Annotated in this window: 34 protein-coding genes and 3 pseudogenes; 26 read left to right on the forward strand and 11 right to left on the reverse strand. The window is 71.2% G+C overall.

What is annotated here, in order from left to right; genetic code table 11:
• Positions 1 to 33 precede the first annotated feature (33 nt).
• The 15 genes and pseudogenes from ACO1BR_RS37510 to ACO1BR_RS37580 all read left to right on the forward strand — a co-directional run bounded on the left by ACO1BR_RS37510 (position 34) and on the right by ACO1BR_RS37580 (position 17,952).
• Positions 34 to 501 carry an S-adenosylmethionine synthetase N-terminal domain-containing protein gene (locus tag ACO1BR_RS37510; protein ID WP_426799622.1) on the forward strand — a complete coding sequence of 156 codons (468 nt, stop codon included), beginning with the start codon at positions 34 to 36 and terminating at the stop codon, positions 499 to 501.
• Positions 425 to 583: pseudogene (locus ACO1BR_RS37515) on the forward strand (methionine adenosyltransferase); the annotation flags it as partial. The gene ACO1BR_RS37510 and the pseudogene ACO1BR_RS37515, both read left to right, overlap by 77 nt.
• A gap of 9 nt (positions 584 to 592) precedes the next feature.
• Positions 593 to 1,639: pseudogene (gene metK / locus ACO1BR_RS37520) on the forward strand (methionine adenosyltransferase); the annotation flags it as partial.
• 34 nt (positions 1,640 to 1,673) lie between these two features.
• A complete protein-coding gene (locus tag ACO1BR_RS37525) occupies positions 1,674 to 2,657 on the forward strand; it encodes a carbohydrate kinase family protein (RefSeq protein ID WP_426799591.1) in 984 nt (327 codons plus the stop codon).
• Positions 2,654 to 3,541 carry a methylenetetrahydrofolate reductase [NAD(P)H] gene (gene metF / locus ACO1BR_RS37530; protein WP_426799592.1) on the forward strand — a complete coding sequence of 296 codons (888 nt, stop codon included), beginning with the start codon at positions 2,654 to 2,656 and terminating at the stop codon, positions 3,539 to 3,541. The genes ACO1BR_RS37525 and metF overlap by 4 nt, the downstream gene beginning before the upstream one ends.
• Positions 3,542 to 3,753: 212 nt before the next feature.
• Complete coding sequence (locus ACO1BR_RS37535) at positions 3,754 to 4,173, forward strand: phosphopantetheine-binding protein (protein ID WP_426799593.1); 420 nt, start codon at positions 3,754 to 3,756, stop codon at positions 4,171 to 4,173.
• Positions 4,166 to 6,991, forward strand: a complete 2,826-nt coding sequence (locus ACO1BR_RS37540) for a type I polyketide synthase (RefSeq protein ID WP_426799594.1) — start codon at positions 4,166 to 4,168, stop codon at positions 6,989 to 6,991. Before ACO1BR_RS37535 ends, ACO1BR_RS37540 begins: the two co-directional genes overlap by 8 nt.
• Positions 6,988 to 7,761 (forward strand): thioesterase II family protein, encoded by a 774-nt coding sequence (locus ACO1BR_RS37545; protein ID WP_426799595.1) that lies wholly within the window; start codon positions 6,988 to 6,990, stop codon positions 7,759 to 7,761. The genes ACO1BR_RS37540 and ACO1BR_RS37545 overlap by 4 nt, the downstream gene beginning before the upstream one ends.
• 10 nt (positions 7,762 to 7,771) lie before the next feature.
• Positions 7,772 to 8,827 (forward strand): aldo/keto reductase, encoded by a 1,056-nt coding sequence (locus tag ACO1BR_RS37550; RefSeq protein WP_426799596.1) that lies wholly within the window; start codon positions 7,772 to 7,774, stop codon positions 8,825 to 8,827.
• 50 nt (positions 8,828 to 8,877) lie between these two features.
• Positions 8,878 to 11,214 (forward strand): acyltransferase domain-containing protein, encoded by a 2,337-nt coding sequence (locus ACO1BR_RS37555; RefSeq protein ID WP_426799597.1) that lies wholly within the window; start codon positions 8,878 to 8,880, stop codon positions 11,212 to 11,214.
• A gap of 71 nt (positions 11,215 to 11,285) precedes the next feature.
• On the forward strand, positions 11,286 to 12,530 hold the full coding sequence (ccrA, locus tag ACO1BR_RS37560) for a crotonyl-CoA carboxylase/reductase (RefSeq protein WP_426799598.1): 1,245 nt from the start codon (positions 11,286 to 11,288) through the stop codon (positions 12,528 to 12,530).
• 94 nt (positions 12,531 to 12,624) lie between these two features.
• Positions 12,625 to 14,382 (forward strand): fatty acyl-AMP ligase, encoded by a 1,758-nt coding sequence (locus ACO1BR_RS37565; RefSeq protein WP_426799599.1) that lies wholly within the window; start codon positions 12,625 to 12,627, stop codon positions 14,380 to 14,382.
• Between the two features lie 183 nt (positions 14,383 to 14,565).
• The gene (locus tag ACO1BR_RS37570; RefSeq protein ID WP_426799600.1) at positions 14,566 to 15,447 is read left to right on the forward strand and encodes a LysR family transcriptional regulator; all 882 of its coding nucleotides are present in this window, start codon (positions 14,566 to 14,568) and stop codon (positions 15,445 to 15,447) included.
• Between the two features lie 168 nt (positions 15,448 to 15,615).
• Positions 15,616 to 16,938 carry a cytochrome ubiquinol oxidase subunit I gene (locus ACO1BR_RS37575; protein ID WP_426799601.1) on the forward strand — a complete coding sequence of 441 codons (1,323 nt, stop codon included), beginning with the start codon at positions 15,616 to 15,618 and terminating at the stop codon, positions 16,936 to 16,938.
• Between the two features lie 30 nt (positions 16,939 to 16,968).
• Complete coding sequence (locus ACO1BR_RS37580) at positions 16,969 to 17,952, forward strand: cytochrome d ubiquinol oxidase subunit II (RefSeq protein ID WP_426799602.1); 984 nt, start codon at positions 16,969 to 16,971, stop codon at positions 17,950 to 17,952.
• Between the two features lie 69 nt (positions 17,953 to 18,021).
• Here ACO1BR_RS37580 and ACO1BR_RS37585 read toward each other — a convergent pair whose 3' ends face one another.
• The gene (locus tag ACO1BR_RS37585) at positions 18,022 to 18,546 is read right to left on the reverse strand and encodes a hypothetical protein (RefSeq protein WP_426799603.1); all 525 of its coding nucleotides are present in this window, start codon (positions 18,544 to 18,546) and stop codon (positions 18,022 to 18,024) included.
• Positions 18,547 to 18,950: 404 nt separating this feature from the next.
• Positions 18,951 to 19,856, reverse strand: a complete 906-nt coding sequence (locus ACO1BR_RS37590; RefSeq protein WP_426799604.1) for a LysR family transcriptional regulator — start codon at positions 19,854 to 19,856, stop codon at positions 18,951 to 18,953.
• Positions 19,857 to 19,927: 71 nt separating this feature from the next.
• On the opposite strand from ACO1BR_RS37590, the gene ACO1BR_RS37595 reads away from it, so the two are divergent.
• The 3 genes from ACO1BR_RS37595 to ACO1BR_RS37605 all read left to right on the forward strand — a co-directional run bounded on the left by ACO1BR_RS37595 (position 19,928) and on the right by ACO1BR_RS37605 (position 22,484).
• On the forward strand, positions 19,928 to 20,563 hold the full coding sequence (locus ACO1BR_RS37595) for a maleylpyruvate isomerase family mycothiol-dependent enzyme (protein ID WP_426799605.1): 636 nt from the start codon (positions 19,928 to 19,930) through the stop codon (positions 20,561 to 20,563).
• 369 nt (positions 20,564 to 20,932) lie between these two features.
• Entirely contained in the window at positions 20,933 to 21,421 is a 489-nt protein-coding gene (locus tag ACO1BR_RS37600; protein ID WP_426799606.1) for a PhzA/PhzB family protein, read from the forward strand.
• 46 nt (positions 21,422 to 21,467) lie between these two features.
• A complete protein-coding gene (locus ACO1BR_RS37605; protein WP_426799607.1) occupies positions 21,468 to 22,484 on the forward strand; it encodes a methyltransferase in 1,017 nt (338 codons plus the stop codon).
• 115 nt (positions 22,485 to 22,599) lie between these two features.
• Here the strand turns inward: ACO1BR_RS37605 and ACO1BR_RS37610 are convergent, their stop codons facing one another.
• Both ACO1BR_RS37610 and ACO1BR_RS37615 read right to left on the reverse strand, forming a co-directional pair.
• Complete coding sequence (locus ACO1BR_RS37610) at positions 22,600 to 23,898, reverse strand: glycosyltransferase (protein ID WP_426799608.1); 1,299 nt, start codon at positions 23,896 to 23,898, stop codon at positions 22,600 to 22,602.
• A gap of 152 nt (positions 23,899 to 24,050) precedes the next feature.
• Positions 24,051 to 24,854, reverse strand: a complete 804-nt coding sequence (locus ACO1BR_RS37615; RefSeq protein ID WP_426799609.1) for a MerR family transcriptional regulator — start codon at positions 24,852 to 24,854, stop codon at positions 24,051 to 24,053.
• A gap of 336 nt (positions 24,855 to 25,190) precedes the next feature.
• On the opposite strand from ACO1BR_RS37615, the gene ACO1BR_RS37620 reads away from it, so the two are divergent.
• Both ACO1BR_RS37620 and ACO1BR_RS37625 read left to right on the forward strand, forming a co-directional pair.
• The gene (locus tag ACO1BR_RS37620) at positions 25,191 to 25,658 is read left to right on the forward strand and encodes a hypothetical protein (protein WP_426799610.1); all 468 of its coding nucleotides are present in this window, start codon (positions 25,191 to 25,193) and stop codon (positions 25,656 to 25,658) included.
• Between the two features lie 80 nt (positions 25,659 to 25,738).
• Positions 25,739 to 27,013 (forward strand): ATP-binding protein, encoded by a 1,275-nt coding sequence (locus ACO1BR_RS37625; RefSeq protein ID WP_426799611.1) that lies wholly within the window; start codon positions 25,739 to 25,741, stop codon positions 27,011 to 27,013.
• A gap of 200 nt (positions 27,014 to 27,213) precedes the next feature.
• On the opposite strand, the pseudogene ACO1BR_RS37630 reads toward ACO1BR_RS37625, so the two are convergent.
• From ACO1BR_RS37630 to ACO1BR_RS37645, 4 genes and pseudogenes are all read right to left on the reverse strand, one after another.
• Positions 27,214 to 27,585, reverse strand: a pseudogene (locus ACO1BR_RS37630) (GntR family transcriptional regulator); the annotation flags it as partial.
• Positions 27,586 to 27,685: 100 nt separating this feature from the next.
• Complete coding sequence (locus tag ACO1BR_RS37635) at positions 27,686 to 28,702, reverse strand: ABC transporter permease subunit (protein WP_426799612.1); 1,017 nt, start codon at positions 28,700 to 28,702, stop codon at positions 27,686 to 27,688.
• Positions 28,699 to 29,649, reverse strand: coding sequence for an ABC transporter ATP-binding protein (locus tag ACO1BR_RS37640; protein ID WP_426799613.1), 951 nt, complete (start codon positions 29,647 to 29,649; stop codon positions 28,699 to 28,701). The genes ACO1BR_RS37635 and ACO1BR_RS37640 overlap by 4 nt, the downstream gene beginning before the upstream one ends.
• A 169-nt stretch (positions 29,650 to 29,818) precedes the next feature.
• Complete coding sequence (locus ACO1BR_RS37645) at positions 29,819 to 30,289, reverse strand: GNAT family N-acetyltransferase (RefSeq protein ID WP_426799614.1); 471 nt, start codon at positions 30,287 to 30,289, stop codon at positions 29,819 to 29,821.
• 142 nt (positions 30,290 to 30,431) lie between these two features.
• On the opposite strand from ACO1BR_RS37645, the gene ACO1BR_RS37650 reads away from it, so the two are divergent.
• Complete coding sequence (locus ACO1BR_RS37650; protein ID WP_426799615.1) at positions 30,432 to 31,460, forward strand: hypothetical protein; 1,029 nt, start codon at positions 30,432 to 30,434, stop codon at positions 31,458 to 31,460.
• An 87-nt stretch (positions 31,461 to 31,547) separates the two neighbouring features.
• On the forward strand, positions 31,548 to 32,345 hold the full coding sequence (locus tag ACO1BR_RS37655; protein WP_426799616.1) for an exodeoxyribonuclease III: 798 nt from the start codon (positions 31,548 to 31,550) through the stop codon (positions 32,343 to 32,345).
• Between the two features lie 912 nt (positions 32,346 to 33,257).
• On the opposite strand, the gene ACO1BR_RS37660 is transcribed toward ACO1BR_RS37655, so the two are convergent.
• Complete coding sequence (locus tag ACO1BR_RS37660) at positions 33,258 to 33,974, reverse strand: MerR family transcriptional regulator (RefSeq protein ID WP_426799623.1); 717 nt, start codon at positions 33,972 to 33,974, stop codon at positions 33,258 to 33,260.
• A gap of 278 nt (positions 33,975 to 34,252) precedes the next feature.
• On the opposite strand from ACO1BR_RS37660, the gene ACO1BR_RS37665 reads away from it, so the two are divergent.
• From ACO1BR_RS37665 to ACO1BR_RS37680, 4 genes are all read left to right on the forward strand, one after another.
• Positions 34,253 to 35,779, forward strand: coding sequence for a flavin-containing monooxygenase (locus ACO1BR_RS37665; RefSeq protein WP_426799617.1), 1,527 nt, complete (start codon positions 34,253 to 34,255; stop codon positions 35,777 to 35,779).
• Positions 35,776 to 36,807, forward strand: coding sequence for an alpha/beta fold hydrolase (locus tag ACO1BR_RS37670; RefSeq protein ID WP_426799618.1), 1,032 nt, complete (start codon positions 35,776 to 35,778; stop codon positions 36,805 to 36,807). The genes ACO1BR_RS37665 and ACO1BR_RS37670 overlap by 4 nt, the downstream gene beginning before the upstream one ends.
• Positions 36,804 to 37,685 (forward strand): SDR family oxidoreductase, encoded by an 882-nt coding sequence (locus tag ACO1BR_RS37675; protein WP_426799619.1) that lies wholly within the window; start codon positions 36,804 to 36,806, stop codon positions 37,683 to 37,685. The genes ACO1BR_RS37670 and ACO1BR_RS37675 overlap by 4 nt, the downstream gene beginning before the upstream one ends.
• 137 nt (positions 37,686 to 37,822) lie before the next feature.
• Positions 37,823 to 38,062, forward strand: coding sequence for a hypothetical protein (locus tag ACO1BR_RS37680; protein ID WP_426799620.1), 240 nt, complete (start codon positions 37,823 to 37,825; stop codon positions 38,060 to 38,062).
• A 169-nt stretch (positions 38,063 to 38,231) separates the two neighbouring features.
• On the opposite strand, the gene ACO1BR_RS37685 is transcribed toward ACO1BR_RS37680, so the two are convergent.
• Together ACO1BR_RS37685 and ACO1BR_RS37690 are read right to left on the reverse strand one after the other, a co-directional pair.
• Complete coding sequence (locus ACO1BR_RS37685) at positions 38,232 to 41,669, reverse strand: S41 family peptidase (RefSeq protein WP_426799624.1); 3,438 nt, start codon at positions 41,667 to 41,669, stop codon at positions 38,232 to 38,234.
• 165 nt (positions 41,670 to 41,834) lie between these two features.
• Positions 41,835 to 42,299 (reverse strand): cytochrome P450 (locus tag ACO1BR_RS37690; protein WP_426799621.1); only part of this gene is annotated, 465 nt, incomplete at its 5' end.

The following is a 42,299-nucleotide window of genomic DNA, read 5'->3' on the forward strand; positions in this document are numbered from 1 at the left end:
CAGCCAGCAGCCGCTGCAACCCCAGGGAGCGATGTGTCCCGCCGCCTGTTCACCTCGGAGTCCGTCACCGAGGGCCACCCCGACAAGATCGCTGACCAGATCAGCGACACCATCCTCGACGCACTCCTCAAGGAAGACCCGACGTCCCGGGTCGCCGTGGAGACGTTGATCACCACCGGCCTGGTGCACGTGGCCGGCGAGGTGACCACCAAGGCGTACGCCGACATCCCCAACCTCGTCCGCAACAAGATCCTGGACATCGGCTACGACTCGTCCAAGAAGGGCTTCGACGGCGCCTCCTGCGGTGTCTCGGTGTCCATCGGCGCGCAGTCCCCCGACATCGCCCAGGGTGTCGACACCGCCTACGAGAACCGNCTACGACTCGTCCAAGAAGGGCTTCGACGGCGCCTCCTGCGGTGTCTCGGTGTCCATCGGCGCGCAGTCCCCCGACATCGCCCAGGGTGTCGACACCGCCTACGAGAACCGCGTCGAGGGCGATGACGACGAGCTGGACCGGCAGGGCGCGGGTGACCAGGGCCTGATGTTCGGTTTCGCCTGCGACGAGACCCCGGAGCTGATGCCGCTCCCGATNAAGGCGTACGCCGACATCCCCAACCTCGTCCGCAACAAGATCCTGGACATCGGCTACGACTCGTCCAAGAAGGGCTTCGACGGCGCCTCCTGCGGTGTCTCGGTGTCCATCGGCGCGCAGTCCCCCGACATCGCCCAGGGTGTCGACACCGCCTACGAGAACCGGGTCGAGGGTGCCGCCGCAGGTGACGACGCGGACGAGCTGGACCGGCAGGGCGCGGGTGACCAGGGCCTGATGTTCGGTTTCGCCTGCGACGAGACCCCGGAGCTGATGCCGCTCCCGATCTACCTGGCGCACCGGCTCTCCCGCCGTCTGTCGGAGGTCCGCAAGAACGGGACCATCCCCTACCTGCGTCCCGACGGCAAGACGCAGGTCACCATCGAGTACGACGGCAACAAGGCCGTCCGCCTCGACACCGTGGTCGTCTCCTCGCAGCACGCCTCGGACATCGACCTGGACTCGCTCCTGGCGCCCGACATCCGCGAGTTCGTCGTCGAGCATGTTCTGAACCAGTTGGTCGAGGACGGCATCAAGCTGGACACCGACGGCTATCGCCTGTTGGTCAATCCGACCGGTCGCTTCGAGATCGGCGGCCCGATGGGTGACGCCGGCCTGACCGGTCGCAAGATCATCATCGACACCTACGGTGGCATGGCCCGCCACGGTGGCGGCGCTTTCTCGGGCAAGGACCCGTCCAAGGTCGACCGCTCCGCCGCGTACGCCATGCGCTATGTCGCCAAGAACGTCGTCGCCGCGGGCCTCGCCTCGCGCTGCGAGGTCCAGGTCGCCTACGCGATCGGCAAGGCCGAGCCGGTCGGTCTCTTCGTCGAGACCTTCGGCACCGCCAGCGTCGACACCGACAGGATCGAGCAGGCCATCGCGGAGGTCTTCGACCTCCGTCCCGCCGCGATCATCCGCGACCTCGACCTGCTCCGCCCGATCTACGCCCAGACCGCCGCCTACGGCCACTTCGGCCGTGAGCTGGAGGACTTCACCTGGGAGCGCACCGACCGCACGCAGCTCCTTCGCGCCGCCGCCGGAATCTGACCGGGCACCGAACCTTGGACGGGAGCGTGCCGCAATGCGTATAGCGGTGACAGGATCCATCGCCACCGACCACCTCATGACCTTCCCCGGACGGTTCGCCGATCAACTGATCCCCGGCCAACTCGCCCACGTTTCCCTCTCCTTCCTCGTCGACGACCTGGAAGTACGACGCGGTGGCGTGGCCGCGAACATCGCCTACGGCCTCGGCCGCCTGGGGCTGTCCCCGCTCCTGGTCGGCGCCGTGGGCGGTGACTTCGGCGACTATGAGGTCTGGCTCAAAGGGCACGGCGTCGACACCGGCGCCGTCCATGTCTCGGGCGCTCGACAGACCGCTCGCTTCATCTGCCTTACCGACGCGGAGAACAACCAGATCGCGTCCTTCTACGCGGGCGCGATGAGCGAGGCGCGCGAGATCGACCTCGGGACGCTGCCGACCGAGGGCGGCCGGCCCGACCTGGTTCTGGTCTGTGCGAACGACCCTGAGGCCATGGTGCGCCACACCCGGCAGGCCAGGGAGCTGGGCATCCCCTTCGCCGCCGACCCCTCCCAGCAGCTGGCCCGGTTGACGGGTGAGCAGGCGACCGAACTCGTCGACGGCGCCGCATGGCTGTTCACCAACGAGTACGAGGCCGCGCTGCTCGCCGAACGCACCTGCCTGACGCGCGCGCAACTCCTCGCCACGGTGGGGGCATGGGTGACGACGCTCGGGGAGCGGGGCGTACGCATCGAACGGGAGGGGCATCCCGAAGTGCTCGTGCCGGCCGTGCCCTGCGAACGGGTCACGGATCCCACCGGGGCGGGAGACGCGTTCCGGGCGGGTTTCCTCGCGGCCCTCGCGCGCGGTCTTCCCCTCACCCCCGCTGCCCGCCTCGGCTGCGCGGTGGCGTCCTCCGCCCTGGACACCGTGGGACCGCAGGGCTACCGGACCGACCGTCCCCGGCTCCTTTCGCGCGTGCGTGGCGGGTACGGAGGGGCGGCCGCCGCACAGCTGGCCCCGCTCCTCGGGAGTGGTTCATGAACCTGCGAGAGAGGCTCGGCACCGGTACACCGTCCTTCTCCTTCGAGTTCTTCCCGCCCAAGACGGGGGCGGGAGACCGCCAGGTGTGGGATGCCATCCGCCGCGTCGAGGCCCTGGCGCCCGACTTCGTCTCCGTCACCTATGGGGCCGGCGGTTCCTCACGAGGCCGTACGGTCGAACTGACCACGCGCATCGCGGCCGAGACGACCCTGCGTCCGGTGGCCCACCTGACCGCCGTAGGGCATTCGGTCGCCGAACTGCGGCACATCATCGGCCAGTACGCGGACGCCGGAGTCCGCGATGTCCTCGTCGTACGCGGCGATCCGCCGGGTGACCCCCGCGCACCGTGGGTGCCGCACCCCGAAGGCTTCACCTTCGCCCATGAACTGGTGACCCTGGTCCGGGACATGGGCGCCTTCAGTGTCGGGGTGGCGGCGTTCCCGGAGCGCCATCCGCGCTCCGGCGACTGGGACAGCGACATCCGGCACTTCGTCGCCAAGTGCCGCGCCGGTGCCGACTACGCCATCACCCAGATGTTCTTCCACGTCGAGGACTATCTGCGGCTGCGCGACCGGGTGGCCGCGGCCGGCTGTGACCTCCCGATCATTCCCGAGATCATGCCCGCCACCGATGTGCGGCAGATCCGCCGCTTCGCGGAACTCAGCGGCGCCGCCTTCCCGGCCGCGCTTGCCCAGCGGCTCGACGCGGCCCGTGACCGACCCGCCGACGGGCACCGCATCGGTGTGGAGTACGCGACCGCCATGGGCGAGCGCCTCCTCGCCGAAGGGGCCCCGGGCCTGCACTACATCACCCTGAACCGCTCCACGGCGACCTGCGACATCCACCGCGCCGTGCGGTCCGCGCGGTATGTCGGGTCCGCCTGAGGCCGTACCGCCGAAAGGCACCTCGCTGCCGGTACCGGGCCATGGCACGTCGCGGCGGCCGGCCCCGCCCGGATTCGGGGCTGGTAAGAACACCCCTCCCCATAAACAGAATTTCTGCCAGCTAGGAAAGGTATCTATTGGACACCTCCGCCGGTGGCGGCAGATGATTCTGGGGAACCCGTCAATACGGCGGGCCCGAGGGGAGGAGTGGAGTGGATCACGCATCCCATCTGAATCCGCTGGACGAAGAACCTTCGGCTCCCGTAGCAGCGGCCGCATGGCGGACGGGCTCAGGAACCGCGGACGTAATTGCCGAGATCTGGTGCGAAGTTCTGGAACTCCCCGAAGTGGGGGTTGACGACAACTTCTTTGATCTCGGCGGACACTCCATTCTGCTGCAGATGGTCCACGAGCGAGTCATCCTGCGCACCGCGAAGGATGTCGCTCTGCTTGATCTCTTCAATCATCCGACGGTGCGCTCGCTCGCCCGCCACCTCGACGACGACGCGACGGATGCTCCGGCCGCGGGAGCCGGCAGGCGCCGGACGTCCGGGCGGGTGAACCGCCTGGGCAACCGACGGGCCCAGCTGGGCGAGAACGGTGCAGAGGCCCGAGGAGAGCCCCGTGAGTGACTTCGACCGCAGCGCCGATGACGAGGGTTTTCTGGCGGTTATCGGGATGTCCGGACGGTTTCCGGGAGCTGCGAGCCTCGATGAGTTCTGGAGCAACCTCGTCAACGGACTCGACACCATCACCCGGGAGCCCGCCCAAATCTTCCCCGGCGGTGGTACGGACGGCGCGGACCAGTCCTATGTCCCGGCGCGCGGTCGACTGGACGCTCCGGAATGGTTCGACGCCGACTATTTCGGCTATTCAGCGAAAGAAGCCTTCCTGATCGACCCGCAGCACCGGATATTCCTGGAATGTTCGGTCGCCGCTCTGGAGGACGCGGGAGCGGACCCCGACCGTTTCCGCGGAGCGATCGGCGTCTACGGGGGATCCACGGAAACGTATTACGCGCAGACCCTCCTGGCCCAGCGTGAACGGCTCGCGGGGGTTACCGAGGACGAGATCCTGCTCGGTACGGCACCGGACTTCCTGGCTTCTCGTACAGCGGAGCGGTTGGGGCTGCGCGGCCCCGCGATCGCCGTACAGTCCGCATGCGCCACCGCACTGGTGGCCCTGCACACGGCCGGCCGCGGACTGCTGGCCGGCGACTGCGACATGGCCCTCGCGGGGGGTGTCGCCGTACACGTCCCGCCCAAGAAGATCACCTGGACCGGTCCGGACGGCACCCTCGCACCGGACGGCACCTGCCGCGCCTTCGATGCCCGGGGCGAAGGAACCGTGGCGAGCAACGGCGTGGGCGTCGTCGTCCTCAAACGGCTGTCCGACGCACTCGCCGACGGTGACCCCATCCGTGCGGTACTGCGCGGATCGGCGGTGACCAACGACGGTTCGGCGCGCATCGGATTCACCGCGCCCAGTGTGGAGGGGCAGGCCGCCGCTGTCCGGGAGGCCCAGCTGGCGGCCGGAACCGACGCCAGGACCATCACCTACGTGGAGGCCCACGGTACGGCGACCCCGCTGGGGGACCCGATCGAAGTGGCCGCGCTGACCGACGCGTTCCGGTCCGACACCGGGGAGAAGGGCTTCTGCTGGATCGGCTCGGTGAAGACGAACATCGGGCACGCCGACGCAGCCGCCGGAGCCGCCGGGTTCCTCAAGACCGTGTTGGCGCTGGAGCACGGGAAGATCCCGCCCAGCCTCCATCACACCGCGGCCAACCCTCAGATCGACTTCGAGTCGAGCCCTTTCCGCGTGGTCACCCGGCTCCGGGACTGGGAGCCCTATGGCACCACCCGGCGGGCAGGGGTGAGTTCGTTCGCGGTCGGTGGTGTCAACGCTCATCTCGTGCTGGAAGAGGCCCCGGCCCGGCCCGCCCACGAATCCGTGCGCCGCGCGCAGCTCTTCGTCCATTCCGCGCGGACCGCGACGGCGCTGCGGGCCAGGGTCCGCCAGGTCGCGGCACACCTGCGCGCGAACCCGGAGCTCCCGTCGGCCGATGTCGCCTGGACGCTGCAGACGGGACGGCGCGAGCACGAGCATCGTGCCTTCACCGTCGTGAGCGGCCGCCGGGCACGGGCACTGGACCTGGACGGTGGTGGCGACGTCCGGCTGACCGTATCCGGCGAACCGCCCCGGAAACGACCGGTGGTCTTCTTGTTCCCCGGGAAGGTCGGCCCCGCGGAGGCGTGGCAGCTGCGCGCGTCGGAACCCGCCTTCCACAAGGCTTTCGACGCCTGCCTGGAGGGCATCGACCCTGGACTGGCCCGCGACGTACGGGAAGTGGCGCGCGGAATCGCGTGGCCCCGGGACCCGGCGGTACGCGACACCTACGCCTTCGCCCTCGAATACTCCCTTGCGATGCTCTGGCAGCGGTGGGGTGTGGAGCCGGACGCGGTCTTCGGCACCGGAGTGGGATCGCTGGTCGCGGCCGTGGTGGCCGGAGCGATCTCGCTGCCGGACGCACTCCGTCTGGTGACCGCGTTCCCCGCCGGAACGGAACCCGGGAACAGCGGACCGACCACGCTGCTGGACGGGATTTCCCCGCGCCCGCTCCGCGTACCAGTCGTCCTCGGTGACGGTGCGTGGCATGGCGCCGGATCGACGATCGGTGCCGACCAGTGGGCGAACGAATTCCGCGGACAGGAGGTGCCGGACGACGCGCTCAGCACGCTGCTGGCCGACGCGGACCGGATCCTTCTCCAGATCGGGGCCGGCTCCACGCTGGTCTCACTGGCCCGGAAGCAGCCCGCCCACACACCGGCACACCTCCTGCTCTCCGGGCTCCCTGACGTGGAGTCCGCCGGCGACGACGTGCTGTCGGTCCTGTACACGGCGCTCGGCCGGCTCTGGCTCTCGGGCGCCCCGATCTCCTGGGAAGGCGTGCACGACGGTGAACGCCGGACCAGGACACCGCTTCCCACCTATCCGTTCGAGCGACTGCCGTATCTGATGCGGCACCCGGCCGAAGCGGCGGAAGAGGCCGCCAGGGCAACGGGTCCGCAGCCCGCGCCGACACCGGACCGGACGCCGCAGCCGGCGGACGGGACGGTGCCGGACGGCCCTCCGGCAAAACCCCAGGACAGCGAGGAGCCGGCGGTGACCGACCAGCCGGCCGACGACACCCCTCTGGCCCTCGTGCTGCGGCTCTTCGGTGAGGCCCTCGGGCTGTCGGACATCGAACCCGACGAGAGCTTCTTCGAACTCGGTGGGGACTCGCTCATCGCCGCCAAGCTGCTCGTCAAGATCCGATCGGTCTATCCGGTGGAGATCAAGATGCGGTCGCTCTTCTCGGCTGCCACCGCAGCCGACCTGGCGGAGCTGATCGAGCAGCGGCTGGCCGATCCCGACCACGGCCGGAGCACGGACGAGGAGTCCTCATGACCGACATCGCGAACCTGCCGTCCGGTGCGGCCAAAACGCCTGAGAGCCGCTGGCTCTCCAGCCGGCGGCAGAAGACGGAAACCACTCTGGACCTGTTCTGCTTCGCTCACGCCGGTGGTTCGGCAGGTGAGTTCCTGCGCTGGTCCGGAGGGCTGCCCGGCATCCGGCTGTGGGCGGTGAAGATGCCCGGCCGCGCGCCCCGCGAGAGCGAACCTCCCTACACGCGGATGACCGACCTGGTCGGCGACCTGGTCGACCAGGTCGAATTCGGCCGGCGGGAATTCGCCTTCTTCGGCCACAGCCTTGGAGCACTGGTGGCCTTCGAAGTCGCCCGTGCCCTGCGCAAGGCGGGCCGGCGGCAGCCTCAACGGCTTCTGCTGTCCTCCATGCAGCCGCCTCCGATCACCACCCGGCAGGCCGCGCACGAGCTGCCCGGCGACGAACTGCTCGCCGAGGTGGAGCGCCGCTGGGGAGCGCTGCCCCAGGCGATTCATGAGGATCAGGAACTCAAGGAGATCGTCCTCGGCTACTTCCGCGCCGACGCGGAACTCGCCGAGACCTACGAGTACGTGGCCGAAGCCCCGCTGGACATTCCCATCACGGCGTTCGCCGGCGACCAGGAGGAGCGCGAGCAGCTCGGCTGGAACGTCCACACCCGTGCGGAATACGGCGCACATGTGTTGCGCGGCGGTCATTTCTACTTCCGGGACCCGGAGCAGCAGAGCGAGCTACTGCGTCTCATCGGCCGTGAGTTGACTGCGGAGAAATAGGGGAACCCTCATGCGTTACATGACCTTCGGCCGGAACACCGGCCTGCGCGTATCCGAGTACGGGCTCGGCACCGCCAACTTCGGCACCCTGTGGGGCGGCGGTGCCAACCCGGAAGAGGCCCGGAAGATCTTCGAACGCTTCGCGGAAGCGGGCGGCACTCTGATCGACACGGCCGACAACTACCAGATCGGCGAGTCGGAGAAGCTGCTGGGCGAGTTCCTGGCCGCCGACCGTGACCACTTCGTGGTGACCACCAAGTTCTCTCTGGGAGCGACCCGGCCACGGATCTCCAACACCGGCAACAGCCGCAAGAACATCCGGACTTCCGTCGAGGCGAGCCTCAAGCGCTTGCGCACCGACTACATCGACGTGTACTGGGCCCATATGCCGGACTCCGTCACGCCGGTGGAGGAGATTCTCGCGGCGCTCGACGATCTGGTCCGCGCGGGCAAAATCCTGCATGCCGGCCTGTCGAACTTTCCCGCCTGGCGGGTCTCCCGTGCGGCGACCCTGGCGGAACTGCGCGGCCTGAACCGCCTGGTGGGCATCCAGCTTGAGTACAGCCTGGCGGAGCGTGGCGCGGACCGGGAGCTGCTGCCGATGGCTGAGGGCCTGGGTCTGGGCACCGCGATGTGGTCGCCGCTGGGCGGCGGGCTGCTCACCGGGAAGTACCGGCAGAGCCGCCGCGGCAGGCTCAGCGACTGGGAGGGCCTCGCCATCCGGCTGGAGGACAGCGACCAGCGCACCGAGATCATCGATGCCGTCCTCGCGATCGCCGAGGAGACCGGCGTGTCCGCCGCCCAGGTGTCGATCGCCTGGCTGCGTGCACGCGCCGCCAAGGCTGCCACCGCGATGGTGCCCATCATCGGGCCGCGTACCGCCGGTCAGCTCGACGACTACCTCGGCGCCCTCGACATCACCCTCGACGACGCGCAGTTCGGCCGTCTCGAACAGGCCAGCGCCCCCCGGCTGGGACAGCCGTACGAGCTCATGGCCGGTCACCTGGATTCCGTACTGGGCCGGGAAAGCCTCCACTTCAACCACCCGAACACCCCCGTGGCGTGAATCCCTCACACCAGCTGAGGTCTTGAACTTGAAGAGGAGGACGGACCGGCATGACTGCAAGCGAAGCAGGCGACGGTGAGGAACACATCGCCGTCATCGGCATGGCGGTGCGTTTCGGGCAGGCAGCTGATCTCCACGCGTACCGCGAGCAGCTCCGTACCACCGAAGGTGTGGACACCAACCGGCCGTTGGCGGACCCCTACGCGTTCGACAACAGGTTCTTCGGGATCTCACCGAGGGAATCCGTCATTCTGGATCCGCAGCAGCGCCTGCTGCTGGAATGCGCCCATCAGGCACTGGAGGACGCCGCCCACGACCCGGCGGCCGAGGACGCGGTCATCGGTATCTACGCGGGCGGCAGCACCACGACGCACGCAGCGCTGCTCCGCCGGCAGGCCGCCCGACTCCCCGACGTCGACGACCGGCAGATACGAGCCGCCACCGGCGCCGACTTCCTCGCCGCACGTGCCGCGTACAAACTGGGGCTGACCGGGCCCGCCGTATCGGTCCAGGCCGCGGGCGCCACGGCACTGGTCGCGGTGCACACCGCCGCGCAGGCGCTGCTCGGGGGCGAGTGCGACATCGCGCTCGCCGGAGCGGTCACGGTACGGGCGGCGGCGCCGGCCGAGGGCGCGACCGGCGGCTGTGCTGTCGTCGTACTGAAGCCCCTGCCGGCCGCACAGCGGGACGGCGACCGGATCTACGCGGTGGTGCGCGGTACCGCGGTCGGCAGCGCCGGTCCATCGGAGCCGGCGGCCGACGCACAGGAGCGCATCGCCCGAAACGCCCGGGCGGTCGGCGGTATGACGGCGGAGACGATCGCGGGGATCGAGGCCGCCGCCGGCGCCGGGGTCACGGACACCGCGCCCGCCATGGCCGCGTTCATCACGGCGGTACTGTCGGTAGAGGGCGGGGAGCCTCTCGGGACGGCCGGCGGCCGGCCGGACGCGGGCCCTCCGCGGCGCGCGGGGGTGAGTGCCTCCGGACCCTTCGGCGCCCACGCCCATGTGATCGTCGAGCAACCGCCCGCTGTGCCTGCCACCGAGGACGAGGAACGCTGGCACCTGCTGCCCTTCTCGGCGAAGTCCCCGGCCGCCCTTGAGGAGACGGCCGCCCGGCTGGGCCGGCATCTTGAACGGTCCGCGTACGGAGCCGCACTGCGGGACGTGGCCTGGACACTCCAGACGGGGCGTACGGCTCACGCCCACCGGGCCTGTGCCGTGGCGCGGACCACCTCCGAGGCCGCCGCCGCGCTGGCCGGTATGAAGCTCAAGAACCGGACGGCGAAGGACGCGGTACGCGAGGCGCCACCGGTCGTCTTCACCTTCCCCGGGCACGGCGGCCAGCACATGGGCATGGGCCGGCACTTCTACCGCGCGGATCGGCAGTTCCGGGCGGATCTCGACGCCTGTGCCCGGCGTGCACAGGCCGAGACGGGCCTGGACCTGCGCGGTGTCCTCAACCCTGTCGGCGAGGAGGCGGAGGAGGCGGCCCGGACATCGCTGTCGAACGGCGCGATCGCCCAACTCGCCGTGTTCATCCTGGAGTACGCCGTGGCGCGGGCCTTCATCCGGTGGGGGGTGCGGCCCGCAGCGGTGGTGGGCCACAGCCTCGGAGGCTATGCGGCGGCGTGTGTCGCCGGTGTGTTCTCCTTTCCGGACGCGCTCACCTTGGTGGTGAAGCGCACGGAGCTGCTCCTGGGCATTGAGCCCGGTGCCATGGCTGCGGTGCGGATGCCCGAGGCCGAGCTGCTTCCCTTGTTGCCCGCGGGAGTGGACATCGGGGTGATCAGCGGACCGGACCAGGTGACGATCTCCGGGCCACGCGAAGCGGTGGAGCAGTTCGTGGCGGAGTCTTCGGCCAAGGGCCTGGAGATACGACTGCTGAAGATTCCGGGCGCTGGTCACTCGTCCCTGGTCGAACCGGTTCTCGGTGAATTCGCGACGTTCTTGGAATCCATCGAATTCCATGAACCGAGGATCCCCGTCATCTCGGACACCACCGGTACCTGGGCTCGCCCGGAGGAGATCTCCACTCCTGCCTACTGGTGCGATCACATGCGTAAAACGGTCCGGTACAACGGAGTTCTCGACACCCTCCACGACATACCCCGGAGCGCTCTGGTCGAGATCGGCCCGGGCACCACGCTGACTTCCCTCGCCCGCCGGCACGCGGGACTGCGGAAGGAGCACATCATTTTGCAGGCGCTGCCGCATCCGACCGACCCGACGCCGGACATGAAGATTCTGCTGACCACGCTCGGCGCGCTCTGGGCGGCTGGTGTCGAGGTGAAACCGGCGGCGCTGCACACGGAGCAGGACCCGAGGAAGACCGGCCTGCCGGGACATCCCTTCCAGCGCACCGAATTTCCGGTACCAACGGACTGAGACCGCCCCGGTCCCACATTTCCGCGGTTCATGGCATATCGAGTTCGTGAGAGATCAGGAGAACAGCGATCATGGGGAAGAACCTGTACGAGCTGGGCGAGATGCCGCCCCTCGGTTCCGTTCCGCAGAAGATGTACGCGTCCCTGATACGTCAGGAGCGCTTCGGCGAGCCCGAGAAGGCGTTCGCCACAGAGGTCATCGACACCCCCCGCCCCGGACGGGGCCAGGTACTCGTCTGGGTGATGGCGGCGGGCATCAACTACAACAATGTCTGGTCCGCGCTCGGCTACCCGCTCGACGTCATCGCCGCCCGCCAGAAGCGCGGCGAGACCGAGGACTTCCACCTCGGGGGCTCGGAGGGCGCCGGTGTGGTCTTCGCCGTCGGCGAGGGCGTGTCCGGCGTCGCCGTGGGGGACCAGGTCATGCTCTCCGGCGGCCAGTGGGACGAGCACGCCGCCGATATCCGGCTCGGTGCCGACCCGACATTCGCCGCCAGCCTCCAGGCATGGGGCTACGAGTCCAACTACGGTTCCTTCGCGCAGTTCGCCCTGGTGCAGGACTTCCAGTGCCACCCCAAGCCGAAGAACCTGACCTGGGAAGCCGCGGCCGCCTTCATCCTGACCGGGGCCACCGCGTACCGCCAGCTCTTCGGCTGGGCGCCCAACACGGTCCAGCCCGGTGATCCGGTACTGATCTGGGGCGGCGCGGGCGGACTTGGCTCGATGGCCATCCAACTGGTGCGCAACGCCGGTGGGATTCCCATCGCCGTGGTCTCCAGCGAGGAACGCGCGGAATACTGCCGCCGCCTCGGTGCCGCCGGCGTGATCGACCGTCGGAAGTTCAGCCACTGGGGCCGGATGCCCGACCTGAACGACACGGCGGCCGTCGGTTCCTGGCTGGGTCAAGTGCGTGCGTTCGGACGGAGTTTCTGGGAGGCACTGGGCGAGCGCCGTGCGCCGAAGATCGTTTTCGAGCACAGCGGCCAGGACACCATCCCCACCTCGATGTACCTGTGTGACACCGGCGGGATGGTCACCATCTGCGGTGGCACCTCCGGATATGCCGCGGACGTCGATCTGAGGTTCCTCTGGATGCGCCAGAAGCGGCTCCAGGGATCCCACGGCTTCAATCCCGCCCAGTGCCGCGCCACGATCCAGCTTGCCGCCTCCGGGCTCATCGATCCCTGCCTTTCGGAGGTGTTCACCTTCGAGCAGATCGGCCAGGCGCATCAGGTGATGCACGAGAACCGCCAGCCGCCCGGCAACATGGCCGCGCTTGTCAACGCACCGCAGGCGGGGCTCACCGACCTGCCGTGACGGGGACGACGCACGTCCGGCTTCCCTTGGCTGCCGCATTTTGTTCCGCCCCCATGGAGGGGCCTCCGGTGCCACCAACGATGAACGGACAGCAATGCGTACCGAACTCAGAGCCGAACGACGCCCGTTGCCGCTGTCCGCCCTCCTCGCCCGGCGGGCGGACGAGACACCCCACCAGGTCGCCTACGTCCATCTCCACAACGGCGAGGAGCCCGGCGAGCAGACCACCTACCGCGAACTGCACACCGATGTGCGCACCAGGGCCGCCGCGCTGACGGAACGTGCCGACGGGGCCCGCAGCGCGGTGCTCATGTACCCCACCTGCCTGGAGTTCATCCGTGGCTGGCTGGCCGGTTCCACCGTCGGCATCGCCGGAGCGCCCGTCCAGGTACCGACGCGCAAGGAGGCCGTGACGCGGCTGCGGACGATCGCCGACGACGCGGGTACCCACCTGGTGTTCACCACCCGGGCAGTCCGTGACCAGGTGCTCGGGGACTTCGGTGAACTGCCGGAGCTGGCGGGACTCGACCTGGTCGCCACAGATGAGCTGCCTGCCGACGTGACGCCCGGCCCGCTGCCCGAGGTGAGGCTGTCCGACGTGGCGCTGCTCCAGTACACCTCCGGCTCCACCGGTTCGCCCAAGGGCGTCATGGTCACGCACGACAACTTCTGGGCGAACGCGGGGGAGACCGATGCCCTGTGGCCGCTCGGCAACGACGGAACCATCGTCTCCTGGCTCCCGTTGTTCCACGACATGGGGCTGATGCTCGGTGTGGTGCTGCCGCTGTGGGCAGGGCGTCCGTCCTACCTGATGGGGCCCGAGGCGTTCATCCGGCGCCCCGCCCGCTGGCTCGAAGCGCTGTCCCGGTTCGGCGGCACCCACTCCTCCGCGCCCAATTTCGCCTACGACCTGTGCCTACGCGGCGACGGCGCACGCGGCCAGCTCGACCTCTCGCGCTGGCGGGTGGCCATCAACGGCGCCGAGCCGGTACGTACGCACACGATGCACGACTTCATCGGGAAGTTCGCCCCGTACGGCCTTGACCCGCGTGCTCTCTCTCCGGCCTACGGACTCGCCGAGCACACCCTCAAGATCAGCGGAAGCCCCGGGGACAGGGAGCCCGCCGCACTCCTGCTGGATGCCGCGGAGCTGAGCCGTGGCCGAGTGCTCCGCCACGCCGGCGCCGAGTACACGACGGTGGCCGGCACCTCGGTGACGAGTTGCGGAGTCACGGTCGGCGACACCCGGGTGCGCATCGTGGACCCGCATACCCGGCGGGCCGTGGACCCCGACCGGGTGGGCGAGATCTGGGTGTCCGGGCCGTGCGTGGCAGCCGGGTACGCCGGCCGTCAGGAGGAGAGCGCACGGACCTTCCGGGCGCGGATCCTGGGGGAGGAGGCCGCGGGTGAATTCCTGCGCACCGGTGACATGGGATTCGTGCAGCAGGGCGAGTTGTATGTCACCGGGCGCCTGAAGGACCTGATCATCGTCAAGGGCCGCAACCACTATCCGCAGGATCTGGAGCACACGGCGGAGTGCAGCCATCCGCTGCTGCGCCCCGCGTCCGCCGCCGCGTTCGCCGTGGACACAGGGGAACGCGAGGCTCTCGTGGTGGTGGTGGAGGCCGACAACCGCGTGCTGAAGTATGCGGGTGCCGAGGAGATATCGGCCGCGGTGCGCGAGGCGATATGGCGCCATCACCGGCTTGAGACCGAGGACGTGGTGCTGATACGCCGCGGCACGTTGCCGAAGACCACAAGTGGCAAGGTGCGTCGCCGTACCTGCCGTGCCCGGTACGAGTCCGGAACGCTGGCACGACTCGGTGCGCACATCGAGCGGGTCCGGTCCTGACCGTATCGAAGGCACGGGGCGCGGCAGTGCGGGCGGGATGTTTTCCCTCCGCCGGCCGATTGGGCCCGATCTCACGTGGATTTGACATTCGCCGTACACGGATATGAATAGTCATGGAGCTGCGATGTCCGAATTCCCTTGGTTGCGCGGCTTGTTGAGGGAATCGGACGGTACAATCAACTCATGGAGTTGCGTCAGTTGGAGTACCTCGTCGCGGTGGCTGAAGAGGCAAGCTTCACGAAGGCCGCCGCGCGTGTATTTGTCACGCAGCCGTGTGTGAGCGCACAAATACGCCGACTTGAACGTGAGTTGGGTCAGGACCTGATCGACCGCGGCGGGCGGACGGTGCAGCTGACGGACGTGGGGGCGGCTGCGCTGCCGCACGCCCGTGCCGTGCTGGCGGCGATGGACAAGGTGCGCTCCGCGGTCGACGACCTCACCGGTCTCGTACGCGGCCAGGTCGCGATCGGTTCGGTGGCCTCGTCCCTGTCGCTGAAACTGCCGGGACTCCTCGCGGACTTCAGCGAGAAGCACTCGGCGGTGGAGATCTCGCTGTCCGAGGGAACCACCGACCAACTGACGGACGCCGTGCGGGCGGGCAGGACCGATGTGGCCATCATCGGGCTCTCCACCGACCCCCCTCCCGGGCTGGACATCCAGGTCATCGCCGACGAGTCCCTGGTCGCAGCGGTCAACTCCGACCATCCACTGGCCGAGCACACGAGCATCACCGTCGAGGACGTCGAGTGCCATGCGCTGATGTGCCTGCCTGCCGGCAGCGGCCTGCGTACGGTCGCCGACGCGGCGTGGGCCGCCGCGGGCGCCAGGCCCCGGATCGCCTTCGAGGCGAGCGATCCACGGGTGCTGGCGCAACTGGCCTCGCGGGGGCTCGGAGTGGCGATCCTCCCCGAGCGCTTCGTCCGGGACAACGCGCCGGAGCTGCACGCCTGCCAGATCCTCAGCCCGCACCTGCGCGGACGTCTCGCGCTCGCGTGGCGGTCCGGCGGGCGCACCGGTCCGGCGGCCAGGGCTCTGGTGGCGCATGCACGCGCCGTGCTGGCGTGACGTCCCGTGGTCACCGGGTGGCGACGGTGACCGCCGCCGCACACCACGGCGGCACGACGCACGTCGGCGGGACTGCCGGCACGGAACAGCTCCGGTGCCGACCAGCCGACCAGCACCCGCGGTGCACCGCCGCGCGTGCCCCGAAGCCCTTCCATCGGAGACCGACTCGTGAATGTAGTGGACCTCGCGCGACTCCAGTTCGCCACCACGACCACCTTGCACTTCCTGTTCGTCGCCCTCACGTTGGGGCTGGTCACCATCGTGGCGATGATGCAGACGCGGGCGCTGCGTACCCACGATCCCGATCTGCGCTCGACCAGGATGCGCCGGGTGCGTTTCTGGGGAGGGCTGTACGTCATCAATTACGCCCTCGGCATCGTCAGCGGCCTCACCCAGGAGTTCCAGTTCGGACTCAACTGGTCCGGCCTTTCACATGTCATGGGTAATGTCTTCGGCGCGCCCTTGGCCATCGAGACTGTTGTCGCGTTCTTCCTGGAGTCGACCTTCCTGGGTCTGTGGGCCTTCGGATTCCAGCGCGTGCCGGCTCGCGCCCACCTCGCGCTCATCTGGCTGGTGGCTCTCACCGCCTATCTCTCCACCTTCTGGATCATGGTGGTCAACGGCTTCATGCAGAAGCCCGTGGGCTATGTGATGCGCGGGGGAACGTCCTATGCCACGGACTGGACCGCCATTGTCACCAATGAAGCCACCTGGTACGCGTTGTTCCACATCGTGGGTGTGGTGGCACTGCTCGGCGGCATGTTCCTGGCCGCGGTCAGTGCGTACCACATACGCCGTGACCGCGATATCGCGTTCTTCCGGCCCACCCTGGTACAGGGTTCCGTCACGGCCGGTGTCGGCGCGCTCGTCACCGTCGCGGCGGGCTTTGTCCATCTTGACGCGCTGAAGGACTACCAGCCCGCGAAGTACGCCGTGCTCATGGGGGAGAGCGGCCGTGAGCTCGATGGGGTCCGGGCGTCGATGGTGACCGCGCACGGCCCCGGCAACTGGCTGCCGCCCGCCTGGGTGGGGATGGCGGCCATGGGAATGGTCGTCATCGGTGTCTTCCTGATCGTTCTGGCCTGGATTCCGGCCACCGTGGCGCTGGGGAAGAAGGGCGTACCGCTGCCCCGGAAGCGTTTCCGGCTCCGGATGGCCATGGTCCTGCTGCCTTTCGGATTCCTCGCATTGATCATGGGATGGATCAGCCGGGAAATCGGACGCCAGCCGTGGATGGTCACCGGCGAACTCACCGTTCGGAAAGCGGTTTCCGATGTCTCGTTCAGCGGCATGCTCACCTCGTTCATCGCCTTCTCGGTCGTCCTGGTCACTCTCGCCCTCGTCGACTGGGCGCTGATCTCCCACTACGCCCGGCTCGGCCCGGACCGGGGGCTCATCGGTGACGCGGGCCTGTTTCCGTCCCCCGAGCAGCAGTTGAGCCCGGATGGCGCTGCTCCCGCGCGCCACACCGACGTCCACCACTCCTACTGACCACTACGCATAGCTGACGGAGAATCTGCTGTGGATGTCTTCTGGTACGCGCTGACCGGGCTGCTGTTCGTCGGCTATCTCGCCTTGGAGAGCCTGGATTTCGGCGTGGGGATGCTGTTCTTCCTCGCCCGTACGGAACCGGACCGCGAGCGGATGCACCGCACCGTCGTGCCACTCTTCCTTGCGAACGAGGTGTGGCTGGTTGCCTTCGTCGGGCTGCTCTTCGGCGCTCTCCCCTTCCTGGAAGGGGAACTGCTCCATGCCGTACGGCTGCCGGTGGTCATGCTCGTGTGTGCGTGGATCCTGCGCGACGCCGCCCTGTGGTTCCGTACGGCGCTGCCGGGGGCCGGCTGGCGGCGGACCTGGGATGTCGTGTTGCCGGTCATGAGTCTGGTACTGGCCGCGGGTTGGGGCAGTGTGCTGGCCGTGCTCGTCCGCGGGCTGTCCACCGACGGTGACGGGCACGCCGTGGCCACGTTTGCCGACCTGGTCCATCCGTTCAGCCTTGCCTGCGCGCTCGTGGCAGTGGCGGCAAGCCTGCGGCAGGGCACGCTCTTCGTCATCACCAAGCTGCCGGACGACAGTGCCACCGGTGCCAGGGCCGGGGTGCTGGCCCAGCGGCTCGCCTGGCTTCTGCCGGCGCTGATCCTTGTCACCGCCGTCATGGGGGCGGCGGTCACCGATGCCCCGGTGGCTGTGGCCGTCATCGGGATTCTCGCCGCCGCCGCGGTGTACGGCTCCGACCGGGCCCGGGTGGCCGGACGCGCCGGTCAGGCGCTGTCCCTCGGTGCGGCACCACTGGTCGCCCTGCCCGTCATGATCGGGCTCGTCAACGGTACGACGGTGCTGGCCGCCCGGTCGGGCGAGGGTGCGCTCACACTGTCCCGGGCGATCGCCGACTCCTCCACGCTCGCCCTGCTGTCGTCGATCGTCCTCCCGGCGCTGATCGCGGTGGCTCTGGGGCAGTTGTGGTTCTGGCGGGTCTTCCCGAGGGCGAGCCACCAGTCCCTGTGACCGTGCGGACCGGGCCGGGGAGGAGCCACCGTCCAGCGGTGGGCCTTCTCCCCGGTGTGGCGCACTTCGTCAGTTCCGGGTGGCCTCGGTCCGCAGCTGGTTGGTCGCCTGGAGCGCACCCTTGGCGTCGTAGGTGAGGGCGGTGCCCGAACCGGTGAAGGTCTTGCCGGCGCCGCACAGCTTCGCCTTCTGGCTGATCTCGATGCGCCTGACGAGGTTCTTGTGCTCGTCGTAGAGGCGCTCGCTCAGGTGGAAGGCGAAGGTGTTCCGGCCGGTCGCGGCCCAAGTGCCCTTGCCGCCGACGTTGTTGCCGAGCGTGCCGTCGGACGCGAGTGTCATGACGGTGTTGATGACGTTGCCGTCGTCGCCGGTGGCTCGTACCGACCAGGTGCCCACTGCCGTGGGCAGCGCGGCAGCGGCCGGGGAGCGGTGTGTCCCGGTGTCGGTGCGGTGGCTTCGTGCCGCCGCCATACCCGTCATGGGCACTGCCGCCAGCGCGGTGGCCGCGACGACGACGAGCCCTCGGCGCCAAGCCGTGGCTCTCGGCTGCACAGCCGACGTCGTCCGCCCGGCCCGCACATGGGAATTGTCCATGATCTCCCCCTGGATATGTGTCACTGAATTCAGCAGCGTCCGATGCGGCTCCGACCAAGCCTGCTCATCGCGAACACCTCGCGGAAAAGGATGAACACGGAGGTCAACCGGGGTTGTTGCGAACGCTGTTGCTCTGGCAGGTCGCCGTGGGGATAGTACGGCAGGGAAAGTCGGTGGGTCTGTCAAATTCCTCCGCGAATTATTCGGGAAATGACAGAGGGGTGACAGGGGAGTGGCAGGGCCGCGGGAAGGCGATCCCCACACACGGGACGTCAAGGGACTCGGGGCGGGTGGCGGCGAGCGGGACGCGACGGTGAAAAGGGCACATCTCAGGCCAAGGACATGTCCCGGCGAGGACATCACGGCATCGCGTGGGCCGGTGCGGAAGAGGACCGGCGAGCGCGTCAGCGGGCGAGAGCTGTCCGCATGTGCTCCAGGAACGCTCTGGCCGCAGGGCTGCCCGGCCCGTGCGTCTGCCAGGTCAGGGCGATCCGGCCGCGCGGCTGCGGGTCAGTGATCTTCAGCGTCCGCAGACCGAACTCTGCTGCCGTGCCCGCGGGGAGTTCCGGAACGACGGCCACGCCCAGGCCCCGGGCCGCGAGTTGCGCCAGCGCCTGCGGGGCTGCCGCCTCAAAGGCGATACGAGGCCGCAACCCCGCCTGCGCGCAGGCGCGGTCGAGGGCACCGCGCAGCCCGGTGCCCCGCGGCAGGCTGATCAGCGGGCGGTCGCACAGCGTGGCCAACGGGACGCTCGTGCGGTGCACGTCCTTGAGGAGCGGGTCGTCCGGCGCCATGGCCGCGACCAAGGGCTCGTCGATCACGACCTGGAGGGAGAGGTTCGGCGGAGGTTCCTCCTCCGCGAGCCCGACCACGGCGATGTCGAGTTCGCCGCGGCGCAGCGCGTCGAGCATCCGCTCCGATGTGTCCTCGGCAAGAGTGATCTCGACCTGGGGGTGGTCGTCGTGGAAGTCGGCGAGAAGGGTGGGCAACTCGAATGCCTGGGTGGCGGCGCCTGAGACGAGACCGATGGCGACGCGGCCACGGAGCAGCCCGGTGAGCTCGTCCACGCTCTGCCGCACCCCTTCGACGGCACGGAGCGCCGCCCGCGCGTGCGGCAGGACGGCCTCGCCCACTTGCGTCAGGCTCACCGACCGGCCGGAGCGGTCCAGCAGAGCCAGGCCGAGTTCTCGTTCGAGCCGCCTGATCTGGGCGCTCACCCCGGGCTGGGCCAGGTGCAGGCGGGCGGCGGCGCGAGTGAAACTGCCTTCCTCCACCACCGCGACGAAGTACCGCAGCTGGCGAAGATCCATAACTCCGGATTCTAGCTGGGAGAAGTGAAAGCTCTTGGACTTATGCCAGGTCGGGAGGCAGCCTGGGGAGCATGGACCGGCAGACAACGTTAGACATCAAGACGGCCATCGCCGGCGAACGCCGGGAGCTGGCGGACATGCTGGACGGTCTGCCGGCCGAGAAATGGGACGCGCCGACGCTGTGCGCGGGATGGCGGGTGCGTGAGGTCGCCGCCCATATGACGATGGGGTTCCGCTACTCCCTCCCGAAGATGGCGGGGGAACTGGTCAAGGCGGGCGCCAATCTCAACCGGATGACCGACAGGTGCGCGCGCCACGACGCGGCCGCCTATGCGACGTCCGAGCTCGCCGACTTCCTCAGGGACAACGCGCATCACCCATGGAAGCCGCCGGTCGGCGGAATCGCCGCGGCCTTGGGACACGACGTGATTCACGGCCTGGACATCACGGTCGCGCTGGGCCTCGACCGCCGTGTCCCCGAAGACCGCGTACGGATCCTCCTGGACACGGTGACCCCCAGAACCCTCAAGTTCTTCAAAGCCGCCGTCGACGGCGTGGAACTCCGTGCCACAGACCGTGAGTGGTCCTACGGCACCGGAGCGCCGCTGTCCGGTTCCGCACAGGATCTCCTGCTGCTCGCCTATGGGCGAAAGCTTCCTCCGGGTCACCTGCAGGGCGAGTTGAGCGACCGCTTCACCGCGGTGTGAGGTGTACCGCCCGCAGCTTCCTGGCCCGGTGGGCGGGCCGGGCCGCCCCTTGGCCGGAGGCAACAGCCCCGGCGGCCCCCGGGTGGCGCCCGCCGCGCCGAAGGGCGGTGCTGAGGAAGTGCATGGCGACCGGCCCGTGGTGACGGTGCCCGCGAGGCGCGGCCCGCGCATCGTCCGCCAGGGTCCGGGGGAGTGGCGTGAGACGGAAACGGCAGAGCGCGACGAGCCGGCCTCGGACCCATGTCCCGCAGCGCCCTGTCCCAACGGCGCCCGTTGGCGCCACGACCAGTCCAACGCCGGCCGGGCGGGTCAACAGCCGTGAGCCGTAGGGCCCGTGGCCCCCTTCCCTGCCGATGTCTGCGAGGTGAGATGTCCGACCACGTGACCGCTCCGGTCTTCACCGGCGACCTTGAGCTGCGGGCCCGGAACCGGCTGGCGGTGGAGCAGTACATGCGCACCACACAGGAGGCCCGGCTGGAGCGCTACACCCTCTACACCGACGACGGCACCGCCACCCTCTTCTACACCGACATCGGTCGTCCGATCACCGTGCAGGGCCGCGAGAGGCTCAAAACGCACGGGCGCCTCTCACTTCAGGTCCTGCCCGACTGGCAGTGGACGGACGTGCACATCTATGAGACCCAGAACCCCGGTGTCATCTGGGTGGAGTGCGACGGGAAGGGCACGATCCGGTTCCCCGAGTACCCCGTCGGTCATTACAGCAACCACTTCATCCACCGCTTCACGCTGGAGAACGGAAAGATCAAGTCCAGCCGGGAGTACACCAACCCCATTGAGCACATGCGGTCGCTGAGCATCGAAACCCCCCATATCAAGCGGGACTGGATCCCCTCCTGACCCTTCCCGGCAGCCGCCGGACACAAGCGACCGAAGGACGACACCCATGGCCATCGACGCACAGGCATCCCGCACCACCATCGACCTCATCACCGCCGCCTGGCGCACCCAGGCCGTGTACACCGCCACCCGCCTGGGCCTGCCCGACCTGATCGAGCAGGGGCACAGCGACAGTGCGGCGCTCGCCCGCGCCGCCGGGACCGGTGAGGACGTCATGCACCGGCTGCTACGTCTGCTGACGCTGCTGGGGGTGTTCGAGGGCGACGAAGCCGGCGGATACCGCAACACCGCGGTCGGCGACCTGCTGCGGGACCGCCCTGGTTCGCTCCGCGACCTCAGCCTGCTGTACGGCGAGGAGTTCTACCAGGCATGGGGGCACTCCGAAGAGACCTTCCGTAGCGGGACGCCCGGTTTTGAGAAGGCGTACGGCCGGCCGCTCCTCACCTACCTGCAGTCCGACCCGGAGGCGGCGGACCGTTTCCAGAGGGCCATGCGGGCGGGCAACTTCTTCTTCGACGCCGTCCCACAGGAGATCGACTTCTCCGGGGACGCGCACGTGGTGGACATCGCCGGCGGCAGCGGCCAGCTGCTGTCCACGATTCTGCGGGCCGCACCGCGATCGCGCGGCACCCTCCTCGACCTCGGACACACCATCCCCCTGGCACGGGAGCACCTGGAGCGGACGATCGGCACCGACCGCGTCGAGCTGATCGCCGGGGACATGTTCTCCGACGCACTGCCCGCCGGGGCGGATACCTACCTGCTGTCCCGGGTGCTGGGCGACTGGACGGACGACGACTGTGTACGGCTGCTGCGCCATGTCCGCTCGGCCATGTCCGACGGGTCGCGGCTGCTGGTGATCGAGCGCGTGGCACGGGATGACGGAACCGGCCTGCTGGCCGCGCTGTGGGACCTCCACCTGCTGGTGCTCAACGGTGGCCGGCAGCGCACTCCCGACAACTACCGCACTCTCGCCGACCGTTCCGGCCTGATCATGGAACGCTCTGTGGAACTCCCCATGGAGAACACCGCGCTGGTGCTGGCGCCGGCTCCGGCGGGCTAGCCCGGGGGCCTTGCCGTGCTTCTCCGGGATCCCGTCCGATCGGATCGATCGGACGGGATCCCGTCGTTTGTGGGGGTGTTGGGGACGGTGGCCGCAGGAGGGAACCGAGCGTCCCTCAGGGCAGGGTGGCCGTGCGGGGCGGCTGCTTGGTGACGTCGGCCACCGCCTGGAGGACGGCGGCGGCGCCGTCTTCCGTCGCCAGTCGGTGGGCGGCGTGCTGGGCGCGGGTGCGCAGGGCGGGGGTGGTGGTGGCCTGGGTGAGGGCGGCGGCGAGGCGGGTGACGGCGTCGTCGGCGGAGAGGGTCCGGGCGAGGGCGGTGAAGGGGATGGGGGGTGTGGCGGCGCCCAGGGCGTGCAGGCGGGCGGCCCAGAAGGGCTGGTCGGCGGTGACCGGGACGGGGACGGTGGGGATGCCGGCGCGGAGGGCCGCGGCGGTGGTGCCGGCGCCGCAGTGGTGGACGGCGGCGGCGACGCGGGGGAAGAGCAGGGCGTGCGGGACCTCGCCGATGGTGAGGATGTCCGGGGCGGTGGCGTCCGGCGCGGTGAGGCCGGCCCAGCCGGCCTGGAGGATGCCGCGGACCTTGGCGCGGCGGAGGGCGCGTACGGCGAGGGCGCCGAGGCGTTCGCCCTCGCCGGCGGCCATGCTGCCGAAGCCGACGTAGACCGGGGGCGGGCCGGCGGCGAGGAAGTCCTCCAGGGGGGAGGGGAGTTCGCGGCCAGGGGGCAGATGGGGCCACCAGGTGCCGACGACGTCCAGGCCGGGGCGCCAGTCCCGGGGGCGGGGGACGAGGAGTTCGCTGAAGCCGTGCAGGACGGGCCAGTTGGCGGCCTCGACGCGGCGGCGGACCGTACGGGGGGTGGCGGGCGGCAGGCCGAGGCGGGTGCGCAGGTCGCGGGCGGCGTCGGCGTGCAGGCGGTCGATGACACGGAGGGTGAGCCGGCCGGCCGTGCGGTTGCCCCAACGGCCCAGGGAGCGGCTGCCGTTGACGACCGGGGCGAAGTCGCCGGTGGGGGCGGTGGGCTGGAGGGCGAGGCCGAGGGAGGGGACGTCCAGCGCCTCGGCCAGGTGCCAGCCGAGGGGGGCGGTGGTGGTGGACAGGAGCAGCAGGTCGGTGCCGGGCGCGGCGGCCTCGGCCATGCCGGCGCCCAGCTGGCGGATGAAGGCGGCGGCCCGGCGCATCAGGGCGCGTTGGGTGGTGGGCGCCGGGTCGGGGGTCTGTCCGGCGGTGGGGCGGGGGGCGCGCGGATCGGCGGGGAGGCTGCGGAAATCCAAGCCGGCGGCGCGTACGAGGGGGGCGAAGGTGTCGTGGGTGGCGAGGGTGACGTGGTGGCCGGCGGCCCGGAGGCGGGCGCCCACTCCGGTGTACGGGGCGATGTCGCCGTGGGAGCCGGCGGCGGTGATCAGGATCTGCACGGTATGCGGCCTCGGGTCGGGGGTGGAGGGTGGTCAGGCTTTGGGGGGAGGTGGTGCGGGCGGGGTGGATGTGGTCGGGTCGGAGCGGGCCGGGGGCGTGGCGGGCCCGGTCGGCGCCGGAAGGGGCGGCTTTGGCGAGAGGCGGAGCGCGGTCAGGGGGCGGCGGTGCGGTCCGGGCCGTCTGGGGGCGACCGGCGGACGGCGTTGGCGTGGACGGCGGTACGGAAGTACGGGGCGAGGCCGGGGCGCTGTTCGCCGGGCGGAACGAGCAGGGCGAAGGCGCGGGGGTCGGCGGCGACGTCGTCGGCGATCCGGCCGTGCATGGCGGTGGGGCAGGGGGTGAACCACCGGGCGAGGTGCCGGCGGTGCTCCTCGGCGAGGTCCATGGCCCGCTCGCCGTCCGGCGGTGCGCCGGCGTCGAAGGCGGCGGTCAGCCGGGCCCGCCAGTCCGCGGCCTCGGCCATGATCCGCGCCCAGTCCTCCTTGGAGTGCGTGGCGGCCCGGGCCATCGAGCGCCGATAGCCGTCGCTGTGCCGCCACTTGAGGTCGGCCTCGGTGGCGTACGTCAGGTCGAAGGCGATCTCCCCGAAGACCTCGAAGCGTTCTTCGGGGGTCAGCCGGACGCCGGTCTGCTGGACCTCCATGGCCTGCTCGGCGACCTCGACCAGGCGCTGGAGGCGGGTGATCTCCTCGGTGAGCCGGCGGTGCCGGGCGCGCAGCTGGTCGAGGGCGTTGGCCTGGGGATCCTCCAGGATGGCGGCGATCTCGTCGAGCGGGAAGCCGAGCTCCCGGTAGAAGAGGATCTGCTGGAGCCGGGCCAGGTCGGCGTCGCTGTAGAGGCGGTAGCCGGCGGGGCTGCGGTCGCCGGGGGAGAGCAGACCGGTCTTGTCGTAGTGGTGCAGGGTGCGGACGGTGATCCCGGCGACGGCGGAGACCTGGCCTACCGAATATCCCACGGGAACGCCTTTCGGAGGTGGCGGGTGCGCGGGCCGGCCGGTCGGGGGTGTGGCGTTTCGGCTGGTGGGAGGCGGTGACGCGGCACGGTTCCCGCTGTGGATCAGGGTGTGGCCTGACGTTACGTGAGGGTCAAGCGGCGTCGATGCGGACGACGGTCTCCGGCGGAGGGGCGCCGGTTCGGGGAGACCCCCGTTACATTTGTCGGGAAACAGGCGTTCGCACTTGTGTGCGTGTTCTTGTGTTCCTCCGTGCACACCGCGTGCACGGGGGCGCCGCACCGCCCGTCGTCCGTCCGGCTGCCCGAGGAGCCCGCAGGAATCCGTGAGAAGCGACTCGTGAGACCCGCCAGATCAGCGACCGCGCCCGTCCGCACCGCCGGTGCGGCCGTCGCGGTCGGCGCCGTGCTCCTGGTCTCCGGGTGCGCGGGACCGAACGCGCTGCTGCGGGACGAGGGGCCGGCCGCGGCGCACTCGACCCGCTCCGGCCCGGTCTACGCGGCAGACGGCACCGGCCGCCCCCTCCAGCGCCCCGACTCGCTCCCGCTGGGCGACGCCGCCCGGCTGACCGGGCTGCGCTGGACGTCGTGGGGCGGACCGACGGCCCTGGCCAGCGGCGGGCTCAGCGCGGACTGGTGCGCGCCCGCGTGCTTCCGCAGGCCGTACGACGTGAAGGTGACGCTGAGCGGGCTCCAGCGGCTGCCGGATCTCGCGTACTACTCCAGCGCCGGGGTCGTGGCGCCCCAGGTGCACGGGGAGCGGGCCGCCGAGCTGGGGCGGGTGAGCCTGCGCCTGCCGGAGTTCTAGCGGCGGCGGAGCGCGGAGCCGGAGCAGCGGCACGCCACGGCAGCGGCCGGGACGGGCCGGGAGGAAGGAGGCAGGAACGGATGGGGCTGCGGGCCAAGATCGGTATCGCGATCGCCGCCACCGCCGGGGTGGTCGCGGTCCTCGTCGGCCTGCTCGTCCACCACCACACCGTCAACTCCCAGCTCGACCTGGCCGGGCACGCCCTCGACAGCCGGCTGGAGACCACCGTCCAGGACCGTGCGGCCGGGATCGACACCGGGCGCGGGCTGATCAATCCCCAGGACCTGCCCCGGCCGCTGCGGCAGCTGGTCGAGCGCGGCCGGCGGGGCGTCTACCTCGAACTGGGCGGCCGTACGCCGTATTTGTGGGCGGCCGGCAGGCTGGGCCCGGACATCGTCGCGCTCAAGCGCCCCTACCTGCGCGAACAGGAGACGGTACGGGCGCTGGACCGGATGCTGTGGGTGGCCGGGGCGGCCGGAACCGGCCTGGGCTGCGTCGTCGGCCTGCTGGTCGCGCACCGGCTGGGCCGGCGGCTGACCGCGTCCGCGGCCACCGCCCAGCGGATCGCCGAGGGCGATCTGGGCGCGCGGCTGCCGCGGGGCGGCAAGGACGAGATCGCGCAGCTCACCTCGGCGGTGAACACCATGGCCGAGGCGCTGGCCGCCCGGCTCCGGGCTGAGCGCGAGGTCGCCGCGAACATCGCCCACGAGCTGCGGACCCCGGTCGCCGGGCTGGTCACCGCGGCCGGGCTGCTGCCGCCGTCCCGGCCGACCGAGATGGTCCGGGAACGGGCCGAGCACGTACGGGGGCTGATGGAGGACGTGCTGGAGGTGGCCCGGCTCGACGCGCGGACGGAGGAGGCGGACCGGGAGCTACGGCCGCTGGGGGAGCTGGCGCGGCGGGCGGTGGCGGCGTGCGCCGGGGCGATGGGGGAGGCGACCGGTTCCGCAGGCGCGCGGGACGGGGCGGTACGGGTGCGGGTCCTGGCGGACGGGCTGGTGGAGACCGATCCGCGGCGGGTGGAGCGGATCCTGGTCAACCTGGTCAGCAACGCCCGGCGGCACGGCGCCGCGCCGGTGACCGTCGAGGTCGACGGCGGGGTGGTCCGGGTGCGGGACGCCGGTCCCGGTTTCCCGGAGGTGCTGCTGACGCACGGCCCGCAGCGGTTCCGTACCGGCGGCGGCCGGAGCGGGCCGGGGCTGGGCCTGGGGCTGACGATCGCGGCCGGGCAGGCGCGGGTGCTGGGCGCCGGGCTGCGCTTCGCCAACCCGGCCGGCGGCGGGGCACAGGCCACGGTCGATCTGCGGGGGGCGCTGCGGCCGGAGCGGCCGGCCGAGGAGCCGGCGGCGGACTAGGCCCTGACCCCGCGCAGGCTCTGGGGGCGCGAGGCCGGTGGGGCCTCGCGCCCCGCTCACCCCTCCGGAAAGCGGTCCTGCAGCGCGGAGTTCACCAGGGCCTGGACGTCCTCGCGGTCCAGGCCCTCGGCGCGGGCCCGGTCCATCCAGGAGCGCAGTTCCGCGCGCAACAGGCCGTCGGCGGCGGACTCCGGGCGGGCCAGGGTGNAGTTCACCAGGGCCTGGACGTCCTCGCGGTCCAGGCCCTCGGCGCGGGCCCGGTCCATCCAGGAGCGCAGTTCCGCGCGCAACAGGCCGTCGGCGGCGGACTCCGGGCGGGCCAGGGTGCGGCTGACGAACGTGCCGAGGCCGGGCCGCGGCTCCACCAGGCCCTCGCGTTCCAGCTCGCGGTACGCCTTGAGGGTCGTGTTCGGGTTGACCTTGGTCGTGGCGGCGACCTGCGCGGCCGTGGGCAGCCGGTCGCCCTCCACCAGGATGCCCAGCCGCAGGGCCTGCTGGACCTGCTGGACGATCTGGAGGTAGGTGGCGACGCCGCTGCGGCGGTCGATCCGGAACTCCACGGCGCTCACCACCTCTCTGCCGCTGTGCTGCTGTCGGGCCCGTCGACCGATTGATGATCGGGCCGCCCGCGCCGGGTGTCAAAGCGCTCCGGCGGGCGTGGCGGGCGGCCGTTCAGAGGGGCCGCCTGCGGGCCTGCCACACGACGAACGCCAGGACCACGGCCGTCAGCGCCAGCAGGACGCCCGCGCCGCGCCACTGCATGCCGGCCATCTGCCCGTAGTCGAAGTACTCGGTCACGCGGTTGACGATGCCCAGCTTGGCCCGGCAGGCGGCCTCGTCGGCGTGCACGCAGGTGCCGAAGCCGTAGAGCCTGCCGTCCGCGGTGGCCACCCAGTCGTCGAACCGCACGCTGGCGGCCGGCAGATGGGGGCCGTCGCCGTTGTAGGGGTAGGTGACGCTGTGCGGGGTGCCGAGGCGGGGGCGGAGCCGGGACCACAGCTCGCCCGTCACGATCCAGAGGACGGCGGTGGCCGCCATCGCCGGCACCACCCGCTTGAGCAGCATGCCCAGGGCGATCCCGCAGGCCGTCAGGAACAGGGTCCGGGCCACCGGGACCGGGCCCGTGACGTCGAAGGGGCCGCTGCTCAACCAGTCGCCGAAGTCCTCCAGTTGGTGGACGGGCGTCCAGAGCCACTGGAAGGTGACCGAGAGGGCGGTGACGCACACCGTCGTGACGGCCAGGGGGAGGGCGAGCGTGGTGGCGAGCCACCGGCCGCGGCTGACGGACTGGGTGGTGACCAGCCGCAGGGTGCCGCGCTCCTGCTCGGCGGCGATCAGCGGGGCGCCGAGGAAGACGCCGATCAGGACCGGGACGTACTGGAGGAGCGTGATGTCACGGGAGAACATCGCGTGGAACGTGCTCTGGAATTCCTCCAGCAGCTCGCCCTTGGAGTCCGGGGTGGCGCCCTTGGTGTGCACGAAGTCCAGTACGCCGATGCGCTGGTAGGCGTAGACGGCGCAGGCGGCGGCGGTGATCAGGACGCAGGCGAGCAGTGCGGTGCGGTGGCGGCGGTAGACCACCCAGGCGGTGCCATGCAGCAGGCCGCGGCCGGCGGTGCGGGGTCCGGTCCCGCGGGGGGCGGCCTCACGAGGGGCGGTGTCGGTGGTCGCGCTGGTCGTGTCGCTCACGCCGCTGTCTCCTGCTGGTCGATGGTGCGTGCCTCGTCCGCGATCAGGGTGGGGGCGTCGGGGGAGCGCAGATAGGCCAGGAGGACTTCCTCCAGGCTCGGCGACAGGGCCTCCCAGTCGGCGTCCCAGCTGTCGGAGAGCGGGCCGCCGGTGCGTATCAGGGCGCTGAACTGCCGCCCGCTGACACGGGATTCGACGATCGTGTGGCGGGCCCCCAGCTCCTCGGGGACGGCGCCGTCGACGGCCCGGCCGGTCACCAGGGTGTGGCCGGGCACCAGTTCGTCGGTCGCGCCGGCCATCCGCAGCCGGCCCTCGGCGAGGACGAGGAGGTAGTCGCACATCTCCTCCATCTCGGCGAGCATGTGGGACGACATCAGGACGGTCGTGCCGTGCTCGGCGGCCTCGGCCATCAGCAGCCCGGACAGCTCGTGCCGGGCGAGCGGGTCCAGGTCGGACATCGGCTCGTCGAGGAGCAGCAGCGCGGGGCGCTTGCCGAAGGCGAGCGCGAAGGCGACGCGGGTGCGCTGACCCCCGGAGAGGGTGCCGATCCGGGCGTCGAGCGGCACCTTGCCGGAGCGGACGATGCGCTCGGCGACGGCCTGGTCCCAGCGGGGGTTCAGCTCGCGGCCCAGGCGCAGGGTCTCGGCGACGGTGAAGCGCGGGTAGAGGGGCTTGTCCTGGGCGAGGAAGGCGACGCGCTCCAGGACGGCGGGGTCGGTGACCGGGACGCCGAACAGCTTCACGGTGCCCGCGGTCGGTCGTACCAGGCGGGTCGCGATGCCGAGGAAGGTGCTCTTGCCGGCGCCGTTGGGGCCCACGAGGGCGCAGACGCGTCCGGCGGGAAGCCGGAAGGAGCAGTCCCGCAGCGCCCAGCCGCGGCGGTACTTCCGCGACAGGCCCTCGGCCTCGATCGCCCATGGTCCGGTGCGTGCGCTCGGGTCGGCCACCCGGATCCCCCCTTTAGCTAATTGATTAGTGGAATGAGTATGGGGAGCTGGGCGTGGCCGTGTCAAAGGCGGGTGTGGCCGGGGCGGGCGGGCCGGCGGAGGGCGCGCCGACGGCGGGTGGCGGGCATGGCCGCCACCCGTGGGGTGTGCCGTGGGGTGGGTGCGGGCCCTAAAGGGGCTTCGCCATGCAGCGGCTCGACTCGTAGGTGCGGTAGTAGCCGAACTTCCGCACCATGGCGTAGCCGCTGGAGGTGTACAGAGTGATCGCCTCGGGCTGCTCGGTGCCGGTCTCCAGGACCATCCGCGTGCGGCCGGCGGCGCGGGCGTCCGCTTCGAGGGTGGCGAGGATCCGCCGGGCCAGACCGCGACCGCGGGCCTCGGGGATCACGAACATCCGCTTGATCTCGGCGTCGCCGGGGGCGTACCCCTCACCGGTGTCCTCCCGGACGCGCCAGCCGCCGGTGGCCAGCGGCCGGCCGGACTCGTACGCGATCAGGTAGATGCCGTGCGGCGGGGTGAACATATGGGGGTCGAGCGGGGTGAGGTCGCCGTCGCCGTAGCGCCGGGCGTACTCCTGCTGGACCTCCTCGTCGAGCCGGACCGCGTCGGGGTGGTCGTAGCGGACGGGGCGTATCTCCATTCCAGGAATCGTACGGGGCCGGGAACCGTGCGGGTGTCCGGGCAGGTGGGGCGACGGTTCCGCCGGGTGGACATCGTGCCGCCGACCAGGGCGGGTCGGGCTTCTCACATCCTTCTTAGAACCGCACCGTAGAGATAGGCCCATGGCGATCAAACGTGTTGCAGTCGGTGTCGGAATACTCGTGACGATGACCGTGACGGGCGTGGTCGGAGCGGCCATCGCGACTCCCGCTCCCGCGCCTCACACCACTGCCACTCCCGCGCTCGGAACAAGGACACCGACAAACTATCTGTACGCTTCCATGGGCGATTTCGACGCCAATGTGAAACCACTGATCGACCGCCCGGACATCGCCGGCGTGCAGCTGGTGGTGCCGTGGAAGGCGCTCGAACAGAAGAAGAACCAGTACGATTTCTCGTCGATCGACCAGGCGCTGAAATATGTGCAGGCCCGCCACAAGAAGCTCTTCATCCAGGTCCAGGACCGGTTTTTCGCGCCGCCGACCAGGCTCCCGAACTATCTGTTGCAGGACCCGGAATACGCTGGCGGCGCGGCTCCGACGACGAACGAGAGCGGCCTTGGCCCCGGTCAGCCCGGAACGGTCGCAGCGCAGTGGAACCCGCAGGTGCGCGGTCGTTTTCAGCATCTGCTGAAGGCGCTGGCGCAGCGTTTCGACGGTCGCCTCGCCGGGGTGAACCTTCCGGAAACCGCTACCGGAGTGGACACCAAGAAGGACCACACGGGCTACAGCGACGATGCCTACTTCAAGGCAGAACTCGACAACATGGCCTACGGCAAGAAGGTCTTCACCAAGACGCAGTTCATCCAGTACGTCAACTTCTGGCCGGGTGAATGGAACAACAGCCGCAACTACATGAAGCGCACCTTCGAATTCGCCAAGTCGCACGGAATCGGCCTGGGCGGACCTGACATCCTGCCGGACCGACCGGCACAGATGCAGAACTCGTATCCCTTCTTCAAGCAGTACCGGGGACAGCTCCCGATCGTGGCCATGGCCGTGCAGGAACCCGATTTCCAGTACAAGAACCCCAAGACAAAGAAGCCGTACACCCGCCAGGAGTTCGTCGATTTCGGCAAGAACACCCTCGGAGTCGACGGCATCTTCTGGGCCACCAGCTCGCCCTGGCTCCACCAGCCGGCGGCACGATAGCCGCTCATCGCCCCGGCGGTGGTCGGCCCGCCGGGGCGATGTACGTGCCGGGTAGCGTACGTACTCCGTAAGACCCTGGAGAGTGTTGTGCTGACTGTGACCTCGGTGAATGTGAACGGGCTGCGCGCCGCGGCCAAGAAGGGCTTCGTGCCGTGGCTGGCCGGGACCGGGGCCGATGTGCTCTGCCTTCAGGAGGTGCGGGCCGAGACCGCGCAGCTGCCGGAGGAGGTGCGGGAGCCGGCGGGCTGGCACGCGGTGCACGCCCCGGCCGCCGCCAAGGGGCGGGCCGGCGTCTCGCTCTACACGCGGCGGGAGCCGGAGCGGGTGCGGGTCGGGTTCGGGTCGGCGGAGTTCGACGGCAGCGGGCGCTATGCCGAGGTCGATCTGCCGGGCGTGACGGTGGCCAGCCTGTATCTGCCGTCGGGCGAGGTGGGCACCGAGCGGCAGGACGAGAAGGAACGGTTCATGGCGGAGTTCCTGCCGTACCTCGTCGGACTGCGCGAGCGGGCGCTGGCGGACGGGCGCGAGGTGGTGGTCTGCGGCGACTGGAACATCGCGCACCGGGAGGCCGACCTGAAGAACTGGAAGGCCAACGGGAAGAAGTCCGGATTCCTGCCGGAGGAGCGGGCCTGGCTCTCCACCGTCCTCGGCGAGGGCGGCTACGTGGACGTGGTCCGCGCGCTGCACCCGGACCAGGAGGGCCCGTATTCCTGGTGGTCGTACCGCGGGCGCGCCTTCGACAACGACGCCGGGTGGCGGATCGACTACCACATGGCCACTCCGGGCCTGGCGGGGCGCGCGGTGAAGGCGTGTGTGGAGCGGGCGGCGGCGTACGACCAGCGGTGGAGCGACCATGCGCCGGTGACCGTGGTCTACGAGCTGTAGCGGCGGCGGGCTCAGCTCGCTGTGGGGACTGCGGAGACGTGGTGCGCGCAGCGGTTCGGCGGCGCATGACGGTCACCGCCTTGGGCTACTGCTTTGCGTGACCTCCGTCAAGTCTGACCGTTACCTCGGTGTGACCATCGAAAAGTACGTTGCTGCCCCATTTCTGGCCGCCGCCATCCTGGCCGCCGGCGCGGGAACGGCTTCCTCCGCATTTGCGGATGGCGGCCCCAAGGCCCCGGTCTCCAGGACGTCCTCGGCGACTTCAGAGCCCTACGGCACTGTCGTCAGCCGCATCGGTATCAACGAACGTCAGTCTCCCCGTACCGACTCCGCCATTGCCGGCAGCCTCGGGCATGGCGCTGTGGTCGGCTTGCGCTGCAAGGTCCAGGCCCAGGAGGTCGAAGGCAACAGGTTCTGGTTCCGGCTCCGTGACCGGGATGCCTGGGTCCCGGCCCGGTACGTCAAGGGCACCGGGCACGTCGAGTGGTGCCAGGAGGGCGACGGCAACCGGCCGGCTGGGCACTCTTCAGCCGATGGGCACTCTTCAGCCGACTGTCACCGTCCGGCGCATGATGAAGCCCCTCGGCCACCTGCCAGGTCCGGGGATTCCGCCGGACGCGCCGACTGCTCCCGGTCCGATGCGCCGGGCCGCGAATGTGCGGAGCGGTTCTCCCCTCACTCGCACCACGGACCTCACTCGCACCACGGACGATGACACGGGGGCGAGGGTGCGTGTCCTGTGGCCGTCGGGGTGCGGCATCACCGTAGGACCGTCGTCATGGGCGGGGCGCGCGGTGAGGGCGTACGCCCGGCGGTGGAGCGACCATGCGCCGGATATGGCGACCAGGCGTCGGTGACGGTGGTCGGCGAGCCGTAGCGGAGGGCGGGGGCGGTGCGGGGCGGCCGGGGCCGTCAGGTTTCCCGGTCGTCGCGGTCGTTCCCGCGGGCCCGCTCGGCCAGCCAGTTCTCCACCTCGGTGCGGATGCGGCGGTCCATGGCCATCGAGAGTTCGGCCTCCAGGACGCCCTTGGTGAGGGGGCGCAGGCTCTCGATGGTCGCCGCGACCTGGTCGACGTCCTGGGGGGCGGCCAGGACGTGGGTGCGGACGAGGGTGGCGAAGAGGTCGGCGAGGGCGTCGGCGTGTGCGCGCACCTGGCGGCCGGCCTCCAGGACGGCGGCGAGCGGTATGCCCTGGGCGACCAGGTCGGTGGAGGCGTCCAGCAGGCGCCGGCTGATGTGGACGAACTCGTCGCCGTCCACGGCCAGGTAGCCGATGGACAGGGACGCGGTCAGGTTCTCCGGGGTGCTGTCGTGGCGGAAGTGGTCGGCCAGCTCCTCCGGCGTGAGGCGGACCGGGGTCTCCTCGGACCAGGCGGGCAGCAACGGGCTGGGCAGGCCGAGGAGTTCGCCGACGTCGCGGCCGGTCTCGAAGGCGGTGAGCAGCTCGGCGATGCCGCCCAGGGTGTGGCCGCGTTCCAGGAGGGCGGCGATGGTGCGCAGGCGGGCGAGGTGGTGCTCGTCGTACCAGGCGATCCGGCCGTCGCGGCGGGGTGGCGGGAGGAGCTTGCGCTCGCGGTAGAAGCGCAGCGTGCGGACGGTGATGCCGGCCTCCGCGGCCAGCTCGGCCATGCGGAACTCGCGCCCCTCGGGGGCCGGCCGGGGCGCCGGGTGCGCCGCGTCCGGGTGGGGGTGCTCGGGTTCGTTCGCCGCCGCCTGGTCTGCCACGGGGCCAGCCTATGCCGAGGGCGCGGGCGGCCGGGCGGGCGGTGACCGGCGGTAACTTCTGGCGCCCTGCCCCTACCGATCGGTACGGAGCTGCCCTACGCTCCCCCTGTGCCCATCGTGCCAGTGATTGCTGGCGCGGTTGGCGGCGGTGGTGGTGAGCGGCGTACTCGGGAGGTGGCGGCATGGCCGACGGCGGGCAGCGGCATGTGCGGGTGGCGGTGATCGGATCGGGGTTCGGCGGCCTGGGGGCCGCGGTGCGGCTGCGGCGCGAGGGGATCACCGACTTCGTGGTCCTGGAGCGGGCGGACGCGGTGGGCGGCACCTGGCGGGACAACAGCTATCCGGGGTGCGCGTGCGACGTGCCCTCGCATCTGTACTCGTTCTCGTTCGCGCCCAATCCGGCGTGGCCGCGCAACTTCAGCGGGCAGCGGCACATCCGCGCCTACCTGGAGCGGGTGACGGACACGTTCGGGCTGCGTCCGCACCTCCGCTTCAACGCGGAGGTGCGCGGGCTCCGTTGGGACACCGGGCGGCTGCGCTGGGAGATCGACACGGCGCGGGGGGCGTACACCGCCGATGTGGTGGTGTCGGCCACCGGGCCGCTGTCCGATCCGCAGATCCCGGACGTGCCGGGGATGGCGGAGTTCACCGGCAGGGTGTTCCACTCCGCGCGCTGGGACCACGACTACGACCTGCGCGGCAAGCGGGTCGCGATGGTGGGGACCGGGGCGTCGGCCATCCAGATCGTGCCGGAGATCCAGCCCCGGGTCGGAAGGCTGACGGTGTTTCAGCGGACGCCGCCGTGGGTGATGCCGCGGGCGGACCGGCGGATCACCGCGGTGGAGCGGTGGCTGCACACCAGGGTGCCGGCCACTCGCGAACTGCGCCGGCAACTGCTGTGGGGCATAAGGGAGTTGCAGGTCAGCGCGTTCACCAAGCGGCCCGACGAGCTGGGGCTGATCGAGGCCGTCGCCCGGTCCCATCTGCGCAGGGCCATCAAGGATCCGGCGATGCGAGCCCGGCTGACGCCCGGCTACCGCATCGGCTGCAAGCGGATCCTGCTGTCCAACAGCTGGTATCCCGCGCTGGCGCAGCCGAACGTGGACCTCGTCTCCTCCGGGCTGCGGGAGATCCGGGGGAACACCCTGGTCGCCGCGGACGGCACCGAGGCGGAGGTCGACGCGATCGTCTTCGGGACGGGATTCCACGTCACGGACATGCCGATCGCGCACCGCGTCACGGGCGCCGCCGGCACCACGCTCGCCGAGGAGTGGAAGGACGGGATGGCGGCCCTGCGCGGCAGCAGCGCCGCCGGGTTCCCCAACTTCCTGACCGTCATCGGCCCCAACACCGGTCTGGGGAACAGTTCGATGATCCTGATGATCGAGTCCCAGCTGAACTACCTCGCCGACTTCATGCGGCAGCTGGACGTGCTCGGCGACGGTATCGCGCTGGACGCCCGGCAGTCCGCCGTACAGGAGTGGACCCGCACCATCCAGGAGCGGATGCGGCGCACCGTGTGGAACACCGGCGGCTGCGACAGCTGGTACCTGGACGCGAACGGGCGGAACACCACGGCGTGGCCGGGGACCACCGCGGAGTTCCGGCGGGCGACCCGGCGGGTGGACCTGGCCGAGTACGAGGTGCTGCGGCCACCGGGCACGGCCGCGGACGCCGGCCGCCGGATCGCCGAGGAGGTGGCAGCGTGAAGCGGCCGGCCCACCTCACGCAGGGGCGCTACGCCCCGCCGGTGCCCCGCACGACGCGGACCGTCACCTCCGCCGACGGGGCCCGCCTGTACGCCGAGATCCACGGGCCCGAGGACGCCCCGGCGGTGGTGCTGGCGCACGGCTGGACCTGCTCGACCGCCTTCTGGGCGGCCGTGGTGCGCGAACTCGCCGCCGAGCACAAGGTGGTGGTGTACGACCAGCGGGGGCACGGGCGCAGTCCGGCCGTCCCGCCCGCCGGGTACGGCACCGGCCCGCTCGCCGACGATCTGGTCGCGGTGCTGGAGCAGACGCTGGACGACGGCGAACGGGCCGTCGTCGGCGGGCACTCCATGGGCGGCATGACGATCATGGCCGCCGCCGAACGCCCGGAGCTGCGCGCGCGGGCCGCCGCCGCTCTGCTGTGCAGCACCGGCGGCGCCGATCTGGCCGCGGAGGCCCGGGTGTTCCCGCTGCCCACACCGGCCGGCCGCCGCCGGGCGCACCGGCTGATGCTGGGCTCGCGCGCCCCGCTCGGGCCGGTGTCGCCGGCGACCAGGCGGGCCCTGCGGTACGCCACGATGGGCGCGGGGTCGAGCGCCGAGCAGATCGAGGCGTGCGCCCGCATCGTGCACGACTGCCCGCCCGGCGTACGGGCCCGCTGGGGCAGGGTGCTCCACGAGCTCGAACTCACCCGCGGCGTCAGCCGGTTGGCGGTGCCGACCGCCGTCATCGTGGGCACCGCGGACCGGCTCACCCCGGTGGTGCACGCCCGGCGGCTGGCCTCCGTGCTCCCCGAGTGCGTGGGGCTGACCGAGCTGCCGGGGCTGGGTCACATGACGCCGGTCGAGGACCCGGACGCGGTCGCCGGCCGGCTGCGGGAACTGGTCCGCGACCACCTGGCCGCCGTCCCCGAGGGGCGCGGTGCGGCCGATGACGACCCCGCCCCGCAGGGCGAGCGGCAGAAGCAGCAGAAGCAGCAGAAGCACGGGCAGCAGGACCGGCAGCGGAAGAGGGAGAGCGCGGCGTGAACGGGAGCGGGAAGCTGGACGGGCAGGTCGTCGTCGTCACCGGCGCGGCGCGCGGGGTCGGGGCGCTGCTGGCGCGCAAGCTGTCGGCGCGCGGGGCGACGCTGGCGCTGGTCGGGCTGGAGCCGGACGAACTGCGCGCGGTCGCCGCCTCGTTGCACGGGCCGGCCCACCACTGGTACGCCGATGTCACCGACCATGAGGCGCTGTCCCGGGTCGCGGACGAGGTCAAGGCCCGCTTCGGGAAGGTCGACGTGGTGGTGGCCAACGCCGGGGTGGCGACCGGCGGTCCGTTCGTCGACTCCGATCTGGTGTCCTGGCGGCGGGTCATCGAGGTCAACCTCGTCGGCAGTGCGGTGACCGGGCGGGCGTTCCTGCCGGTGCTGATGGAGTCCCGCGGCTACTTCCTCCAGATCGCCTCGCTGGCCGCGATCACCCCGGCGCCGATGCTGAGCGCCTACTGCGCCTCCAAGTCCGGGGTGGAGGCGTTCGCGCACTGCCTGCGCGCCGAGGTCGGCCACAAGGGCGTACGCGTCGGGGTCGGTTACCTGAGCTGGACCGACACCGACATGGTGCGCGGCGCCGACCGGGACGACGTGATGCGCGAACTGCGCGCCCGGCTGCCCTGGCCGTCCAACAAGACCTATCCGCTGGGCCCGGCGGTGGACCGGATAGTGGCCGGGATCGAGCGCCGTTCCGCGCATGTCTACGGGCAGTGGTGGCTGCGCGGGATGCAGTCGGTGCGCGGATATCTTCCGGCGGCCATCGGGACGGTGGGCCAGCGCGAGGTGCGGCGGTTCGGGGACCGGCTCGACGGGCTGCGGGTCGGGCTGGTCGGCGCCGGCGGGGAGGCGGACGAGAAGGCCCGGACGCGGGGGTAGCCGGGTGGTCGGGGTGACCCCCGCCCGACCTGGCGGGGGTCACGGAACGTGCCCGATCGTGATCGAAATGCGACGGATGTCCGTTCGTGTCACGCTTATCGAGCCCGATCCCCGACACCCCCACAGGAGTGAACAGCATGGGCATCGAAGACCAGTTCAAGGACAAGGCGCAGCAGCTCAAGGACGAGGCCCAGCGGCGCGCGGGCTCCTCCAAGGAGCGCGGCCAGCAGGACCGCGACCGCGACCGCAAGCAGGGTCAGGACCGCGACCGCCAGCAGGGCCAGGACCGCGGCCGGCAGGGCCAGGAGCGCGGTCAGCAGGCCCGCGAGCGCGGCCAGCAGATGCGGGACGACGTCGAGGACCGTTTCCAGAGCTGACGCGCTGACGTCGTACGCGTCCGCAGCCGTCGGACGCCGTACGTCCTGAACGAGGGTCGTTCGTCCTCACGGAAGGGCGCATCCGGTCATCCGGGTGCGCCCTTCCCGTTGCCTCTCCTCGCCCCAACGCCCGCCCGGCGCGGGCCGGTTGAGGATCACCGGTTGCGGATCAGTCGCCGTCGGCGGTGCGCGGCGGCAGGGCGGGCCGCCGGCGGTCCGGGACGTCCGAGAGGTCCGGCGGGGTCGCCGCGGGATGGCGCTCCAGCAGTTCGAGGGCGGTGCGGACCGCGACGCCGAGCTGCGGGTGGCGGCCCTCGGCCCAGTGCAGCGGGGAGCGCAGCGCCTCGATGTCCACCTCGACGCCGTGGTTCTCCACGCCCCAGCCGTAGAGGTGGAACCACGCCGCGTTCATCGGGACGGTGATGGTGGTGCCGTCGCCGAGCCGGTGCCGCCCGGTCATGCCGACCACCCCGCCCCAGGTGCGCATCCCGACCACCGGGCCGATGCCCTGGAGCTTGAAGGCCGCGGTGATCATGTCGCCGTCGGACGAGGTCATCTCGTCGGCGACCGCGACGACCGGGCCGCGCGGGGCGTTGCCGGTGTACGACACCGGCTCGGCGTCGCGGGTCAGGTCCCAGCCCATGATGGTGCGGGTCAGTTTCTCGATGACCAGCTCGGAGATGTTGCCGCCGGCGTTGCCCCGCACGTCCACGATCAGCGCGGGCATCGAGACCTCCATCCGCAGATCGCGGTTGAACTGCGCCCAGCCGGAGCCGCCCATGTCGGGGATGTGCAGATAGCCGCACCTGCCGCCGCTCAACTCCCGGACCACGGCCCGGCGTTTGGCCACCCAGTCCTGGTAGCGCAGCGGCCGTTCGTCGACCAGCGGGACCACCGCGACCCGGCGGGCATGGCCGTTGCCGGTGCCGTCGGGCGGGACGAAGGTCAGCTCCACGGTCGTGCCGCCGGCCGCGGCCAGCAGTGGATACGGGCCGGTCAGCGGGTCCACCCGGCGGCCGTCGACATGGGTGAGCGCGCTGCCCTCGCGGATGCCCGTACCGGCCAACGGCGACCGGGCCTTGGGGTCCGAGGACTCACCGGGCAGGATCCGCTTGACCACCCACTGCCCGTTGCGGCGGACGAAGTTGGTGCCGAGCAGGCCCATCGCCCGCTGGTAGTGCGGCGGGCCCTCGTTGCGCCGGGCGCCGGTGACATAGGCGTGCGAGGTGCCCAGCTCGCCCAGCACCTCGCGCAGCAGATCGGCGAACTCCTCCGGGGTGGCGACCCGTTCGAGCAGCGGCCGGTACTGCGCCAGGACGTCCTCCCAGTCGATACCGGAGAGGTTCGGGTCCCAGAAGTACGCCCGGACGATCCGGCCCGCCTCGTCGAACGCCTGCCGCCACTCCGCCCCGGGATGGACGTCGTGCAGGATGCGCCGCAGGTCCAGATAGACCGTCGAATCGCTGTCCGGCGGCTCGGTCGCGGGCACCGCGCGCAGCTCGCCCTCGTCGTTGACGACCAGCCGGGTACCGTCGCCGCTGAGCGCGAACCCGTCCAGGGAGCTGGTGAGTTCGGTGCGCCGCGCCTTGGTCAGGTCGAAGTGCTCCAGGGTGGGGCGGCCCGAGGTGTCGGCGGGGTTGGCGAAGGTCTCGCCCAGCGCGCCGGAGATCGGCCAGCGCAACCAGACCAGCCCGCCGCCGCTGACCGGCTCCAGGGACGAGTACTTGGACGCGGAGACCGGGAACGGCGTGACCCGGTTGGCCAGCCCCTCCACCTCCACCAGCACCGTGCCCTCACCGGCCGGTGGAGGATTCTCGTCCGGGTCCAGCCCGCCCGCCGCGGGCCGCCCCTCCGGGGACAGTGCGAACGGGGACGGGGTCGCCGACGACAGCGGTACGAGGTGGGGGCGGCAGCCCAGCGGGAAGGAGAGGTCGCCGGTGTGCACGTCGTAGACCGGGTCGAAGCCGCGCCAGGACAGGAACGCCAGGTAGCGGCCGTCCCGGGTGAACACCGGCTGCTCGTCCTCGAACCGGCCGTTGGTGACCTCCACGATGTGCCCATCCGACAGCCGGGCCATCCTGATCTTCCGCAGCGACCGGCCGATACCCGGGTGCGACCAGGTCAGCCACCGGGAGTCGGGGGAGAACGCGAGGTCGCGCACCGGCCCGTTGCGGGACCGGGCCAGCTCGGTGACGCCGTCGGCCTCCGGACCGGAACGGGTGTCCGGCGCCGCCTCGCCCCCCTCCTCCGCCTCGCCCCCCTCCTCGGCCTCGCCCCCCTCCTCCTCCGTGCCCGCCGCCTCCTCCGTGCCTTCTTCGGGAACCTCCGTCTCTCCCGCCCCCGGCTCGGCCGTGTCCACCAGCAGCAGCCGGCCGTCGTGCGTCGCCACCGCCAGCCGCTCGCCGTCCGGCGCCGAGACCAGCTCGTGGACCCGGCCGAGCCGCCCGACCGCCAGCCGGCGCGGTGTGCCCGGCCCGCTGGCCCGCGGCAGATTGGCGATCTCGATCGTGTCGTCGCCCTCCGCGTCCGTCACATACGCGATCCGGCCGGTGGCGCCCAGCATCGCGGGCAGCCGCACCCGTACGCCGGGGGTGTCGTGGATCGTGCGGGCCGGGCCGTCGCGGTGGGTGAGCCAGTACAGGCTGCCGCGCACGCCGACGGCGCTGGCCCGGCCGGTGGCGTCCACGGCGAGCGAGGTGACGTGGGAGGCGGCCGGGACCTGGTACGGGCGGCGGCCGGCCCGCGGGCCGCCCAGGCGGACCGGGAGCCTGCGCGGCACCGCGTCCGGGCCGAGGTCGTCGATCAGCCAGACGTCGCCGGCGCACTGGTAGACGATGCGGGAGCCGTCGGTCGCGGCGTGCCGGGCGTAGAAGTCGGCGTGGTCGGTGTGCCGGCGCAGATCGGTGCTGTCCGGCAGGCAGGAGTAGACGTTCCCGACGCCCTCGTGGTCGGACAGGAACGCGATCCGGCCGCCGACGAACATCACCGAGTCCAGGTGCCCGTACAGATCCGGCATCAGCCGGGTGCCGTGCAGCCACATCCGGCCCATCGCGCCGCCCCGGTAGCGCTTCCAGGAGGCCGGCTCGTGCGGCGGTTTGCCGCTGAGCAGCAGTGTGCGGCGCTCCCCGCCGACGTCCGCCACCGCGATGTCGGCGACCGGCCCCCAGGGCAGCTGCCCGCCGGGGCTGCCGTCGGTGGGCACGCTGTACGCCCAGGAGTAGTACGAGAACGGCTGCCCGTGCGAGGAGACCGCCAGGACGTGGGACTGGCCCTCGTGGTCGGGCGGGGTCCAGCCGCAGACCCGGGCGTCCGTGCTGCCCCAGTACGTCAGCCGCCGGGCCGGGCCGCCCGCCACCGGCGCGAGATGGACCTCCGGGTCGAGGCTGCGCCAGGTGGTGAAGGCGATCTGCCGCCCGTCGGGGGAGAACCGCGGCGGGCCGAGCCGGGTCCGGTCGACCGTCAGCCGCCAGGCCCGGCCCGGCTCCGCGCCCGGTGGCGCGATCGGCGCCAGCCACAGGTCGTCCTCGGCGGCGAAGCACAGCAGGTCACCGTGGAGATGGGGGAACCGCAGATACGAGCCGGGCGGTCGGCCGGGCCCGGCCGGCATTCTGCGCAGCCGGCCGCGTGGCGTGCCGTTCTCCGGGGACGGCCCGGTGGCCGCGGGTGCATCGGTCACGCCCCCATGGTTTCGGCGCCGGAGGCGGGCGGCAACTTGGCATGATCGTACGGACCGGTCCTCCGGGCGGCGGTCCCCGTCCGCCGGCCGCGGCCGTCAGCCGCGCCCCGCCGCGAACGGCAGCGACGCGTACCGCCGGACGTAATGGCCGCCCGCGAACGTGCCGCCGGCCGCGTCCACCTCGAAGTCCGGGAAGCGCGCCAGCAGTTCCTCCAGCGCCGTACGGGACACCAGCCGTGCGGCGGCGGCACCCAGGCAGTGGTGCGGACCGTGCGTGAAGGCGAGGTGCGGGGGGCCGGAACGGGTGATGTCCAGGCGGTCGGCGGTGGGGCCGAAGGCGCGTGGGTCGCGGTTGGCGGCGCCGTAGTGGAGGAGGACCTTGCGGCCGGCGGGGACGGTGCGGCCGTGCAGCGTGGTGTCGGCGGTGACCGTACGGGCCAGGCACTGGACGGGGGAGGTCAGCCGGAGCAGCTCCTCGACGGCGGACGGCAGCAGGGCGGGGGTGTCGAGGAGGGTGCGGCGCCGGCCCGGATGGGCGGTGAGGAGCTCGGCGGCGCCGCC

Origin of the sequence: Streptomyces sp. YGL11-2, assembly GCF_050054615.1 — a bacterium.
GTDB lineage: Bacteria > Actinomycetota > Actinomycetes > Streptomycetales > Streptomycetaceae > Streptomyces.

What these genes read in the sequence shown, in the direction of transcription:
- ACO1BR_RS37645 (WP_426799614.1), bottom strand. Translation starts at nt 30,289, where the DNA reads ATGGAGATACGCCCCGTCCGCTACGACCACCCCGACGCGGTCCGGCTC.
- ACO1BR_RS37595 (WP_426799605.1), top strand. Translation starts at nt 19,928, where the DNA reads ATGGACCGGCAGACAACGTTAGACATCAAGACGGCCATCGCCGGCGAA.
- ACO1BR_RS37545 (WP_426799595.1), top strand. Translation starts at nt 6,988, where the DNA reads ATGACCGACATCGCGAACCTGCCGTCCGGTGCGGCCAAAACGCCTGAG.
- metF (WP_426799592.1), top strand. Translation starts at nt 2,654, where the DNA reads ATGAACCTGCGAGAGAGGCTCGGCACCGGTACACCGTCCTTCTCCTTC.
- ccrA (WP_426799598.1), top strand. Translation starts at nt 11,286, where the DNA reads ATGGGGAAGAACCTGTACGAGCTGGGCGAGATGCCGCCCCTCGGTTCC.
- ACO1BR_RS37625 (WP_426799611.1), top strand. Translation starts at nt 25,739, where the DNA reads ATGGGGCTGCGGGCCAAGATCGGTATCGCGATCGCCGCCACCGCCGGG.
- ACO1BR_RS37650 (WP_426799615.1), top strand. Translation starts at nt 30,432, where the DNA reads ATGGCGATCAAACGTGTTGCAGTCGGTGTCGGAATACTCGTGACGATG.
- ACO1BR_RS37585 (WP_426799603.1), bottom strand. Translation starts at nt 18,546, where the DNA reads ATGGACAATTCCCATGTGCGGGCCGGGCGGACGACGTCGGCTGTGCAG.
- ACO1BR_RS37555 (WP_426799597.1), top strand. Translation starts at nt 8,878, where the DNA reads ATGACTGCAAGCGAAGCAGGCGACGGTGAGGAACACATCGCCGTCATC.
- ACO1BR_RS37525 (WP_426799591.1), top strand. Translation starts at nt 1,674, where the DNA reads ATGCGTATAGCGGTGACAGGATCCATCGCCACCGACCACCTCATGACC.
- ACO1BR_RS37590 (WP_426799604.1), bottom strand. Translation starts at nt 19,856, where the DNA reads ATGGATCTTCGCCAGCTGCGGTACTTCGTCGCGGTGGTGGAGGAAGGC.
- ACO1BR_RS37600 (WP_426799606.1), top strand. Translation starts at nt 20,933, where the DNA reads ATGTCCGACCACGTGACCGCTCCGGTCTTCACCGGCGACCTTGAGCTG.
- ACO1BR_RS37565 (WP_426799599.1), top strand. Translation starts at nt 12,625, where the DNA reads ATGCGTACCGAACTCAGAGCCGAACGACGCCCGTTGCCGCTGTCCGCC.
- ACO1BR_RS37660 (WP_426799623.1), bottom strand. Translation starts at nt 33,974, where the DNA reads ATGGCCGAGCTGGCCGCGGAGGCCGGCATCACCGTCCGCACGCTGCGC.
- ACO1BR_RS37605 (WP_426799607.1), top strand. Translation starts at nt 21,468, where the DNA reads ATGGCCATCGACGCACAGGCATCCCGCACCACCATCGACCTCATCACC.
- ACO1BR_RS37570 (WP_426799600.1), top strand. Translation starts at nt 14,566, where the DNA reads ATGGAGTTGCGTCAGTTGGAGTACCTCGTCGCGGTGGCTGAAGAGGCA.
- ACO1BR_RS37665 (WP_426799617.1), top strand. Translation starts at nt 34,253, where the DNA reads ATGGCCGACGGCGGGCAGCGGCATGTGCGGGTGGCGGTGATCGGATCG.
- ACO1BR_RS37680 (WP_426799620.1), top strand. Translation starts at nt 37,823, where the DNA reads ATGGGCATCGAAGACCAGTTCAAGGACAAGGCGCAGCAGCTCAAGGAC.
- ACO1BR_RS37550 (WP_426799596.1), top strand. Translation starts at nt 7,772, where the DNA reads ATGCGTTACATGACCTTCGGCCGGAACACCGGCCTGCGCGTATCCGAG.
- ACO1BR_RS37685 (WP_426799624.1), bottom strand. Translation starts at nt 41,669, where the DNA reads ATGCCGGCCGGGCCCGGCCGACCGCCCGGCTCGTATCTGCGGTTCCCC.